Source organism: Nostoc sp. (assembly GCF_036918015.1).
In the GTDB taxonomy this organism is placed as follows: domain Bacteria; phylum Cyanobacteriota; class Cyanobacteriia; order Cyanobacteriales; family Nostocaceae; genus Nostoc.
In genome coordinates, this window is sequence record NZ_JBALEO010000094.1 from 1 (window position 1) to 57671 (window position 57671).

At 42.4% G+C, this 57671-nt stretch carries 34 protein-coding genes and 1 pseudogene (1 of these 35 running past the window's edge); 16 read left to right on the forward strand and 19 right to left on the reverse strand.

The annotated features are described in order from the left end of the window. Nucleotides 1-241 (reverse strand): annotated as a pseudogene (locus V7K61_RS29620) (hypothetical protein); the annotation flags it as partial. A 99-nt stretch (nucleotides 242-340) separates the two neighbouring features. Further along, nucleotides 341-3445, reverse strand: coding sequence for a HEAT repeat domain-containing protein (locus V7K61_RS29625; RefSeq protein WP_335059115.1), 3105 nt, complete (start codon nucleotides 3443-3445; stop codon nucleotides 341-343). Between the two features lie 304 nt (nucleotides 3446-3749). Between V7K61_RS29625 and V7K61_RS29630 the strand changes: the two genes are divergently transcribed. Beyond that, nucleotides 3750-4607: an Rpn family recombination-promoting nuclease/putative transposase gene (locus V7K61_RS29630; protein WP_335059117.1), complete on the forward strand. Its 858-nt coding sequence runs from the start codon at nucleotides 3750-3752 to the stop codon at nucleotides 4605-4607. 166 nt (nucleotides 4608-4773) lie between these two features. Here V7K61_RS29630 and V7K61_RS29635 read toward each other — a convergent pair whose 3' ends face one another. From V7K61_RS29635 to V7K61_RS29650, 4 genes are all read right to left on the reverse strand, one after another. Continuing rightward, nucleotides 4774-5112: a hypothetical protein gene (locus tag V7K61_RS29635; protein WP_335059119.1), complete on the reverse strand. Its 339-nt coding sequence runs from the start codon at nucleotides 5110-5112 to the stop codon at nucleotides 4774-4776. Between the two features lie 141 nt (nucleotides 5113-5253). Further along, nucleotides 5254-7803: a cyclic nucleotide-binding domain-containing protein gene (locus V7K61_RS29640; protein WP_335059121.1), complete on the reverse strand. Its 2550-nt coding sequence runs from the start codon at nucleotides 7801-7803 to the stop codon at nucleotides 5254-5256. A gap of 870 nt (nucleotides 7804-8673) precedes the next feature. Next, entirely contained in the window at nucleotides 8674-9321 is a 648-nt protein-coding gene (locus tag V7K61_RS29645; RefSeq protein ID WP_335059123.1) for a response regulator transcription factor, read from the reverse strand. 3 nt (nucleotides 9322-9324) lie between these two features. Next, nucleotides 9325-10545, reverse strand: a complete 1221-nt coding sequence (locus V7K61_RS29650; protein WP_335059125.1) for a sensor histidine kinase — start codon at nucleotides 10543-10545, stop codon at nucleotides 9325-9327. Between the two features lie 482 nt (nucleotides 10546-11027). Here V7K61_RS29650 and V7K61_RS29655 point away from each other — a divergent pair, with 482 nt between their 5' ends. The 8 genes from V7K61_RS29655 to V7K61_RS29690 all read left to right on the forward strand — a co-directional run bounded on the left by V7K61_RS29655 (nucleotide 11028) and on the right by V7K61_RS29690 (nucleotide 23671). After that, nucleotides 11028-11411, forward strand: coding sequence for a hypothetical protein (locus V7K61_RS29655; protein WP_335059127.1), 384 nt, complete (start codon nucleotides 11028-11030; stop codon nucleotides 11409-11411). Between the two features lie 154 nt (nucleotides 11412-11565). Then, complete coding sequence (locus V7K61_RS29660) at nucleotides 11566-12846, forward strand: S41 family peptidase (protein ID WP_335059129.1); 1281 nt, start codon at nucleotides 11566-11568, stop codon at nucleotides 12844-12846. 249 nt (nucleotides 12847-13095) lie between these two features. Further along, nucleotides 13096-14004 carry a hypothetical protein gene (locus V7K61_RS29665; protein ID WP_335059131.1) on the forward strand — a complete coding sequence of 303 codons (909 nt, stop codon included), beginning with the start codon at nucleotides 13096-13098 and terminating at the stop codon, nucleotides 14002-14004. Nucleotides 14005-14024: 20 nt separating this feature from the next. After that, entirely contained in the window at nucleotides 14025-15011 is a 987-nt protein-coding gene (locus tag V7K61_RS29670) for an RNA polymerase sigma factor, RpoD/SigA family (protein WP_335059133.1), read from the forward strand. 146 nt (nucleotides 15012-15157) lie between these two features. Further along, complete coding sequence (locus V7K61_RS29675; RefSeq protein WP_335059135.1) at nucleotides 15158-16711, forward strand: efflux RND transporter periplasmic adaptor subunit; 1554 nt, start codon at nucleotides 15158-15160, stop codon at nucleotides 16709-16711. Next, entirely contained in the window at nucleotides 16708-19830 is a 3123-nt protein-coding gene (locus V7K61_RS29680) for an efflux RND transporter permease subunit (RefSeq protein WP_335059136.1), read from the forward strand. Before V7K61_RS29675 ends, V7K61_RS29680 begins: the two co-directional genes overlap by 4 nt. A gap of 282 nt (nucleotides 19831-20112) precedes the next feature. After that, nucleotides 20113-23238 carry an efflux RND transporter permease subunit gene (locus V7K61_RS29685; protein WP_335059138.1) on the forward strand — a complete coding sequence of 1042 codons (3126 nt, stop codon included), beginning with the start codon at nucleotides 20113-20115 and terminating at the stop codon, nucleotides 23236-23238. A 109-nt stretch (nucleotides 23239-23347) separates the two neighbouring features. Beyond that, nucleotides 23348-23671: a hypothetical protein gene (locus tag V7K61_RS29690; protein WP_335059140.1), complete on the forward strand. Its 324-nt coding sequence runs from the start codon at nucleotides 23348-23350 to the stop codon at nucleotides 23669-23671. A gap of 351 nt (nucleotides 23672-24022) precedes the next feature. On the opposite strand, the gene V7K61_RS29695 is transcribed toward V7K61_RS29690, so the two are convergent. Then, complete coding sequence (locus V7K61_RS29695) at nucleotides 24023-24619, reverse strand: Uma2 family endonuclease (RefSeq protein WP_335059142.1); 597 nt, start codon at nucleotides 24617-24619, stop codon at nucleotides 24023-24025. 145 nt (nucleotides 24620-24764) lie between these two features. After that, nucleotides 24765-25577, reverse strand: coding sequence for a class I SAM-dependent methyltransferase (locus V7K61_RS29700; protein ID WP_335059144.1), 813 nt, complete (start codon nucleotides 25575-25577; stop codon nucleotides 24765-24767). A 211-nt stretch (nucleotides 25578-25788) separates the two neighbouring features. Between V7K61_RS29700 and V7K61_RS29705 the strand changes: the two genes are divergently transcribed. Beyond that, nucleotides 25789-25983 (forward strand): AAA-like domain-containing protein, encoded by a 195-nt coding sequence (locus V7K61_RS29705; protein ID WP_335059265.1) that lies wholly within the window; start codon nucleotides 25789-25791, stop codon nucleotides 25981-25983. 5 nt (nucleotides 25984-25988) lie between these two features. Continuing rightward, the gene (locus tag V7K61_RS29710) at nucleotides 25989-26144 is read left to right on the forward strand and encodes a hypothetical protein (protein ID WP_335059146.1); all 156 of its coding nucleotides are present in this window, start codon (nucleotides 25989-25991) and stop codon (nucleotides 26142-26144) included. Between the two features lie 120 nt (nucleotides 26145-26264). Here the strand turns inward: V7K61_RS29710 and V7K61_RS29715 are convergent, their stop codons facing one another. After that, nucleotides 26265-26792, reverse strand: a complete 528-nt coding sequence (locus tag V7K61_RS29715; RefSeq protein WP_335059148.1) for an adenylate kinase — start codon at nucleotides 26790-26792, stop codon at nucleotides 26265-26267. A 242-nt stretch (nucleotides 26793-27034) separates the two neighbouring features. Further along, the gene (locus tag V7K61_RS29720; RefSeq protein ID WP_335059150.1) at nucleotides 27035-29845 is read right to left on the reverse strand and encodes a beta strand repeat-containing protein; all 2811 of its coding nucleotides are present in this window, start codon (nucleotides 29843-29845) and stop codon (nucleotides 27035-27037) included. 1414 nt (nucleotides 29846-31259) lie between these two features. On the opposite strand from V7K61_RS29720, the gene V7K61_RS29725 reads away from it, so the two are divergent. Then, nucleotides 31260-31625: a hypothetical protein gene (locus V7K61_RS29725; protein ID WP_094352314.1), complete on the forward strand. Its 366-nt coding sequence runs from the start codon at nucleotides 31260-31262 to the stop codon at nucleotides 31623-31625. 307 nt (nucleotides 31626-31932) lie between these two features. On the opposite strand, the gene V7K61_RS29730 is transcribed toward V7K61_RS29725, so the two are convergent. Next, complete coding sequence (locus tag V7K61_RS29730; RefSeq protein ID WP_335059152.1) at nucleotides 31933-37365, reverse strand: trifunctional serine/threonine-protein kinase/ATP-binding protein/sensor histidine kinase; 5433 nt, start codon at nucleotides 37363-37365, stop codon at nucleotides 31933-31935. Between the two features lie 304 nt (nucleotides 37366-37669). Between V7K61_RS29730 and V7K61_RS29735 the strand changes: the two genes are divergently transcribed. Continuing rightward, nucleotides 37670-39085, forward strand: a complete 1416-nt coding sequence (locus V7K61_RS29735) for a folate/biopterin family MFS transporter (RefSeq protein ID WP_335059154.1) — start codon at nucleotides 37670-37672, stop codon at nucleotides 39083-39085. Between the two features lie 119 nt (nucleotides 39086-39204). Continuing rightward, the gene (locus V7K61_RS29740; protein ID WP_335059156.1) at nucleotides 39205-40701 is read left to right on the forward strand and encodes a carotenoid oxygenase family protein; all 1497 of its coding nucleotides are present in this window, start codon (nucleotides 39205-39207) and stop codon (nucleotides 40699-40701) included. A gap of 4 nt (nucleotides 40702-40705) precedes the next feature. On the opposite strand, the gene V7K61_RS29745 is transcribed toward V7K61_RS29740, so the two are convergent. The 4 genes from V7K61_RS29745 to kdpA all read right to left on the reverse strand — a co-directional run bounded on the left by V7K61_RS29745 (nucleotide 40706) and on the right by kdpA (nucleotide 47210). Then, on the reverse strand, nucleotides 40706-41854 hold the full coding sequence (locus V7K61_RS29745) for a universal stress protein (RefSeq protein WP_335059158.1): 1149 nt from the start codon (nucleotides 41852-41854) through the stop codon (nucleotides 40706-40708). 218 nt (nucleotides 41855-42072) lie between these two features. Beyond that, nucleotides 42073-42672 (reverse strand): K(+)-transporting ATPase subunit C, encoded by a 600-nt coding sequence (gene kdpC, locus V7K61_RS29750; RefSeq protein WP_335059160.1) that lies wholly within the window; start codon nucleotides 42670-42672, stop codon nucleotides 42073-42075. A gap of 353 nt (nucleotides 42673-43025) precedes the next feature. Then, nucleotides 43026-45131, reverse strand: coding sequence for a potassium-transporting ATPase subunit KdpB (gene kdpB, locus V7K61_RS29755; protein WP_335059162.1), 2106 nt, complete (start codon nucleotides 45129-45131; stop codon nucleotides 43026-43028). A gap of 393 nt (nucleotides 45132-45524) precedes the next feature. After that, nucleotides 45525-47210 (reverse strand): potassium-transporting ATPase subunit KdpA, encoded by a 1686-nt coding sequence (kdpA, locus tag V7K61_RS29760; RefSeq protein WP_335059164.1) that lies wholly within the window; start codon nucleotides 47208-47210, stop codon nucleotides 45525-45527. A gap of 651 nt (nucleotides 47211-47861) precedes the next feature. Between kdpA and V7K61_RS29765 the strand changes: the two genes are divergently transcribed. Then, nucleotides 47862-48959, forward strand: a complete 1098-nt coding sequence (locus V7K61_RS29765) for a sensor histidine kinase (RefSeq protein WP_335059267.1) — start codon at nucleotides 47862-47864, stop codon at nucleotides 48957-48959. A gap of 80 nt (nucleotides 48960-49039) precedes the next feature. Further along, on the forward strand, nucleotides 49040-49714 hold the full coding sequence (locus V7K61_RS29770; protein WP_335059166.1) for a response regulator transcription factor: 675 nt from the start codon (nucleotides 49040-49042) through the stop codon (nucleotides 49712-49714). A gap of 79 nt (nucleotides 49715-49793) precedes the next feature. Here the strand turns inward: V7K61_RS29770 and V7K61_RS29775 are convergent, their stop codons facing one another. The 4 genes from V7K61_RS29775 to V7K61_RS29790 all read right to left on the reverse strand — a co-directional run. After that, complete coding sequence (locus tag V7K61_RS29775; RefSeq protein ID WP_335059168.1) at nucleotides 49794-51350, reverse strand: hybrid sensor histidine kinase/response regulator; 1557 nt, start codon at nucleotides 51348-51350, stop codon at nucleotides 49794-49796. A gap of 267 nt (nucleotides 51351-51617) precedes the next feature. Beyond that, the gene (locus V7K61_RS29780; protein WP_335059170.1) at nucleotides 51618-53453 is read right to left on the reverse strand and encodes a GGDEF/EAL domain-containing response regulator; all 1836 of its coding nucleotides are present in this window, start codon (nucleotides 53451-53453) and stop codon (nucleotides 51618-51620) included. Next, entirely contained in the window at nucleotides 53450-57064 is a 3615-nt protein-coding gene (locus V7K61_RS29785; RefSeq protein WP_335059172.1) for an ATP-binding protein, read from the reverse strand. Before V7K61_RS29785 ends, V7K61_RS29780 begins: the two co-directional genes overlap by 4 nt. Nucleotides 57065-57589: 525 nt before the next feature. Beyond that, on the reverse strand, nucleotides 57590-57671 hold the end of the coding sequence (locus V7K61_RS29790; protein WP_335059174.1) for an MOSC domain-containing protein. Its footprint extends 713 nt past the window's final position; the window shows 82 of its 795 coding nt (coding positions 714-795); the start codon falls outside the window, past its right edge — the gene reads right to left on this strand; it ends in the stop codon at nucleotides 57590-57592.

A 57671-nucleotide genomic window follows, 5' to 3' on the forward strand; every position in this document is an offset into this window, starting at 1 on the left:
ACTCGTTAACGGAGATAAAAGGTGGATTCATCCAGTTCAAAGACTCGTTAACGGAGATAAAAGGTGGATTCATCCAGTTCAAAGACTCGTTAACGGAGATAAAAGGTGGATTCATCCAGTTCAAAGACTCGTTAACGGAGATAAAAGGTGGATTCATCCAGTTCAAAGACTCGTTAACGGAGTTCAGAGGTGGATTCATCCAGTTCAAATACTCGTTAACGGAGTTCAGAGGTGGATTCATCCAGTTCAAACACTCGTTGACGGAGATCAAAGACTCATTTTAATTGAATCAAGAATTTGCCCTCAGCCTATAAGTCTCTTTATTAATTACGAATTAATATCACGACCTTGGCCGCAACAATTGCACAAAGGTATCACTCACAGTATGGTCTTTGGTATCGGCGGCGTATTGAACTAATTTTTCCTTCAGTTCTTTCGCTGCATCTAAGGGGAGTAAGGTTGCTAGCAAAAAGTAGACACCACGAAAACGGGGGTCGTCCATGTGGTCAAGGAGACGGTTTTTAGCTTCCTCACTATCGCCAAGAAAGCTTTGCACCAAAAAGAAATCCATAATCTTATCGTGGCGGAAGTACCATTCTCTCTTGGCTTCGCCTTTTTCGTCTTGCCACTGACGGCTGACAACCATTTTATATTTATCGTCTTCCAATGACTGTAAAACTTGGTAAAATTCATCCGCAGGTAACGCTTGTTCATCCTTCAGCCGCATTTGATAGACTGCATCGGAGAATTTTTTTAGCGGAAATTCCTGGTTCCACTCTTGCAAGTATTCTCTTGCCATCAAGTGATATTGATGTTGTTGCAAGTGAAACAAATCGGGGTATTCGCCTTGGGATAGCATCAGGGCTACCACAGTTAAATCCATTGGATTAGAGAGAACCTTTTCAATCGCGCTTAATTCTTGTGGTGATTGCTGATTAGTGAGGGCTTTGGTTAAAAAACTAGCAGTGGCTTGCTCATAATCAGTACCTTGAACTTTGGCATTTTTGGGCAGTCGTGGTTGACGGGAAATCAGAAATTGCTGAATTTGTGGTTGTTCAAGGGGGAGCAATTTATATATTTTGGCTGTTGAGGGTGGTGTCCACTCTAGGGGTTGGGTGGTCATGATGATGTTACCCCGGAAATAGCTTTCGGCAAACTGACAGATTTTTGCCCTAGTATCGGCGGTAACTTCATTGAGTCCGTCAATGCAAATATCTAATGCGCCACTGTAAATTAAGTTCTTGAGAAAATCAGCATCTTGTGCTTGTCCGTGCAGCTTGGCTTGAATTGCTTCAATTACCCCTTTGTCACACTTGTGGGCAGGTAGATAAACCACAAGCCGCCCAGAAGTTTTTACTAAATAGCGCAGATACATTGACTTACCCAAGCCGGAATCACCTTCCAAGATGACTTGTCCTTTGATGTTAGGTAGCGCTTGGGTAATTGGTACGGGTTCATCTACACCGGGAACTTTCACTTTAGAATTTGGGAAGTAAGCTTCGGGGTTAAAATTATCTAACCCGGCATCGGCTAGTAGGGAAGGCTTGAAGGGTTCAAATAACTTTTCACGGAAAAAGGGAACCCAGGTGAGAATTAAGCCGACGTAGCCGACACCGAGAATGCGCCTCACCCAAGGATTCCAGAAGAAGATAGCTTGAACTTGGGGAAACTTAGGGTAAGCGAAGATGAGGGCAAGCCAAAAGGCAGCATGAATCAAAATAGTAGTTCTGGCGTTGAACAACCACTGCCAAGTTTTGAGGTTAACTATAACTGATTGCAGCGAATCAGCTTCGTTGTAGCCAGCGTCTTTGAGGTTTTTGTGGTGAGTTTCTAAAATAACAATATCTTGTGGTTCCCAAGAGACTTTTCTGGCAACTACGGCAATTTGCTTGGCTAAGTCTTCCCGTAATCGTGGAAAACCTTGGCTGGGTTCCCAGACTTGGGCAAAGATTTTGAGAGTTTTCTCACCGCGATCGTGGCTTAATGAAGTAGGGATTGTTTTAGTGTCAGGAAAACCCAGCCATGTAAGCAGTGTTTTGACTTCATCAGTGCCACCACCCAGGAAATAGGTTAAAAATCGCCACTGTGCAAATTCTGATTGACCTGCGTAATAAATGCTATCCAAAATTACAACAATATTATTCAGGTTGAGTTGTTCTATCTTTGCCAATGCCTCTGCTACAACATAACGAACAGACAAGCTAACGGTTTTATCCTTGAGGATGTCGATGATGTCTTTGAGGTAGGGTTTGGCAACCTCCCCCAGATTTCCCAATGCCTCTGCCGCAGCGTAACGAACATTTGACTCAACGGATTTATCCTTGAGGATGTCAGCGATGTCTTTGACGTAGGGTTTGGCAACCTCCCCCAGATTTCCCAATCCCATTGCTGCATAGTAACGAACACCTGAGTCAACGGTTTTATCCTTGAGGATGTCGATGATGTCTTTGAGGTAGGGTTTGGCAACCTCCCCCAGATTTCCCAATCCCACTGCTGCACCGGAACGAACAGTAGAGTCAACGGTTTTATCCTTGAGGATGTCGATGATGTCTTTGAGGTAGGGTTTGACAACCTCCCCCAGATTTCCCAATGCCTCTGCTGCAAGGTAACGAACATTTGAGTCAAGGGTTTTATCCTTGAGGATGTCGAGGATGTCTTTGATGTAAGGTTCGGCGACCTCCCCCAGATTTCCCAATGCCTTTGCTGCATGGTAACGAACATCTGAGTCAAGAGTTTTATCCTTGAGGAAGTCGAGGATGTCTTTGACGTAGGGTTTGGCAGCCTCCCCTAGATTTCCCAATGCCTCTACTGCATAGTAACGAACAGCTGAGTCAAGGGTTTTATCCTTGAGGATATCAGCGATGTCTTTGACGTAGGGTTTGGCAACCTCCCCCAGATTTCCCAATGCCCTTGCTGCACCGTAACGAACAATATTGTCAACGGATTTATCCTTGAGGATGTCAGCGATGTCTTTAACGTAGGGTTTGGCAACCTCCCCTAGATTTCCCAATCCCACTGCTGCACCGGAACGAACAATATTGTCAACGGATTTATCCTTGAGGATGTCAGCGATGTCTTTGACGTAGGGTTTGGCAGCCTCCCCCAGATTTCCTAATGCCGATGCTGCACTGGAACGAACAATATTGTCAACGGTTTTATCCTTGAGGATTTTGGCAGCTTTTTGAGCAAAATCTTCTGGTTTCTTCCCCAGAGATTTTAAATCTTTGAGATCGTATTCAGCTAATTTGTCGAATGCAGATCCCTTTACTCCGTCATATCCATCATCAAGGGCAGCAACGATACCGTTAATCTGCCACGCTTCTGGCTTGGGCTTAGGCCGTTCTTTCGCGCTTACCCAAGGCAGGGCGAGGAGGAGAGTCAACAGCAGGGTAAAGGTAAAAATGAAAAAGAGCGACGATCGCTTTTTAATTATATGCAGATACATTTGTATAATTCGTAATTCGTAATTCGTAATTCGTAATTTCTTTAGTAGGGAAAGAGAAGGGAGTTAGGTTTTTTACTAATAAATCAGGAACCGCTACAGTTATCTTTTTAGGGTCTGATAACTCAACCTAGCCAGAAATGGAATATTAATGTAATTATTACAGGAATTTCAAAAGATACGCTCAGAGTATAGTACTGAGCTTGCCTGAGTCATGGTGCGTAGGCGTAGCCCGTCGTAGACATGGCCTACTCAAACCACTGCACGAGATAATAACAATACCTCGTTCAATTGTTAGCGATCGCAAATGTCTTTTGATAACCTTTGCAAACTACTGTCCGAAAAACATCCTGCTACTTTTGCCAGTTGGGTATTAGGAACACCGCAAACTTCTGTCAAAGTCCTCAAAACTGAATTGAGCATTGAACCAATTCGCGCTGATTATGTCACATTCTTACAATTAGAAGGACGCATTCTCCATCTGGAATTTCAAACCAAACTAGAATCTACACCACCCCTACCCTTGCGGATGCTAGATTATTGGGTACGCTTGTATCGTTTGTATCGCCTACCAATAACGCAAGTTGTCGTATTACTGCTTCCCCCTGCACCAGGAACAGTAATTGAAACTGTCTTCTGTGTCGAAACTACCCGTCATGAATATCGCGTGATTCGCTTATGGGAAGAAAATCCTGAACTATTCCTCAATGATCCAGCTTTGTTACCATTAGCACCACTGACCGCAACCACGCAACCTCAAGCATTGTTGCAACAAGTTGTGGTCAAAGTTAATCAACTTGAGCCAAGACAACGACCAGAAATTTCCGCGTATACCCAAATCTTAGCGGGGTTAAAATACAATCAAGATTTGATTCGACAATTATTTCGGGAGGGTATGATGCGCGAGTCAGTGATTTATCAAGAAATTCTCGCTGAAGGCGAACAACGCGGACGGGAAGAAGGACGAAAAGCAGAAGGGCAATTGCTCATTCTCCGTCAACTTACTCGACGGGTGGGAGAATTACCCCAAGAGATGCTAGACCGGATTGAAACTCTCTCTTTAGAACAATTAGAAAATCTTGGTGAAGCATTATTGGATTTTCAGGCGATCGCGGATTTAGAAACCTGGTTTGGTACATTAGACGTAGGAGTGAAAATAACGTAGGTACAATTTATGAATTATGCCTACCAAGGATTTCGGGCAACGCATAATTAATTTCACTCCTATGTCTATTAGATGAATTTTTCCATTTGAGCCAATGTCTGATGGCGCTAAGGGAAAAAATAGTTTCAGAAGAACGAAAGTGAGTTGAGCTTGTCAGATTGCCACATTAGAGTTTAATTAACTTGAAGCCCCAAGGTTTGAGAGCTGCTAAAGCTACTTCTTCATTTACACCCTCATAAGCCTCCCATTCCAACGGATGCTCTTTGGGATGTCCGTCGCCGACATTACCTGCAACTTTAATTATCGGACAGTTGGCGATGCGATCGCGCTCTAATCCTCTGGGAACTGCTAGTTCGATTTTGTGCCCGATAAACTTCGCGGTACTATCATTAGCTACAGATTCACGGATTAAACAAATATCACCAGCAGTCCCCCAAGTTGTTTGGTAAATGTGGAGGAATGATATATAAGTTGCAGGTTTGATGGATCTTTTTAGAACGTGCATTATCTGTAATCCTTACACTATGAGTCAAAAATCATAAATCATATAAGTATTTTCTATCACGTTCGTAGGGAAGAATGTTCTTAAATCACATTTTGCACCTAGCCCAGGCGATTAGAAACCGCCTGGTGGAAGATGTAAAGCTCAAAAGACGATAATCGCCCACATACTAACTCCCAAAGCGATCGCTGCGAGGTGTTGCCAAAGCAGCGATAGTTTCGCTAAACCCTTTGGTGTACCCACTGATTGCTTGGCAATTTTTTGCGTTAATAACATAGTCATCAACACTGAGAAAATTATCGTTGTACCTTGCAAAAAGGCAATCACGGCCGGATGAGCAACTAATATTGGCAATTGTTCGCCACTCAAACCAAGAGTAGCAAAAGTAACGGGTAAAATCCGCCCGCCTTCGCCTAAGCCCAAACGTAGATAGTGAGCCAAGTTGCCTCCCAACACTAATGGTAGGTAGCCGTAGGCGAGTTCTACAAAGGATCGAGGCTTACGGTTAAAATTGAACACTTGGAGCAAGCCATAAGCGCCAAAGGTAAGAGCCGCTGGAATAATTAACACTAGCAGCGATAATCCCAAGTGCTGCCAAAAATCAGTTAAATCTAGTTGTAGCCCCAACCAAGATTGCAACTCTGGCAAGCGATGCAAATATATCCCACCCAACAGCAAAAACAATAATGCTACTTCATAAGTGCGGGGTACATGAGTTGTCCACAGTTCAATTCCAGGGGGACGCAAGTTGAACTCAACGGAACGATGGGGACAAGCTTTCAAGCAAGTCATGCACAGTACGCAATCTCGGTTATCTTCTAATTGGGCTGGGTGTGAATATAAGGGACATCCATTGGTTTCTAGCCCTTCGCCTTTTTGCGGCCCACCTTTATAACACTGATACGTGGTGCAACTGGCAGAACATATCCCTTGCTGTGCCCGGAGTTCCGTCATTGAGAGTTTGGCAAATAAACCATTCATTCCGCCGATGGGGCAGAGATAGCGACACCAAAACCGCCGCTCAAAAAGAGCCGAGAAAATCATCGCCCCAGCGGTGATTAACAGCAGCAAACAAGCGCTGAGGTAAGCTGTATTTTCTAAATGCCAAAGTTCTTCCCATAAGAAAATTAGGGTAAATAAACCAAACATGAACCATCCACCCCATTTCTCACCTTGTTCTCTCGGCCAGCGTTTGAGTTTTCGAGGCCACAGCCATAAAGAGAGCTTTTGGGTGATTTCCCCGTAAATCATGAAGGGACAAACAGAACACCAGATACGTCCCAAAAAGGGAAAGAGAAATAAGAAGAAAGGCCACCACCAAGCCCAAAATAGATTTAAGACGAAATTGCGATCGCGAGTTTGCGGCCCAATGAATAATATTGCCACAATAATCGCAAAAACTGTTGCAGTAAAACCATAATTAATGCGATCGGGCCACCAGTCACTACGTAAAAACCGCCTTAAAGAAGGATAGGCATTTAACAGATTTACCCGAAATCGTTTTTTCTTAGTTTCGGCTGGCCAGAAAATTTCTTCTGTTAATTCATCTGCACCCTCAGCTTGCACGATCGCTCTTTCTACCAGATTTTTCAATTCTTTGAGGTTGCCAGGAAAATCATAAGACTGGAGGCGACGCAGAGCTTCTGGGGTAATATGCGGTTTCGGAACGCCTCTAGAGCGAATGTAGAGACTAGTATAATATTCAACCTGTGTCTGAATATCAGCTTTCCGCACCCGTAGCGGTGGTACTTTAATAATGTGACCAACAGAACGTTCAATTGTCGGCTGAGTTTTTTCTGAAACGATCAGAATTCTGGCTTTACTGGGACGAGCTTCGGCTACTGGATCTCCAGAACGACTGATGGGGGTATATGTACCAGTTTTGAGCAACTCCGTCACGGCAGGTAATAATTCTTCGGGCAATTCTTGAATATTGTTGAGAACTAGAGTACCTTCCCCTAACCATTCCAACAGTCCGGGTTTGCCGCCAGCACGACCAAATAAATCTGCGCCGCTAGTTTGGAGAATACCACAATTGACTTTAATAATTGGTTCTCGCCGTTTGGGAGAACCAAAGTGGATCAGAGCTGCTATATTGTCTTTTTCTAACCCTGGTTCTCCGAAAATATCCACAGATTTGCGATCGGCAGCCGCTTCTCGAATTTGCTCCCGCAGCCGTACAGCATAGCGACTTGTACCGACAATTCCCCGTTGCGCCTTGGTAACTAAATATGGGCGCAAGGCAATAGAACGTTCTTGTTCATAGCCAAGTGCAGATGTTACCTGAGCTAATTCTTGAGCCAATTGACGCGAAAAAGCCTGAGCAATTTCGGGGTATTGAGTGACTAATTCCCGAAATTTAGCAGCAGGTACAACCCACAAGTGACATTCGGTTACTGTCGTAATTGTGAATGGAGTTGATTCATCCAACAGCAATTCTTTGAGTTCAATCACTGCACCGGGGAGAAATCCACAAGCTAAAGCTGGGTTGCTTTGATTGGTGGTATTGCTTTCGAGTTGACCTTCTACGAGAATATAAAGGGCTTCTGGAGAATTGCCTTCACTAACTAAGTCAGTTTCGGCGGGTACAACTTGTTCTTCAATTACTTGAGCGATCGCATTTAATACTTCAGGTGAGAGAATTCCTAAACTCGTGCGTTCTTGTAGCCATGTAACCGTTTCTGGAGATGTCATATTAAGTTCTCCCTGTAGGCTGCTGTATAACAAGAATTATCCCTGAAAGGGTATGTCAAAATATCTATATTCAGTGGTTGTGCATTAACACACAATGTGCAATAGACTTCTTGCATAAATCACAAATATAGCGCTTCTCGCTTGAGTGCAATACAGACCTAACCCCCAGCCCCTTCCCTACTAGCGTTGGGGAGTAAGAGTCAAAGCCTCTCTCCTTTTAGGAGAGAGGTTTGGAGAGAGGTCAAACTGTATTGCTTCCATTCGAGAACCGCTATATTTGAACCCCACCCCGTCAAAGCTATGCTTTGCCTCCCCTCCTCAAGCTGGTTACGGTGTATACACCAGTCCTTCTCACCCCTCTAACTCCCCCAATTGGGCTACGGTGTACACAAAAGTCTTCTAAAGCTGACCCACATCTTGACCTGTAATGCTAATGCATCGACCTGCTATGTTAATGCATCGACTTGTTATGCCAATACATCGACCTGCTATGCCAATGCATCGACCTGTTATGCCAATACATCGACCTGCTATGCCAATACATCGACCTGCTATGCCAATACATCGACCTGCTATGCCAATACATTGACCTGCTATGCCAATACATCGACCTGTAATGCCAATACATCGACCTGTAATGCCAATGCATCGACCTGCAAAAATTAACCCACCATAAGTTACACAGCAACTCTAAAAGACTTGTGTGTACGCCGTAGCCGATGCTTTGGGGACGGGATTAATACCATTTCACGAAATGCTTGATACAAATGCTTTGTGTCTAACACTTTCCCCCTGCTCCCCTGCTCCCCTGCTCCCCTGCTCCCCTGCTAGCTATCTTTCTAGCGAACGATAACCTTGCCCAAGTAGACTCTACTTAAGTCCACTAAACAACGAATGGGCAAACAAAGCGGCTTGAGTGCGATCGCGTAAACTCAACCGACTCAAAATATTAGTAACATAGTTCTTAACAGTGTTTTCTGAAAGAAACAGCGATTCGGCAATTTCCCGATTATTGGCTCCACAAGCAATTAACCGCAATACATCTAATTCTCTGGCTGTGAGTTGCGCTAATTCTGGAGGAGTTTGCACAGACTGGACAGGTGCGGTAATCGGCGTGAGTGCTTTCTCAAACAATCCCGGGCCGAGTAGGGTTTGTCCTTTGTAGACGGATCGAATTGCCAACATTAATTCATCTGGTTCGGTGTCCTTGAGCAAATAGCCCTTTGCACCCAGCCGCATCGCCTGGAAAACATACTCATCATCATCGAAGGTGGTGAGGACGAGAACCTTAATGTCAGGATATTGTTGAGCGATCGCTTTTGTAGTGGCGACTCCATCCATTACGGGCATCCGAATATCCATTAGCACAATATCGGGTTGCAGTGCGGCAATCTGTTCGAGTGCCCGTTGCCCATTTTCTGCCTCACCAATTACCTGCATCTCTGCATTCGACTCAAGCATACTCTTAAGTCCCTGGCGAATCAGATGCTGATCGTCAACTAATAAAATCCGAATCATAAGCTAAAACACCAACAGCTTTGAGAGTGGCAAAGAAACAGAAATACAGCAACCTGTTCCTAGTTGACTGTGGAGATTTAACTGGCCACCCAGTGCAACCGATCGTTCTCGCATCCCTTGTAATCCAAACCCGGTTGTATTTTGAGTGGGGTTAAAACCTTTTCCATTATCTTCGATTGACAGATGAATCATCCCAGCGTGAGCCAAAAGTTTAACGGTGACACTCGTCGCCTCGGCGTGTTTGCAAATATTTGTCAGCGATTCTTGCACTATGCGGAATAAAGCCGTGTTTACTTCTGTTGGTAAGGTGTGCGGGAGATCGATTTTACAGGATGGTTCAATACCTGTGGTTTGCTGAAAATCTGTCAGCAGCTTTTCAATGGATGATTTGAGAGATTGCCCTTGCAAAGGATTTGAACGCAAAACCGAAAGCGATCGCCGAATTTCTAGCAGCGCTTCAGCCCCTAGTTCTTTTGCTTGTTTGAGAAATGTCAATGCTTTATCATTATTTGATTGCCAAAACAACAGAGTATTATTAATCTGAATAGTTTGGGCGGCGAGAGTGTGTCCTAACCCATCATGAATTTCGCGGGCAATTCGGTTGCGTTCTTGCAAGGTTGCCTGATCTTCAATCCGCAGGGCATACTGGCACAGTTGTTGATTGATGATCTCTAATTGCTGATGGGCAATTTCTAACTGCTCTCGACTTTGGCGCTCTGAAAGCAGGGCATTAATTAACAATAAAGCGAATACTAAAGTTAAGCTAAACAATAATATATTACTTAATCGCCAATCCCAGGACATGAGGATTAGCTTATCTGGCAGAAAATTCTCAGGTACAATTGGTCTGGATAAAAGCAGTGTTCCATAAGAAAGCAGAGATAAAATCAAGACAGCCAACTGTCCCGATCGCTTAAATATGAGACAACTCCGCATCACCAGTACCAGACACAGCAGGAAAACGGAGCGAGTCGATAAAGTATGTTGAGTTGCTGGCAGTAAAATTAAACCAAATTCCAGGGCTGTATAAAGTAATTTGGTTTCCAGCTTCACCATTGGTAGCCTTAAACCCATCAAGCTGAAAGTTGCGATCGCCAGAACTCCTAGCGGCAAAGACCAGGACAACTGAAACGGCAGCAGAACTTCCATAAACACTGCCGTGGCCAATAACAACCACTCTAGGTAAAGCAACAGACGAAACGATGGGTAGGTCAAGCTAACCATAGAACTGTTCCAACTTAATGGACTTTGTGACAAAACCATAGGTATTTTCACAATTTTAGAGGGAAATATTGAACTGGGGACTGGGGACACTTCTCTACGAGAGGCTGCGCCAACGACAAGCTCAGTGCATCGCTAGGAACTGGGGATTGGGGAGATTGGAATGGGAATTCAGACCCCAATCAAATCTTACTCATAATTTCTTCTCCAGTACCCATTCCTCCCCTATATAACGAATTTGTCTCTAGTATTGATAGAGCCGTTCCGACTAATTAATTATTTCTAAATTAGGAAAAAAGTCACAATAGCTTGAGTACTTTTTTACTGGTCAGGTTAGGAATTCTAGCTCATGTGCAAACTCATTCCAACTTCTAAGATTAGCTGGTGTGAGTAAAGCAGCAACTTTTTTAACATCTTCTAAACAGTCATAAACCGAAATTGAGTCAGAACAGTTCTATTACACACAACAAAAACCAGAGAAGTAAATGATTAAAAAACAGATAATTTTACCAACCCTGCTATTTGCAACTATCCTAATTACAGGAATGACAGGTTGCACCAGTTCTAAATCTCCAGATGTGTCTCAAGGGAATGATTCTGGCACAAAGGTATCTGATACTTCTACGACAAACTCTCCGGCATCGAATACGTCAGAACGCGCTCAAAAGCGTGAAGAAATTCGCAAGCAAGTTGAGGCAGTTCTGACCCCAGATCAGGTAAAGGAATTATCAACGAAATTACAAAAAGGCGAAAAAATGCGTAAAGCAGTGTTGAGCCTAAATCTTACTGCTGAACAAAAGACTAAAATTCAGGATATTTTTAAGACTGCCTATCCCCACCGCAAAGGAAAATCTCAAGATAATTCCTAGTAGTTTTATCAAAATAGAATTCAGGAGTCAGGAGTCAGGAGTCAGGAGTCAGGAGTCAGAATTCAGAAGGAATTATCTGCGACTTATGGTATTCAGCCTTTCATTAATTGCATTCTGGATTCTGAATTCTGTATTCTTCTTCAAAAAATAAAGTATGTTTAAACAAAAAAATCTCGTCAAGATAGAACTGGCTGTTATAGCCGCAATCTTTGTAGGAACTAGTCTATACACTTCCAAAGCTCTAGGTAAACCACAACCTAGCTCTCAAAAACTGGTGGATGAGGTGTGGCAAATCCTAGATAAAAATTATGTTGATGTCAGCTTTAACCATCAAGATTGGCAAGCAATTCGACAGCAGTATCTTAGCCGTTCCTATAGTTCCAAGAAAGAGGCTTATGGAGCGATTGAAGAAATGGTGGCGAAATTAGGCGATCGCTACACTGAGTTTTTCGACCCACAAGAATTTAAAGCCCTCAATAACGACATTTCTGGCAACCTCAGTGGCGTAGGATTGGAACTGGCAGAGAATGAAAAAACTAAAGCCTTAACTGTTGTCGCCCCAATTCAAGGAACCCCTGCTTTTAAAGCGGGTATTTTGCCGGACGATGTAATTGTCCAAATTAACGGTCAAAAAACTCAGGGGATGAAAATTGACGATGCCGTGAAGCGGATTATCGGCCCAGTGGGAACCAAGGTAGTACTCACGATTCAACGGGGTAGCCAATCGGAAACTTTTAAACTTACCCGCGCCAATATTGCAATCCATCCTGTAACTTACAACACGCAAACAACGCCAGCAGGTAAAATTGGTTATATTCGTTTGCCAGAGTTTACGCAAACTGCGCCCGCAGAGATGCATCGAGCAATTCAAGCATTAGAAAAACAACAGGTACAGGGCTACGTTTTAGATTTGCGTTCCGATCCAGGTGGACTGCTGGATGCGAGTTTGCAAATTGCCAGTATGTGGTTGAAGCAAGGAGCGATCGTGTCTTTGGTAAATCGAGATCAAGTGAAAGAAAGCTACGATGCATCGGGACATCCTCTCACCGACAAACCCTTAGTGATACTGGTTGATAAGGGATCTGCTAGCGCCAGTGAAATTCTTTCGGGAGCGCTGCAAGATGACAATCGCGCCACCTTAGTCGGAACTCGCACCTTCGGTAAAGGTTTAGTTCAAGCCGTAGAGCCACTAGAAGATGGTTCGGGGCTGAAACTAACGATCGCTAAATACTACACACCGAAAGGTCGAGATATCAATCATGTCGGCATTGCCCCAGATATTAATGTGGCATTAACCGAGGCACAACAGAAAGCCTTAGTGCAAAACCAAACCTTGGGGACATTAGCCGATCCTCAGTATGCTAGCGCCGTTGCTGACCTGAGCAAATTAATTCAGTCTGGGGCTAATCATGTGAGTTTGCAGCGTGGGGAATGAAGGAGGCAGGAGGGAGGAGGCAGGAGGTTTTATATTTTACCTCAGTTGCGGATTCACACCTCTTCTGAATAAGCAGCCCCAAATTTTCAATTTAGTGGGGGTCTTAAACCCAAGACCCATCTGATCGTGACAGGAAACAAAGAGCAGTTTTCCTCCTGCCTTCTCCCAAGGGGAGACGCTAAAAGCGATCTGCCCTCTGCCTCCTGCCTTCTGCCTTCCTTAACAAGTCAGGAACTATATTTTTCTATCATGTCAACCCGCAAAGCCCAACGACTTGAAATTTGTGAACCAGTCCCAGGTTTGCAAATCTTGGTTCAACTCAGCAACACTCCTTTAGTGCGGACAATCATAGCTATTGTTACCCGCCATCAGCTAGCGCTCGTTGGGTTTGTATTTGTTGCCACCTTGGTTTTTGCTATGCGGGAAAATGCCCCTTGGCTGACAGTACCTAAACAGGTAGCGATTGAATTTTTTTCTGCTGTATCCCAGTCTCTAGCAGCTTTATTGGGTGTGTTAATTGTTTTTCTCACCTTTACTAGTCAGTTGATCGCTCAAAGAAGATATGAGGACTACTATACACTTCAGATTCAGATTGACCAACTGATTCGTCTAACTCAGTCTCTTCCCCCCGAACTCAGTAATTTTGATGAAACTCTGATCGCACTGATTAACTATTTAGTTCCCTTACATTTAAAGGATTTCCCAATCTGGTCAACTAGCTCTCAGGTTCTACCTTGGGACAAGCTTTTAGATAATTTCAAGAATGAACAGGAATTGACGCAAGTACAGCAACAATACTCCTTAGCTATACATCTGCATCAACAACAAATCTTCCTTGTCATCAATAACATGGAAGAAATCCTGGAAAGATTTTCTAGACTTTACAATCGCATCCTAGAGATGAGTCGTTTCATTCTCGCAATTGTCAAGTTGTCATTTCTTCTAGGAGTTTCGCTTGTATTTTTGCTGTTATTTGGCATTATCGATTTACAAAGGAAATTTCCCGATCTCAGCCTACCTGTAATTGTTTCTTTAGCAATTTGGGTATTGATTGCTCTTTTGGAACTAGTACTTGATACTTGGTTTTTTTATAAAAACCTCTATGGTTCATCGAGTCACTATCTGCACTTTTTCCCGAATAAAAAATATCCCAGTTAATAGGCAGAGGCTAACTCAACATGAGTAACTTAACATCATTCCCAGATACTAAAGCTATTAACACAAGCAAAGCATCTCAATTTACAACTGATACAGTACGTGCTTATCTTCAAGAAATTGGGCGGATACCTCTGTTAACCCAAGAGCAAGAAGTTTTTTATGCCCAACAAGTTCAGCAGATGATGAAAATACTTGCTGAATCTGAAAAACTGACTGTTGAATTAAATCGTACCCCCACACTGTCAGAATGGGCTGACCAGATGCAGTTAAGCGAACAGGAACTACTTCAAAAGCTAAATCAAGGGAAAAAAGCCAAGCAGAAAATGATGGCGTCTAATCTCCGGCTCGTGGTGTCAATTGCCAAGCAATATCAGAGACGGAACTTAGAACTGATGGATTTAATTCAAGAAGGTACTTTGGGTTTGGAAAGAGGGATTGAGAAATTCAATCCGGCTTTAGGATACAGATTTTCAACCTACGTTTACTGGTGGATTCGTCAAGGAATTACCAGAGCGATCGCTCAACAAGGACGCGCAATTAGATTACCGATTCACATCAATGATAAGTTAAATAAAATTAAGCGCGTTCAGCGAGAGTTATCTCAAAAACTGGGTCGCGTTCCTACCACTACGGAAATTGCTCATGCACTTTCTTTGGAGCCTAGTCAGATTCGGGAATATCTAACTTTAGCTCGTCAAACTATATCTCTAGATATTCGAGTTGGCTCAGAGAAAGATGTAAAGTTAGAAGATTTAATCGAAGATGATAGATATTCTGAAAATGGCTATACTACTGAGCAATCTCTTAATCAAGAACTTGAAGAATTATTGTCAAGTTTATCTAGACAACAACAAGAAATCTTAAATTTACACTTTGGTTTGGCAGATGGAAATGAACTTTCTCTAGAACAAATTGGTCAGCGCATGGGTATTAGTCGCGAACGAGTCAGACAGATAGAAAAACAAGCTCTCCACACTTTATATCGGCAGCTAAGAAGTAATAAGTAAACACAAGTAAAAAACCAAGTATTAATTAAGTCTAAAATCCCAAATGGTATTAGATGTGCCGCCTCAAATGAAATTGGTATTAGTGTGAGTTGAGGTGATAAAGGATTTCACGGTTTTTAATTAACTAAAATGCATTGGAGGTTCTGATGAACCATGAAATTTCTAACGAGAGTTTGACTCAGAACAGTATAGAACCAGAGCTACCGCGATCGCCAAAAAAGAAAAAGATTCGTTTGGTCATTTTGGGCGTGCTGTTGCTGGCTGGGCTGGGTATTTTTGGTATCCATACAGGTGCAGCTAAGTCAGACAAAACTGAAAAATCTGGGCGTAATAAGCAACAAGTGACACCTGTAACCGTGGCAATGGTGACACAAAAAACCGTTCCGGTGCAATTGCAAGCGATCGGTAATGTGCAATCGGGTTCTACGGTAGCGATTACGCCCCAAGCTAGCGGGCGGATTATTGGAGTTTATTTCAAGAAAGGTCAAGAGGTGAAAAAGGGACAACTTTTATTTACCCTAGATGACCGATCGCAAGCTGCTGCAATCCAGCAAGCTCAAGGTACTGTCGCCAAAGACCAAGCATCGGTACAACAAGCTAGAGATACATTAACTAGAGATTTGGGTCAGGTAGACCAAGCTAGAGCCACTTTAATTAAAGACCAAGCCTTGGTGCGACAAGCCGAGGCGAATTTAGCCAAGGATCGAGCGCAAGCAGAATTTGCTCAGGGACAGAGCGATCGCTATAGTGCATTGTATAAGAAGGGCGCAATTAGTTTAGATCAAGCACAGCAATACGTTTCTAATAGTAAATCAGCTACAGCAACCCTCCAAGCAGATCGAGAAGCGATCGCTAATGCTGAGGCTGTTTTGAAAAGCGATCGCGTGGCGCTGACTAATGCTGGTGCAGTTGTCAAAGGGGATCAAGCTGCGATCGCTAATGCTCAAGCCGTTGTCACTTCCGACCAAGGAGCATTAGAAAATACCAAAGTGCAATTATCTTACGCCAAAATTTATGCGCCGATTGATGGTCTTGCTGGCAATATTTTGGTGACTCAGGGGAATGTGGTGCAAGCCAACAGCACGACTCCATTGGTAAATATCACCCAAATTCGCCCGATTCAAGTTGCTTTTTCCATTCCTGAAACAAATCTACCGCAGGTACAAAAGTATATGCAGAATGGCAAGCTGAAGGTAGATGTGAAGTTCCCGGATAATCCATCTCGTTCTATACCAGGTACTTTGACGTTTGTCAATAATACGGTAGATAACACCACGGGGACAATTCAACTGATTGGCGACTTTGATAATACTCAGGGACACTTGTTTCCTGGTCAATTTGTCAACGCCACCCTAACGCTGACTGAAGAACCTAATGCAACAGTTGTTCCCTCCCAAGCTGTGCAGAATGGCCCCGATGGGCAGTTTGTATTTGTAGTTAAGCCAGATATGACGGTGGAAAATGTGCCAGTTACAGTTAGCAGCACCATTGATGGATTAGATGTGATTCAGAAAGGGCCGCAACCCGGCGATAAAATTGTCACCGATGGTCAAGCGAATCTGGTTTCGGGTAGCAAAATCCGCGTCAAAACAGCTGGCAATGACTCAAGCGCAGGTGGAAATTCTTCGAGAAGAGGAAGGGGGGCAGGAGGCAGGCAGCAGGGGGGAGAATCCTCGAAGTCAGGCGGAGGTGATTCATGAACCTTTCAGAACCATTTATTCGCCGCCCGATCATGACGACTTTGGTGATGACGGCGATTTTGATCTTCGGTTTTATGAGTTATCGGTTGCTGCCCATCAGCGATTTACCAAGTGTGGATTATCCCACAATTCAGGTAAGTGCTTCCCGACCGGGAGCCAGCCCGGAAACGATGGCAGCATCAGTTGCCCGTCCTCTAGAGAAACAATTTTCTAGTATTGCTGGACTCGATTCGCTCAACTCAACTAGTACTCTGGGACAGACTCAAATTACCCTGCAATTTAACCTGAGTCGGAACATTGATGACGCGGCGCAGGATGTACAAGCCGCGATATCGGGAGCATCGGGGCAAATTGCGACGGATTTACCTAATCCTCCTACTTACAGCAAAGTTAACCCCGCCGATCAACCGATTCTTTACCTTTACCTAGACTCTCCCACACTGCCCCTTTCCCAAGTAGATAATTATGCCGAGACTTATTTGGCGCAAAAGCTATCTACAATCAATGGGGTGGCACAGGTAGCTGTCTACGGTTCCCAAAAGTATGCGGCTCGAATTCAACTCGATCCGCAGCAATTGGCTACACGGCAAATTGGGCTAGATCAGGTGGCGACGGCGATTCAACAAGGTAACGTCAATTTGCCTACTGGCAGTCTTTCAGGAAATCACAAGAATTTTACAGTTCAAACTAACGGTCAACTTGAGGATGCGGCTGCTTATCGTCAATTGATTGTGTCTTATAAAGATGGAATGCCCATCTATCTCAATCAACTGGGTCGGATTGTTGACAGTGTAGAAAATGACAAAGTAGCAAGCTGGTACAACAATACCCGCGCCATTATTCTCACCATTCAAAGACAGCCTGGAACCAATACGGTACAAGTCGTAGACACGATTAAGAAATTACTCCCGAATTTGCGAGAACAGATTCCGGCATCCGTAGAAATTGGGATTCTCTATGATGCGTCTCAGTCAATTCGAGATTCGGTGGATGATGTCAGATTTACCTTGATTTTGACGATCGCTCTAGTGATCTTAGTCATTTTCATATTTTTACGGAACCTCTCGGCGACGGTGATTCCCAGTTTGGCATTACCCGTTTCGCTGATTGGTACTTTTGCAGTGATGTATTTGCTGCACTACTCACTAGATAACCTGTCACTAATGGCGTTGACCCTTTCGGTGGGTTTCGTCGTGGATGATGCGATCGTTATGCTAGAAAATATCGTCCGTCATATCGAAATGGGGGAACGTCCCCTAGAAGCGGCGTTGAATGGGTCGAGAGAAATTGGTTTTACCATCTTATCGATGACCCTTTCCTTAGTTGCAGTTTTCATCCCCATGTTGTTCATGAGTGAAGTACTGGGACGATTATTTCATGAATTTGCTGTAACGATCGCAGTGGCAATTCTCGTCTCTGGTTTTGTGTCTTTGACTCTGACTCCGATGTTGTGCAGCCGTTTTCTGCGTCCTGTAAATCATGCTAATCAAAGTCGGTTATACCAAGCTTCCGAATATGTCTTCGATCGCTTCCTCGGTTTGTACGATTGGAGTCTGAAAAAAGTCTTAAAATATCATCGCACCACGATGATTTTATCTGTCTTTCTCTTGGCGGTGACTGTTGGGCTGTTGATGATAGTTCCCAAAGGCTTTATTCCAAGCGAAGATACCGGGCAAATTACAGGCGTTACCCAAGCAGCAGAAGATGCATCCTTCGATAATCTTGTTCAGCATCAGCAGACAGTTGCTAACCTAATTCGCCAAGATCCAAATGTAGATGCAGTCAACTCCAATATTGGGGCGGGAGCGAGTGCTAGTGGCGGAGGGGCAGCAGTTGCAGCCAATTCCGGCAGTTTGTTTATTCGGTTAAAACCGCGATCGCAACGTCAACTAGGGGCTGACGAAATCGTGCAAAATTTGCGAACCAAACTAGCCACTGTTCCAGGCATCCAAGTATTCTTACAAAATCCCCCAGCGATACCGATTGGCGCTCAACAAAGTACAGGACTTTATCAGGTAGCACTTCAGAGTTCTGATGTCAAACCCTTACAGGAGTATGTTCCTCAACTTGTTACCAAGATGAAGGAGATGCCAGAACTCCAGGATGTGAACAGCGATTTACAGTTTGCTTCTCAGATTCAAATTGACATTGACCGCGATAAAGCGTCAACTTATGGTATTACTGCCGAGCAAATCGAAAATACCCTGAGAAGTGCCTACGGTTCTTATCAAGTATCAACCATCTATGCAGCGACCAATGAGTATCAGGTGATTTTGGAATTAGCACCGCAGTATCAGGAGGATATCAATGCTTTGTTGACATTGTACATTAACTCTAGTACAGGAGTGGCAGTACCTCTCAAGACATTTGCCAAACTATCTCAGGGAGTCAGCCCGTTAATGGTCAATCATAACGGTCGGATGAATGCTGCGACTATTTCCTTTAACCTCGCTCCTGGCGTGGCCTTGGGAAATGCCAACGAAGAGATTGAAAAAGTGATTAATCAGGTGATTCCTAAGAGCATTAGCACCAGCTTTCAGGGCGCAAGCCAGGTATTTCAAAGTTCACTGCCGAGTTTAGGCTTATTGTTAGCGATCGCTATCCTAGTAATTTATCTAATCCTGGGTGTTCTCTATGAAGATTTCATTCACCCAATTACAATTCTTTCTGGTTTGCCGTCAGCAGGTTTTGGCGCATTGTTAACGCTGATAATATTCCATGTCGAACTCAATGTTTACTCCTTCATCGGCATCATTCTCTTGGTGGGCATCGTCAAGAAAAACGGGATTATGATGGTGGATTTTGCAATTGAAGCCCAGCGAGAAGAAGGGAAAAAACCGTCTGAGGCGATTTATCAAGCCTGTTTGGTACGTTTCCGTCCAATTATGATGACAACGATGGCAGCATTAATGGGAACTTTGCCGATTGCGATCGGATTTGGGGCTGGCTCGGAATCCCGCCGTCCTCTAGGGATTGCAGTTGTGGGTGGGCTAGTGTTTTCTCAGATATTGACCCTGTATTTAACACCCGTGTTCTATATATATATGGAATCTTGGCGGAAGAAACTCAATCAAGTTAAGTTCCGACGGGTGTTCTCATTTACAGGCGGGCGATCGTGATGTTTAACTTTTTTAAACGAACCGCAAAGGACACAAAGGGCGCAAAGGAAGAGATAGGTAAGTTCAAGAAGCAGTTCAGGAGGTATTAAAGATGTTTATAAATAACAGATAGAGCCGTTGCACCCATCACACATTTATTAAACTCACTTTGAAATTATATTTCAACACATTTCACTTAAGCATTTCTTCCTTCTCTTCCTTTGCGCTCTTTGCGTCCTTTGCGGTTCGTTTAAAAAATTGACTTTCAAGAAAGAGTTAAGCCTTAACTCAATAACAAAACCCATGAACCTTTCAGAACTCTTCATCCGTCGTCCAGTCATGACCACTTTGGTAATGATGGGTATCCTCATCTTCGGTCTGATGAGTTATCTACTGTTACCCATCAGCGCCCTACCTAACGTTGAATATCCTTTTATATCTGTCTCCGCTAGTCTCCCTGGTGCTACCCCAGAAACAATGGCATCTTCGGTCGCCGCACCCCTAGAAAGACAGTTTACCGAAATTGCCGGACTCAATTCATTTAATTCCACCAGTTCCACAGGTAGCACCAACATCTCTCTACAATTTGACTTTAGCCGCCGAGTGGAAGATGCCGCCAAAGATGTCCAGGCAGCTATTTCAGCCGCAGCCGGACAATTACCCGCCGGAATGCCTCACCCGCCTACCTACCGGAAAGTTAACCCGTCTGTCTCACCAATTCTCTTCCTCTATATGTATTCTGAGACACAGCCAATCTCCACAGTAGATGAATACGCAGAGGTAACAGTTGGTCAGCCCATCTCAATGATTGATGGTGTTGCTCAAGTACAGGTTTTTGGTCAACAGCAATATGCAGTCCGCGTCCAGCTCGATCCGCGAGAGTTAGCATCGCGAGGAATTGGTCTAAGTCAGGTAAAAACTGCCATTCAACAGGGAAATGTCAACTTGCCAACCGGCAGTCTTTCTAACACTTACAAAACCTATACGATTCAGGCAAATGGTCAACTTACCGATGCTGTCGGCTATCGCCAGCTAATTGTAACTTATAAGAATGGTGCTACCGTGCGGCTCCAGGATTTGGGGGACGTGATTGACAGCGAACAAAACGTCAAAGTCTCAAATTTGTATAGCGATCGCAAGGTAACAAACCGCCATTCCGTTGTTCTCGCTGTACAGCCACAGCCTGGTGCAAACACGGTAAATATCGTTGATTCCATCCAAGAACTTTTACCTACACTCCGCGAACAAGTTCCCAAATCCATTGAGATGGGGATTATGTACGATCGCTCTCAAACCATCCGAGCCTCTGTTAATGATGTGAAATTTACCTTGGTTCTCTCAGTTTGTCTAGTTGTCTTGGTGATTTTCTTATTCTTACGTGACATCACTGCAACGCTGATTCCCAGTTTGGCGCTACCTGTGGCGATTATTGGGACTTTTGCGGTGATGTATCTGTCGGGTTTCTCCCTAGACAACCTGTCACTCATGGCGTTGACCCTTTCCGTGGGCTTTGTCGTGGATGATGCGATCGTGGTGTTGGAAAATATCGTCCGTTATCGAGAAATGGGCGAATCTCCCCTAGATGCGGCATTGAAGGGATCGAGGGAAATCAGCTTCACCATTTTGTCAATGACCCTCTCCTTGGTGGCGGTTTTCATTCCCATCATGTTTATGAGTGGAATCATCGGTAAATTATTTCATGAATTTGCCGTAACGATCGCAGTGGCAATTTTGGTTTCGGGTTTTGTTTCCCTCAGTCTCACCCCCATGTTGTGCAGTCGTTTCTTAAGTTCACCCCATCAGCAAAGACCAAATCGGCTCTATCAAGTCTTAGAAGGGGGATTTGATTTACTACTGCAAGGATATGATTGGACGCTCAAGCCCGTTTTAAAATACCGCCTAATGACACTCATTGGTTCTGGCATTCTGCTGGTAATGACCGTCTATTTGTTCGTCATCGTCCCCAAAGGATTTATTCCTACGGAAGACACTGGACAACTGATGGCCAACACCAAAGGGGCGCAAGATATTTCTTTTGATGATATGCGCCGTCACCAGCAAAAGGTTGTTGATATTATTCGTAAAGACCCTAATATTGAAGCCGTTGACTCGATTGTAGGTGCAAGTGGCCCGAACGCCTCAGTCAACTCCGGGCGAATTACGATTCGGCTCAAGCCACGTTCTGAACGTAAACTGAGTGCCGATCAAATCATTCAAGAGTTAACCCCCAAGTTGAGACGTGTAGTTGGGGTTAAGACATTCCTCCGTTCTCCGCCAGCTATTCCCATCGGTGGACAACAAACTAATTCTACTTATCAGTTCACATTGCAGAGTTTAAATCTGCAAGACTTGCGCCAATACGTTCCTAAACTTGTAGATAAAGTCAAAACCCTACCAGGACTCCAGAACGTTGACACCGATTTACAACTCAGCACTCCCCAAATTCAAGTCAAATTTGACCACAACAAAGCCGCAACCCTTGGCATTACCGCCCAACAAGTTGAACAAACCCTCAGTGCAGCCTATGGTTCCAGCCAGGTGTCAACTATCTATACCCCAAATGACCAATTTTATGTAATCTTAGAAGTGAAACCGGAGTTTCAACGAGATCCTAGCGCCCTATCGATGCTATATGTGCAATCGAGTACTGGGAAACTTGTTCCCCTGAGTGCGATCGCTAATATCACTCAAAATGTCGGCCCCCTCACTGTTACTCACGTTGCTCAACTCCCCTCTGCAACTATCTCTTTTGATACGCTCCCAGGAACGTCTCTAAGTCAGGCTACAGATGCTATCAAGCAAGCAGCCAGTGAGGTGTTACCCTCAACAATTACCACCAGCTTTCAGGGTTCAGCCCAAACTTTTCAACAGTCCTTCAACGATTTAGGTGCGCTGTTGTTGGTGTCTATTTTAGTCATCTATCTGATTCTCGGTATCCTCTATGAGGATTTCATTCACCCAATCACCATTCTTTCCGGTCTGCCTTCTGCGGGTTTTGGTGCATTACTGACGCTGCTGATTTTCCAGGTTGATTTAAATCTTTATTCTTTCATCGGCATCATCCTGTTAGTGGGCATCGTCAAGAAAAACGGGATTATGCTGGTGGATTTTGCGATTGAAGCGCAACGAAAGGAAGGTAAAAATTCCTTTGATGCCATCTATACCGCTTGCTTGATTCGCTTCCGCCCGATTATGATGACGACGATGGCAGCTTTAATTGGCACACTCCCTATTGCGCTGGGGACAGGAGTCGGTTCAGAAGCGCGTCGTCCTTTGGGGATTGCGATCGTTGGTGGATTGGTGTTCTCTCAGATATTAACTCTCTATCTGACTCCAGTGTTTTACATTTATATGGAGACATGGCGGAAAAAGCTTAGTATGCAAAGTCGGAAAGCTGAAAAAAAGCATCTGCCAGCAGTTAAAAGTTAATGATAGTTTTTGGTAAAATCGAGCATGAGTAAAGCGATCGCTTAGAGGATGTTTGAAAAGTCCTTTTCTTAGTAGCAAAACGTTTTAGATCCCCCTAAATCCATGCCACGTGCTTCAAGCTCAGAACTCGGAAGTTGCACCTTTTTGCTTGAACGTTGAGCCTTTGAACTCAGAAGTTGAGCCTTTTTGCTTGAACGTTGAGCCTTTGAACTCGGAAGTTGCACCTTTTTGCTTGAACGTTGAGCCTTTGAACTCGGAAGTTGCACCTTTTTGCTTGAACCTTGAGCCTTTGAACTCGGAAGTTGCACCTTTTTGCTTGAACCTTGAGCCTTTGAACTCGGAAGTTGCATCTTTTTGCTTGAACCTTGAGCCTTTGAACTCGGAAGTTGCACCTTTTTGCTTGAACCTTGAGCCTTTGAACTCGGAAATTTAACCTTATACCATTTCTTTATGAGGCTGCGCCAAACCCTTTTGACTTCTTTCTTTCTTCCTTTGTGTCCTTTGCGTCCTTTGCGGTTCGTTTTTCTTTCTTCTTTCTTGTACTTAAATATGGTTTAGCGCATCTTCATACAGAATTGGTATTAGTACTTCTAACTCTTGTACAGACGCGATTAATCGCGTCTCTCAACACTCCCCAGTCCCCATTCCCCAATGAATATTCAATAGAAATTCGATTTTCTTGGTGCAAAAGACTGAAAGCTTAAAGTCTCTATGCTGAACAAAATCTTTTTTAACAGTAGCTTTCAAGCGTGAAACCCAGCATCTCATAAGTATGTGCGATCGCCTATTTCTGGAGCGCCTGTTGAAAAGTCTTGATCGCCTCTACGTGATTCACCATATTCATGCAACGTAACAACAAATCCAGATCGATTCCTTTCACTTCTTCACTACTAGAAACCTTTTCATAGTGAAGTGTATTGCCTTCTCCCCGCAGATGATAGACTTCTAACACACCATCTTCCCAAAACCAGACTTCCTTGATCTTCAACCGCTTGTATGCATCCAGTTTGTTGATGCCGCCACTGGAAAACACCACCTCGATCGCCAGATCGGGTAGCATCCGACCAGGAGCAAGTTTATAAGATTCATCCGCCTCTCGCTTGACAGCGACTGTTTCACTTTCCAGAGTCATTGAGCCAGTTGGAGTAAAGTCGAACCCTGCCATGAGCAGGTAAAGCTCCAATAATGCAGCAATCCTCTTTTTAACGGTTTCGTGTGGTTCTCCAGGCATTCGTCGTATTTCCAGAATTCCATCCAGAAAAGAGAGCCGATATCCTGGACGATCTAATAATTGCTCAACTGCTTTGAACTCTCTCCAGGTCATTCCCTCAAATAGAAGAGGTGATTCTTTTTTTGGTGTTGCTATCGTTGCTGGGGTCATTGTAGTCTCCAGTTTGTTTCCAGATTAGAAATAATCAGGTTTGGAGGGCGATGGGGCGATCGTTTCATTATTCTACTTGCACAGGAACCAAGCCGCTATTTCTCAGGGCTGCTAAAAGCCCCCGGATTTATCCGTGGGGAATGCGTTACATTTCTACCTTCCGGCCAACCATATACCACAAACCCACGGCATAGCGGATGTAATTGAGTTCTGTAAAACCTGCTTTCGCAAACTCGTACTCGAAGTTGAAATGGATAAAGTCATCCAACCACGGTTCTTGAAAAGAAGCACTCAGGGCATATTCACCACGATAGGTGTCAGCGTATAGTACCCAACCACCGGGTTTGGTGATGCGGTACATCTCCTTCAGAATCTTAGGCGTCCACTCTTTAGGTGTCTCGTGCAAGAGTAGTGATGATGTGACAAGATCGAAGGAGTTGTCAGGGTAGCCAGTGTTGCGGGCGTCCACCTGCTCGAAGGATGCCCGCTCACTCAATCCAGCCTTGTTAAACTTGTGCTGACTAATCACCAGCATATAAGGCGAAACATCAGTAATGCGAAAAGTAGCCTGTGGAAACCGCTGTGCCAATGCCAGCGCTCCACTCGCCGTACCTGCACCAAGCTCTAGCACCGTCTCAATTTGAGCGTCTTGAGGAATTAGTTCAGCCATTGTCTCGCGCAACTGCTGACAACTAACATTGTGGCTCATGGGAATAATCGCATCCATAGCAGCATCCCAGGCTAAACACGACTGAGGGTTGGTATAGGAATCAGTTGACCCATGAATGGGAGCGTGGATATAGTCAGGGTAATATTCATGCTCGGTATGGTAGCCTTTAAGTTCTTCCGCCCAATTAATTGAGGCATATTCCTGCATTACTGAGGGCATCGCTGCGGTAACGCGTTGAATTACCTCAGTTCGATACGCTTGTTTTTTTTCTGCATTCCATCTTGGCATAAATCATCTCCTACTTATCATTACTGGTGTTCCTAGATTCCAATCTGGGAACGAGAAATAAACTGCAAATACAATAGAGCAATACTTCGGACAGTTTTTAATTGAGCCAATTTACAAGAAAGCTATCGTTCCTTTAGGGTGATGATTAGAACAAACAAGCACCGGAACGATAGCTAAACCACGTCTATCTTGAAAACCATAGTTTTTTGGAATTAGAGTAAAGCTCCAAGAACATCCAGAACTCGCGATCGCACTTAAACCGGTAGTTACCTTTCTAACAAGTGTACAACTAGAAGCGATCGCTACCTATAAATTAGAAAGTATGGGTCTGGTAAAACTTGAAAGAAATCAGGCAATGCCTAGCTGTGAATTGTATCAGCTGTATTTCCGAGAGCAATTAACTTAATCGCTATGAATAAATACAAATATCAAATTGGCGGTAGTCTCAAAGTTGATGCTCCTAGCTATGTAGAACGACAGATAGTTGTTTTAGGATTGGGTATGGTGACTTTCGAGTATAAAAAGCAGTGTTCAGTGACTTCACAGCAATTACTACATTACCCGTAATACCAATTCCCAATTTGTAAGAAACCCTACTTCGCTACCAGTCTCTAGAATTTTATGAGGAACCGCAAGGGCGAACTGGCTCTCCTACAATAATTTTATTTTTACTTTATAAATAGCCTCTTAAGAGTTAATTTTATTTTGAATTAATTCAAAAAAGTCTAAAATCTCTTTAGTTGAGCGAATATGATAAACACTTTTGCTGCTTTGAGCTTGTTTGATATATTCACGATACTTTGGAGTCAAAAATTTGTGGCATAACCAAAGCGCACGGTAGCTTTTAAGCGAACTTTTCAATATAGGACTATTTTGTGGCCAGCCTTCAGGCGGTTGAAAGTAACCTGTGATGAATCGCTTAGTTACCCACCAAGCATGGACATATAGTGGTAAATCGACAAAAACCAGAGTATCCGCCTCGTCAAGTCTTGGCCAGAGTGTTTCCATGCAACCAAAACCGTCAATAATCCATCTTTGAGTTTGTAAAATTTCCTGATGGATATGCTTGTAGTCTTGATGAGGAACTTCAACACCTCCAGCGAAATACTTTATCTTGTCCAAAACGTGAAGTGGTAAACCAGTAATTTCTGATAATTTCTTACTCAGAGTTGATTTACCACCTCCAGCATTGCCAAATACCGCTACTTTTTTCATTTGTTGATCTCTCAATAATTTACAAGCGATCGCTCTTAAAAAAAATGGGCAATTGCTTACTCCTTGCGCGGAACGGAGCGCGTTAGCAAAGCAGGGCGGTAGCACATCGCCTCACCATTCTGCACTGATTGAAACAATTATTCTACCGCGTGGTTTAATAATTCCATTGATAAATTGAATGCGAGGTGCTTAATATAACACCTCGCATTCTGAAGATTTCTATTAGACTGTAGGGTTGAGGATTAAACAACTAGCAAGTTATTTTGACTTAGTGACACTCCACCAGATAGTTGTGCAAATTGTACCTGAGCAAATCCACCCGCACTGCCATCTTGGTCAAAATATAGTGCGCCTGTAGTATTGTTATAGATAAATCGCTGATTGCTCGTTGTTGCAGATGCTCCAAGAGTAAAAGAGCTAGCTGAGAGTAAACCTGATGATAACGCGCCACCAAAACCAGCAGCCGATACCTGAATCAGTTCATTAGTCACGTTGAAGTTATAAATACTATCAACGCCTTCACTGAAACTATTGAAAACAAAGGTATCAGTACCCGCTCCTCCATAAAGGTTATCATTACCTTTGCCACCTTTGAAGGTGTTTTTACCAGAAGCGCCAGAGGCTGTGAGAGTATCATTACCATCGCCTCCATCCAGTAGATTATTGCCTGATGAATAGTCAACAATCAAGCGATCGTCATTAGCACCACCATCGAGCGTATTATTCCCAGAGACAGTATAAGCTCCATAAACGGAATATAAGGAGGCGGAACCAGCGGCTGTCAGAGTATCATTGCCATCGCCCCCATTCAGTAAGTTATTGCCTGATGAATAGTTAGTAACTAAGTTATCATCACCAGCGCCACCATTGAGGGTGTTCTTACCAGAGATAGCATCGAGATCAAAATTGCCTCGGTAGTCGTCGTAGGAGCCAGAGACATCAAGAGAATCATTATCATCACCACCAGAGAGCAAATTATTACCATTTGAATAGTCAGCACTCAAGTAATCCTTACCTGCACCGCCGAGAATCGTGTTATTTCCACGTCCCCCAGCGAGGGTATCGTTGCCATTGCTCCCCACAATCAAATCATCGTATTCTGTACCTGAGATATTTAATTGTTCGATATTCTTGTAGTTCACCTGATTCGGGCCTGCTGTAATCGAACCAGCATTAGTAGCAGCATTGAATGTCGTTGTGATTCCCTGGCCGATGGAATAGTTATCAAAAGACAACAAATCGTTACCTTTCCCTCCATCTATGGTATCTTTGCCGCGATCGCCTCCAGTGAGTGTATCATTGCCATTGCCCCCTACAATCAAGTCATTGTAGGCTGTACCTGAGATATTTAATCGTTCAATATTCTTGTAGCTAACCTGATTTGTACCTAATGTAATGGAGCCAGTGTTAGTAACAGCATTGAATGTCGTTGTGATTCCCTTACCGTCGCTAGAATTACTGTAATAATAGCCTTCTAATAAATCATCACCTTTTCCGCCATCGATAGTATCATTGCCACTACTACTCCCGTAGAGCGAGATAGTATCATTGCCATTACTCCCCACAATCAAGTCATTGTAGGCTGTACCAGAGATATGTAATCCTTCGATATTCTTGTAGTTGATCAGATCCGTACCCACCCTAATGGAGCCAGTGTTAGTAGCAGCATTGAATGTTGTTGTGATTCCCCCACTAGGATAGATATACGAAACGCTCAACAAATCGTCACCTGTCCCCCCATCTACTGTTTGAGTCGCTAAGGAAGGTGGAGAAGTATATAAAACGAAAGAGAAGGAATCATTACCATTCTCTCCATTGAAAATGTTATTACCAAACCTACCCTCGGCTTTTTTGTCGTCGTAGTAGCCAGAGGCGCTAAAAGAATCATTGCCATCCCCCCCATTAAGGATGTTATCGCCTGTTGAATAGTTAACACTCAATTGATCGTCACCAGCACCACCATTGAGAGTGTTATCACCGGAGGTAAAAGAGGCGGAATAGTCGTATTCGCGAGAGGCGCTAAGAGAATCATTGCCATCTCCTCCATTGAGGATGTTATCGCCTGTTGAATAGTTAGCATCTAATTGATCGTCACCAGCACCACCGTTGAGGGTGTTATTGCCATCTGTCTTAGACGCAGAGAGATTATCATTACCATCGCCACCAGAGATCAGGTTATTGCCTGTTGAAGAGGTAGCACTGAATTGATCGTTACCAGCACCACCGTTAAGGATGTTATCGCTGGTTGAATAATCAACATTCAAGTAATCGTTACCTTCACCGCCAAAAATTGTATCATTGCCATAATTTGAATCGTTGCCACTACTGCCTCCGAAGAGTAAATCGTTGCCATTGCTTCCGACAATAAAATCAGCGTAGGTTGTACCTCTAATTTCTAATTGTTCGATATTGGTGTAGTTAATCCGACTTGTGCCAGCCCGAATTGAGCCAGTGTTAGTAGCAGCATCGAAACTCGAAGTGATTCCTTTAGTAGCACGGGTGTAATATACAGACAAGTAATCCTGACCTGTTTCTCCATTTACGCTTTGAGTCGTTAAGGAAGAGGGGGAAGTTTTTGAGGCGGACAAATAGAACGTGTCATTACCAGCGCCTCCATTTAGAGTGTTTCTACCCCGGACTTCATCAGCGTAAAAGGAATCATCGCCGTCTTTGCCTGAAACCGTATTGTTGCCAGCAGAATAGCTAATATCAAGGTAGTCATCCCCTGCATCTCCACTGAGGATGTTATTTCCAGAAGAATAGGAAGCATCAAGGGTATCATTTCCCTCATCACCCCGCAGCAGGTTATTACCAGTACCACCACGTAGGGAGTCACTACCCGTACCACCACGGAGAGAGTCGTTATCCGTACCACCAAGGAGAGTATCATTGCCTGCACCACCAATGAGGGTATCATTTCCGGCATCACCGCTTAAAAGGTCGTTGCCATTTTTGCCATCGATGATATCATCACCTACTTTAGCGTTGATTGTATCTGCATCCTGAGTACCCAGTAGAGTATCCTTACCGTTGGTTCCAATGATATTCACCATAACTCTTACCTTCCTGAATCGATTTTTTGAGTAATTTCAGCTATTAACTTGTTGTTAATGTTGTTTAAGGACACACAGAAATCGTCGAGAGTTAACGCTTTCGACATACTTTTATGTCACCCTTGAGGGCTAGCAATTTTCTCGAAGATTTACCCTATTGATAAGCTTGTAAGCAGGACTTGTCTAACTGACTTGAAAAAGGCAGGAGGCAGGAGGTTCAAAGTTAAAGTCTTTACCCTGGATTTCTCAACAAGTGAGAAATCCAAGGGGTGTGGGAGGTGTGGGAGGATGGGGAAGAAGTCTTACTCCCCACACTCCCTCTGCCTACACTATGCGTGAGAAATCCGGCTTTACCTATTCCCTATTTCCTTTTTCATTCGTTATTTGTGTACCAGTAATAATGCTATTTACGACTATCTAAGTCTTAAGCATTGTATATATTTATGAGCGTGTATTTAGGAAAACAGATGGTTTCACGCTTTTTTTATCATTCTTGATCCGCAGATCAACCCAGCAATCACTGAACAAAGTGCCGAAAAATTAAGCTTGAATGCCTAAAACCAACACTTCATATTTCTTATAAAAGCGTAGCCCTACTGTCGTAAATATAGAGAATAATTCACTTTCGATAGGGAAAGAATTTTTATGCAATTGTTGTGGGCTACTGCCCGTGGGTGTGTAGCTTAAAAATAAGGAACATCTAAATAACACTTTGATAACCATATCTGAATATTTACTGAGATGTCCACACTTAAAGACATATCTTTGCATACTCTTCACATTATTTGCCGATCGGTATATATAATGTCAGTACTTATCTTTATGTGTTCTTCATGTCTTGATAACCACTAACGAGCAAAATGCAGCAGCTAAACAGTTGTTTGATTTACTCGTGTAGCGTGTCGTCCCCGCTAGTAGACAAGCAAGCTGTAAGAGTTTTTTAACTTTGGGGTTATGCTGCGAGGTTCTGACGACGAGTTACAAGAGTTGAAAGCGATCGCACAGAAATTACTGAGGACGGTGGATCTGAAACTGTACTGTATTAGTAGATTTTGAACAAAAATAAATTTTTATTAAAAATAACAGTCACTAGGGAATGAAAGCGTATTAAATAATGGATTTCTTTGACCATGCCAATTTAAACAAGAATGCAATATCAATATATAGATAAGACCTTAACGTAGTATAAGACTGTGGGGACATGATATCAATGGTTCCCCTACGGGCGTACCTCACGTAAACGGCAACTACTATAAAGAAATGTAAAGAATAAGTTGGCATTGCATAAACTTTGCTTTCTACCTTGATGAATTAACTAAGAAGCTAAAAAGTTGAAGGTACAAGATTGAAAATATCTTGTTATCTCCTTAATTAGTTGATTCAACAACAACATAGTTCTTCTACAGGAGAAAAAATGAGTACATTAGAGCAAAGTCTTAGTCAATTTCGAGCTTTACCAAAACCAGAGTCATCTCGATTAATTGACTTTGAAGAAGCAGAAATTCGTCCTGGTATAGTAAGTGGCACTTATATTTTAGTTGTCAGAGGGACGAAACCATACTTGAATTTGGAAGTGAATCTTGTACCACTTGTATACGTCCAGCAACCTGAATATTGGGGAGTTGAGGTCGTTGGCACTTTGCCCGGAATCGGACTACCAGCTACCGCACCTTATACAGTTTCTCTGCCAGTAGACGGTATTCGTGGCAAACAAGGTATTGAAGTTATTGGTGCTAATGGTTCCAAGCAACTGCCTTTTCTAGATGTTAAGCATTCCTAATTCCCGATATGAATATGTGTAGAACCACCATCTTAAAAGCTGTTACAAAAGCTTAAAAATCGCCCGAAAATTTATTTTCAGGCTAAAAGCTCAAGTTGGTTTAAACGGACTAAGAATATTTGATTAGTCCGTTTAAACCAATTCTTGTTATTAGAGGTTGTTTGAAAAGTTTAATTTATTACTTGCTGGGCGATTGGAATTCGCCGCTACACAGGCAAACCCTTGTTTTGCATTAGTGGACTTTGTTGGTGTAGTAGCGAATTCTATTCGCCCAATATTTTTAAAACATCCTCTTAGCTAGGTAGAGTTAAAATACTGGAATCTCAATGATAAATTCTGTTCCTTCACCAAGTACAGAATTGCAACTCAAGCTTCCATCATGGGTTTCCTCAACAATTTGACGAGCGATCGCTAATCCTAATCCTGTTCCTTTGCCAACCTCTTTGGTTGTAAATAGGTGGTCGAAGATCCGCAATCTAATTTCCTCTGACATCCCTTGACCATTATCTTTCATCCGAATTATTACCGTTTGTTCGTTACTGGATACTTCAGTTTGAATCAGTATTTGCTGACGATCGCCTTGCACTTGGGCAAAAGAACGCCCCTCAATGGATGCATCGAAGACATCAATTGCATTTGCAAGGATGTTCATAAATACTTGATTTAGCTGTCCTAAAAAGCACTCGACAGGAGGTAAATTTCCATATTCAGTGATGACTTCGATCGCTGGACGTTTTTCGTTAGCTTTGAGGCGATATTTCAAAATTAACAGAGTACTCTCAATCCCTTCATGGAGGTTACAAGCAACTTTTTCGGCTGTATCGGCTCTGGAGAAGGTGCGGAGACTAGTACTAATGTCTTTAATGCGTTCCGAAGCCACCTTCATCGAACTTACTAATTTTGGTAAATCTTCAATCAAGAATTCGAGGTCAATTTTTTCGCCATGCTCAATGACTGCGATCGCAAGAGTGGGATGATATTGTTTAAACAATTGGATATGAGCGAGTAAGTCTTGAGTATACTCTTCAGCATTGTGGAGGCTACCTTCCAGAAATCCAATGGGATTATTAATTTCATGTGCCACACCTGCAACCAAATTGCCCAAGGTTGCCATTTTTTCGTTTTGCACCATTTGTAATTGGGCTTGCTCAAGTTCTTGCAGCGATCGCTCTAGTTGATGAGCATAATTCTGGTATTCTTGATAAAGGCGGGCATTTTCTAGAGAGATGGCAGCTTGAGCGCATAGCAGTTGGATAACTTCGATGCGATCGCGAGTAAATGCACCAATTGTTAACGGATTTTCTAAATATAGCAGCCCAATGATTTTTCCCTGATTTAATATCGGCGTACACAACACACTCTTAGGTTGTTGCTGCATTAAATATGGATCGGCGATAAAATCAGTTTGTGCTGTTGCATCATCCAGAACAACAGTTTTTAAGCTGTGTTTGACAAAATTTACAAGTGTAATGGGAATATCTTCGCTGGTTGACAGTGGTACAGATAATAGGGTGACTCCTTCATCAATAGTGGCTATAGCTTCAACCACTAAATTTTCCTGTTTGAGTACAAGTAATGCAGCTTTTTGTGCCCCAGCATTTTCTATCACTACTTGCAAAAGTGTAGTGAGTAATTGCTCTAATTGAATTTCACTGGAGAGGGCTTGTGAGGCTTTCAAAATGGTGGACAAATCGAGGGCTTCCGAAATACTGCTGCTAGAAAGGTTTGTGTGGATTGTTTTATTTGGTAATAATGATGCATCGACAGTTGAACTCAGTTGAAAGTGATTAATTTGCCCTTGTAAGATAGGAATAAGCAGTTGAGGATAACGTTTTTCTAAGTCTTCAGTTTTAGCTTTAGCGCCCCAACGTGCATAGCAGTAATAAGCTTCTTGCATATAAACTTGGGCGATTTTTTCTTTGTCCCAGTCGAGGTAAAACTTGGCCGCTAGTTCATTACTCAAGGCTTCTTCTTGGATATATGCATTTTCTTTCGCTAGAGTTATAGCGCGATTGTACAATTCCATTGCTTTATTTTTGTGCAGCAAAATCCGCTGCCGTTCTGCTTCGACTAAATAAAATTTGTGTTGATGATTCATTGGGGCATGATGCGCCCATTTTTTCAGCTTTTTCTGATGGGATGTGACTTTTTTAAGAATCTGTTTTTTTTCGTTAGTCGTTGCTGTTGGATAGAGAATTAGTTGGGTTAACGCTTCATAAAAATAAACTATTGGTACAACTGCTGCCGATGTTACCCCATCTAAATAAGTTATCGCCTGAATTGCTGCCTCAGATGCTCTAGTATAATTTTCAAACAGGTAGCAAAGTATCAGTTCATTGGCATAGCTAAAGCTCAATCCAGTGCGATCGCCTGCTTGCTCTTGTAATGGACGGATAGTTTGGGCATCATAAACAGCACCTGATAAATAACTGGGATCGGTAGATTGTCCTAACAAATTCAAGATGGCTTGACGAAATGAATTAATATAAGTCTGGGGTTTTTCTTGTCTAAAATGGCTGTAGACTTCAGCATAGTCACCCATCTGTTTTTCTAACTCAGCCAATTCTTGCCCTATAAAGTATCCATGAAAACTACAGCTATAGCTAGCCCAAGCCGCATATTCAATATCTCCGGTTTCTAAACCCACTTGATAGGCTTCAATTAACGGTGCAATTGTGTCTTTAAGTGGTTGATGCCAGTGATTAATAAATGTTTGAACAATGAAGAAAGTTCTAGCTTTAAATTCTTTGCTATGGAATTTTTCGAGAACTTGTAATGCTAATCGACCAAATCTATAACCTGTTTCAATATTTCCCAGAATGCCACACTCAATCAATCCATACCAGGCATAGCCAAATGCAGATGCGGCAGCATTACCGTACTGCATCGATAAATTGACTTCGCTCAAGATTATTGGTGGCAGTAAATCTGGACGAGCAATATAAGCTGTGGAATTCGTACTAGCTAAAATTCGGATTGCTGCTAGTTGTTTGTCCCCAGTCATATTAGGTAAATCAATCAAACTTAAAGGAGATTTACCTACAAATCGTAATTTTGTTTGAGCTAGATTGAGTAATGTTTGTATTTTATTCGCTTGATGGGATAGTTTCACACCTAAGAGATTTAGCAGTGCGATCGCAGTCCGAATTGAATCATCAAAACGACTCTGAGCTAAATAAGATTGGATTTGAATCTCAATCGATTTCACCCGATCTATTAAGACTTTAGCGTGTTGTTGCACTTGCTCAACAAACTCTTCTACTTCATCAAACTGGCCCATAAGATAGGCTGCCGAAGCAGCTTCTTCATACAAGGCTAATGTCAGTGGATACTGTTGTTGCCAGCTATCTTTTCTCAATAGTTGAATACCGCAACTGATATATTCTATTGCATTCGTATAAGCAGTGGATAGTTTGGCTTTTTGCCCAGCCAGCAAATTTAACTCTGCTAATCGATCTCGCTCAGACTGTTGAGTGATTAGCTTTACACCAATATTTAACTGATTAACAATCTCAAAAATTCTCTCTTCCTGTTTTTGAATCGGTATTTTGCTTAATAGCAGTTGGCCAATTTGCAAATGGATAGATTGCTTTTTTGACTCTGGGATCAACGCATAAGCTGCTTGTTGAACGCGATCGTGTAAAAATTTATAGTTTACAGTTAGCGAACTTTGTACTAAATCCTGTGTTTCTCGCCCGACATAAAATTTGTAAACTTCACTTTGGGGAAGAATTAATCCCTCTTGTAATGCTTTCCAGAGAAATGTTGCTGTTTCGGTTTCAGAATTTTCAGAAACAATTGCCAATGTTGCCAAATCAAATTGATTACCAATACAAGCTGCTAATTTCAAAACATTCTGCGTTGATTCTGATAATTTTCGCAACTGCAATACCATAAAATCAACCACATCATCTGTCAGAGCTAACGCCTTCATCTGGGCAATATCACACTGCCAACTGCCGCTATTTAAATCAAATTTAATTAGCCGATCTTGATGCAGTGCTTTGAAAAACTGCGTACTAAAAAATGGATTACCCTTGGTTTTCTGATATACTAACTGTGTTAAGATTTCTGTAGTTTCTAGAGAACAGTTTAGAGTATCGGCAACCAATTGATTTAAACTGGCTTCACTCAGCGGCGCTAATGTAATTTTGTTAACAGTAGCATTAGCTTTGGCAATTTCATCTAATGTCAACATCAATGGATGGGCAGCAGAAACTTCATTATCTCGATAAGCTCCAATTAATAATAAATATCCTGAGTTTGACTCATTCATTAGTAACTGGATCAACTTCATCGATGCTGAATCAGCCCACTGCATATCATCTAAAAATATGACTAGGGGATGTTCTTTGGTAGTGAATACCTGAATAAACCTTTGTAATAATAAATTAAACCGATTCTGGGCTGCATTTGGTGAAAGTTCCGTTGCCGGTGGTTGTTGGCCAATAATTTGTTCTAGTTCGGGAATTACCTCAAGAATGACTTGCCCCTGATCGCCCAGCACTTGTAAAATTTTATTTTTCCAAGTTGACAAATGGACATCACTTTCACTCAGCAATTGTCCCATTAAGTCTCGAAATGCCTGCACAAAAGCAAAGAAGGGAATATTCCGATTAAATTGGTCAAATTTGCCTTTAATGAAGTAGCCCCGCTGCCGGACAATGGGTTTGTGAACCTCGTTAACAATCGCTGTTTTACCAATACCAGAAAAACCAGCCACCAGCATTAATTCGACCCCCCTTACTCCCCCGGATTCAGGGGGGTTGCTAACGCGTTCAAATGCTTTGAGCAGAGTTTCAACTTCATGCTCGCGACCATAAAGTTTTTCTGGGATAATAAAGCGATCGCACACATCCCGTTGAGCAATTGGGAAACTTGCAATTTTTCCCGTCTCCTGGAGTTGAGCCAAACATTTTTCTAAATCATATTTTAGCCCGAATGCACTCTGATAGCGGTCTTCAGCATTTTTCGCCATCAGTTTCATCACAATGTCACACAAAACTTGAGGAATCTGTCCCCTCTCCCCTAAAAGTGGCGGAAGTTTGGCAATATGACAATGCACCAATTCCATCGGATCTTGCGATTGAAATGGTAATTCCCCTGAGAGCAACTCATAAAAAGTTACACCTAAAGAATAAAAATCAGTACGGTAATCAATTCCCCGATTCATTCGTCCGGTTTGCTCTGGAGACAAATAGCCGAGTGTTCCTTCTAATACATTAGGACTCATCAAAATTTGAGTTTCTCGTGGCAGCAAAGATGCAATACTAAAGTCAATTAACTTAACTTCTTTAGTTTCTGGATTAATTAAAACATTGGCGGGTTTAATATCTTTGTGAATAATCCGATGATGAATTAGGATATCTAATGCATCACACAGAGCGATCGCTAAAAGTAAAAATTCTTGTAAAGACCTGATATCTGGCGTCTGGTAACAAGTAAAATAATCTTTCAGAGAAATCCCACCAAAATCTTCCATTACCAACGCATAACCATTTTGATACGCCTCCAGACTGTAGGTTTGGACAATCGCAGATGAGTTAAGATTTTTGGCAATTGTGTACTGATTGCGAAACTGCAACAGATCGCTGAAACTGGGATATGAATTTTTTAGCAGTTTAATTACTACAGGTAATGAGTCAGTTTCTCGATACCCCCGATAAACTAGAGTTCTGGAACCATTGTAGATTTCTTCAGTTATGTCGTATCCGGGAATACTGACCATGCTGCTGACCATACTGCTAAACCGTGGTAATTTCTGAATTTATTGTTCCCAAATCAGTAACGCCAGTTTATGTGTGTCTTTTGAGACAACTCACAGGGGCAAATCATCGCAGTAGATAGAACTGTATTTGATGTCCCAAATTCAAAGCAGAATAGCCGTTCAGAAACGAGAACATCTTCCTAGAAGAAAGAAAAGTTGTTAGAAAAGCCTTAAATAATACTCCAAGAACAAACCAAAGGAAAAAGGTGAGAAAAAACCCACCTCCTCGGAATCGATATGATAGACAAGTAAATAAAATTTAAAAAATATTTATCGAATGGTAGATCAATCATCTGGCTTGTCCAAGGTCAAAGACTCATTAACACAAAAAATCTTCTTGGGTAATGAACCAAATGCGGAGTTAATTGCAATTCTCACCGTTTACTTTGTTCAAGGAATTTTAGGGCTATCGCGTCTAGCCGTTAGCTTTTTTCTCAAAGATGAATTGCTGCTGAGTCCAGTCCAGGTGTCGGCGCTATTGGGAATTGTCTTCCTACCTTGGATGATCAAGCCGGTGTTTGGTTTTATCTCTGATGGCTTGCCTATATTTGGCTATCGTCGCCGTCCTTACTTGATTTTATCTGGGATACTGGGAACTGCTTCTTGGATGAGTCTGGCCACAATAGTTCATACTAGCTGGGCAGCTACCTTAGCGATCGCTCTTGGTTCTCTTAGTGTCGCCATGAGTGATGTCATAGTTGACTCGCTGGTTGTAGAACGAGCCAGAGGCGAATCGCAAGCAAAAGCCGGCTCATTACAATCTCTGTGCTGGGGTGCTTCTGCGATCGGAGGTTTAATAACAGCCTACTGTAGCGGTCTACTACTCCAATACTTTACTACCCGTACCGTCTTTGCAATTACCGCTTTATTTCCGCTGATCGTTTCAGGAGTAGCTTGGTTAATTGCTGAGTCCCCCGTTAGTCAAGATACTCAAGATAGTAATCACACCAACTCTTTGCCAATCAAACATCAGCTGGAGCAGCTACGCCAAGCCATTAGTCAAAAAACAATTTGGCTACCAATGGCATTTATCTTCATCTGGCAAGCTACCCCAAATGCTGAATCAGCCTTTTTCTACTTCTCTACCAACGAACTTCACTTTGAACCAGAATTCTTGGGGCGAGTAAACTTGGTGGGAAGTTTTGCTTCTTTGGCAGGTGTTTGGATTTTTCAACGTTTCCTCAAAAGCATCCCTTTTCGGGTGATTTTTGCTTGGAGTACTGTCCTTTCGTCACTTTTGGGGATGACGATGTTGTTGTTGGTGACTCACACAAACAGGCTATTGGGTATAGATGACCACTGGTTTAGTTTGGGTGATAGCCTGATTCTGACTGTGATGGGGAAAATTGTCTTTATGCAAGTGATGGTTCTAGCAGCAAGGCTTTGTCCCTCTGGTGTGGAAGCGACATTATTTGCCTTGTTAATGTCAATCTATAATTCAGCCGGAACAGTTTCCCAAGCATTCGGGGCATTAATCACGTATTGGCTGGGGATTACCGCAACGAACTTTGAATCACTTTGGCTCTTGGTGCTAATTACTAACCTCAGCACCCTATTACCCCTACCATTTATCAACTGGCTACCTGCTGCTGAAGAACAAACTGAGGCAGCCAAAGATGGGGAAGAAGCGTTTTTGCCAGATTTGATGTCTGAATTGGTACTGAGAGAACCAGAGTCGAAAATAGTCGAATAGTGTAATAAATCTCACCCTGAGTCGAGGTAGTGTCCTGCCTTCGCGTTGTAGTAAAGCTGCAAAAAAATTCTTTTTAGCTGTTAAATTTTCGTCCAAAATAACCAGAAAAAACAAAGTGTATGCGTTTGAAAAGTCAAGAAACCCCAGTTACAGAAAAATCCTACACTCGTGCAGACTGGCAAGGAGGATATCAATCTCTTACCCAAGAGTTTGATTATTGGATTGATGATATAGAAGGACAAATCCCCACAGAGTTACAAGGTACGTTGTTTAGAAATGGCCCCGGTTTGCTGGATATAAATGGGCAGTTTCTTCATCATCCGTTTGATGGGGATGGGATGATTAGCAAAATTACCTTTACCAATGGTCGTGCCCATTTTCGCAACCGCTTTGTCCGCACAACTGGCTATTTAGCAGAGCAAAAGGCGGGAAAAATTCTCTATCGCGGTACTTTTGGTACTCAAAAACCCGGCGGTTGGCTAGCGAATATCTTTGACTTCAAACTCAAAAATATCGCCAATACAAATGTTATCTATTGGGGTGGAAAACTGCTAGCAATGTGGGAAGCGGCTGAACCATATCGCCTCGATCCCTATACTCTTGAAACCTTGGGGAATGAATATTTTAATGGTGCTTTGTCAGCAGGTGAAGCTTTCGCTGCACATCCCCGTTTGGAAAAAAATTGTGAGCAAGATGGGGGCGCACCTTGCCTGGTAAATTTCTCGACTAAACCAGGATTATCTACCACAGTTAATATTTTTGAGCTAAACTCAGCAGGTGAAATTGTTAGACAGCAGGCTCATAAGGTTCCAGGTTTCTGTTTCATTCACGATTTTGTCATTACTCCCAATTACTGCATCTTCTTTCAAAATCCTGTCACCTTTAATCCCATACCTTTCGTCTTGGGAATACGTGCGGCGGGAGAATGTATCAAATTTCAGCCAAATCAGCCAACTCAAATTCTAATTATTCCCCGCTTCCCCAAAGAAGGGCAAGAAAAGATAAAATTTCTGGAAACTCAGTCGGGTTTCGTCTTCCACCACGTTAATGCTTTTGAGGTAGGAGAGGAAGTTAGGATTGACTCCATTTGCTACCAAGATTTATTAAAAGTTGAACCTAAAAGTGATTTTCGACAAGTTGATTTTGAAGCGTCTTCACCTGGGCAACTTTGGCGATTTTATCTGAATCTAAAGGATGGGACAGTCCGGCAGGAATTGATTGATGGCCGTTGTTGTGAATTTCCCAGCATACATCCGGCGAATGTGGGACGTTCTTATCGATATCTATATATAGGTGCGGCTCATGCTGAGACTGGTAATGCTCCCTTACAAGCATTGCTGAAAATTGATTTAGAGTCTCTTGAAAGACAACTTTGGAGTGCTGCACCCCGTGGTTTTGTCGGTGAACCGATTTTTGTCCCGCGCCCAGGTTCTGAAAAGGAAGATGATGGTTGGGTGTTAGCTTTGGTTTATGATGCTGCCCATCACCGCTCAGATTTGGTAATTTTAGATGCTAGTGATTTCTCTAAAGGAGAAATTGCACGGCTACATCTGAAGCATCATATCCCCTATGGTCTACATGGGAGCTTTACTTCTGAGGTTTTTGGGGGAATTTGATCGCTTATTTGGGTGAAACCATTTTTTCGCTGGCAATGATATGCAAATCTATATTTTTGAGCAAGCGCACTAATTTTTGCGTCAAAGATCCTTTGAGGAGCATTTGCCAGCGCGATCGCTGACTTTCTCCAATTACAATTTGGGTGATACGATGTCTCTCAGCGACTTCCGCGATCGCATTAGCTATATTACTGTTGGTAACACGAAGAAAAGTACCTTCAAATTCTTTACACAGTTTCTCACAAGTGTGGATGTGTAAGCTTTCTTCTTTGGTAAGGAAGCGTTCTGGATCGGCAACGAACAAGGTATAAAGCGGCGCGTTCATATAGTTAGCCAACCTTGCACCCCGGCGTAACAATTGCACTGAGTTGGGATAAGTAGATACACACACCAAAACCCGCTCGTGAATATTACAGGATTGCCCATTGGGGATAGTAGCGATCGCATTTCCTTCTACGTTGTCTGCTACTTCCCGCAAAGCCAACTCCCGTAAAGCAATCAGGTTACGGCGTTGGAAAAAATTATCGAGGGATTGTTGGATTTTGGGCTGTGCGTAAATCTTGCCTTCTAATAACCGTTCTTGCAGTGTTTCTGGTGTGACATCTACTACCACTATTTCATCTGCTTCATCCATAATCCTGTCAGGAACCCGCTCCCGGACTACCACACCTGTAATTCTAGCTACTAAATCATTGAGACTTTCCAAATGTTGCACATTCATTGTGGAGTAGACATCAATCCCGGCTGCCAAAACTACTTCTACATCTTCGTAGCGCTTTTCGCGTGGAGAACCAGGGACATTAGTATGGGCAAGTTCATCGATTAAAACTAATTGGGGCGATCGCTTTAAAATAGCATCTGTATCCATATCCATCAGTGTCAACTCACCGCGAGGATATTTCTTACGGGGTATAAGTTCCAGTCCCTCTGCCTTTTCAGCTGTCTCCTTGCGTCCGTGGGTTTCCAAAAGCCCAACGACAACATCAATTCCTTCATGTTTGAATGCGTGTCCCTCTTCCAGCATCCGGTAGGTTTTGCCTACTCCAGGAGCCATACCAATAAAGATTTTATGCTTACCCCGCCGTCGTGCCGGATAAAGCGAGTAACTTGCAGAATTTAAAGGCGCATTCCCAGCCGAACCAGTATTGGTCATTTGTCCTTTGTCACTTGTACTGAGCGTTCGCGTAGCGTCTCGTTGGCGCAGCCTCTCGTAGAGAAGAGAAGCCAAAGTATTGGTTATTTGTCATTGGTAAGGATTTTAAGCCTATTTTCGTTTCATAGCATAATTTGGTTTATTCCCGCCCACTTACTTAGTACTCCTACTTCATCGGAAACGAAAACAGCGCTTTACCCATGCCCAATGCCCATTTATTAATTTTGCTGACGATTAATATCTTGCAAATCAAGAGCATAATTCAATCGGAGAACATTGACTCCCGGTTCGCCAAAAATCCATAAAAATCTGTCATCAGTATACTTATTAATTAAACGTAAAATCTCATCTTCTTTTACTCCCCGCGCACCAGCAACTCGCGTCAATTGCTGTCGTGCTGCTTTAAAGGAAATATGCGGGTCTAAACCAGAACCAGAGGTATAAATTATATCAGCTATCGGTTGAAGATTTTCGTCTCGCAATTTATCTGCCTCTTCTAAAATCCGCTTTAGTAGTTCTGGATTGCTGACAGCGAGATTGCTAGCTCCAGATATGCCAGTTGGCTTGGCTTTTTTTCCTTGGCTGTATCTAACAGTACTAGGACGAGAATGGAAATATCGCTCAGATGTGAACACCTGACCAATCAAAGCCGAACCAATTGGTTCATTATTTAAATTCCGCATGATGCTGCCATTAGCTTGATAGGGCAAAAAAACTTGACCCACTACAAGAATTCCCAGCGGATAGATAATTGCAGTCAACAACCAAAGCATTAGAGTTATAAAAATTGCTCTGATGGTTTCTCGAATAATAGCCATAAAAAATTTTCCAATTGCGCCTAAAATTAAATTTTTAATTTTTAATTTTTAATTTTTTTGCCCACCTAACAGGAGGTTATAAGATACTGTTAGCAACAGCATAAACAACAACTGGGGCAGTTACCACATTCAAGCACAGCACATTCAAGCACAGAAAGATCAAAATAGCGAGTGGTAGATGTTGTTTATGCCATTGCGACTAAACAAAGGATATCGTCAAAGTAGTGCTGAATGAAAACGATATTTATTTATATTCTTCTTGTCCCTCCCGTCAACAGGTAAAAGTAAAAATGTTTATTATTTTACTTTGGTGAAGATGCGATCGTTTCTCAGTGTCTCTACTTTTGCTATCCTTAAGCCAAGCCCACAAGTGTAATCAGTACATCGATCAACTTAATTGCAATAAACGGCGCAATCACCCCACCTAAGCCGTAAATTAAGATATTGCGTTGGAGTAACTGATTAGCTGTCAGCGGTCTAAACCTCACACCCTTTAATGCCAAGGGAATCAAAGCGGGAATAATCAAAGCATTATAAATCAATGCTGAGATTACAGCAGATTTAGGGCTAGTCAAATTCATAATATTCATGCTTTGCAAGTTAGCAGCGACAAATATCACTGGGATAATTGCAAAGTATTTAGCAATATCATTAGCGATGGAAAATGTCGTCAATGCTCCGCGAGTAATCAACAATTGTTTACCAATACCAATGATATCGAGTAGCTTTGTAGGATCGGAGTCCAAATCGATCATGTTAGCGGCTTCTTTTGCAGCTTGCGTTCCCGTATTCATCGCCACACCGACGTTAGCTTGGGCTAATGCGGGAGCATCGTTAGTTCCATCTCCCGTCATGGCTACCAGTTTACCTGCTGCTTGTTCCTGTTTAATGATACTGATTTTGTCTTCTGGTGTGGCTTCGGCAATGAAGTCATCAACCCCAGCTTCTTTGGCAATGACAGAAGCGGTAATTCGGTTGTCTCCAGTTAACATGATGGTACGTACTCCCATCCGTCGCAGTTGCTCAAAGCGATCGCGGATACCAGGTTTAACTATATCTTTGAGATAAATAATCCCATAGATTTCGTTATCTAAGCTAACTGCTAAGGGTGTACCTCCCAAGCGAGAAACTCGTTCGTAAACAGCATCCAATTCTGGTGTATTGCGTCCGTTGCGGGAACGGACAAATCCTTTAATCGCTTCTACTGCTCCCTTTCTGGCCTCATAGCCACCAGGTAAATTCGTCCCACTCATCCGGGTTTTGGCGGAAAAACTGACTCCTTCTGCCTGAGTGGAGTCAAAATCAAACCGTGCGCCTAACTTTTCTGCTAGTCGGACAATGGATTTTCCTTCTGGTGTATTGTCAAAGACACTAGCTGCCCAGGCAACATTAGCAATTTCTGACATTGAATGACCGTTGAGGGGAATAAACTCTTCTGCCAGACGGTTGCCGAGAGTAATTGTACCTGTTTTGTCAAGAAGTAAAGTATTGATATCACCACAGGCTTCGACTGCTCGTCCTGATGTGGCAATGACGTTAAATTGGGCAACTCGATCCATACCAGCAATACCGATGGTACTTAGTAAGCCGCCAATGGTGGTAGGAATTAATGCTACTAATAAGGCAATTAAAATTGGGACGCTGACTGGACTGTTGACATAGTAAGCAAGGGCGGGCAAGGTGACTACAACTAACAAAAACACTAAGCTGAGAACTGCCAACAATACCGTGAGGGCAATTTCATTAGGTGTTTTGCTGCGTTCTGCCCCTTCTACTAAAGTAATCATTCGGTCAATAAAGCCTTTGCCTGGGTCAGATGTGATGCGGATAATCAGTTCATCGGAGATAATCCGCGTTCCACCAGTGACGGAACTAGCAACATCAGAGCCTGATTCTTTTAATACTGGTGCGGATTCCCCAGTAATTGCCGATTCATCCACTGAGGCCACACCCATGATTACTTCACCATCGGCGGGGATGATATCGCCAGCAACGACGTAGATGGTATCGCCCTGTTTGAGGCTGGTGGATGAAACTTCACTAAGTGTGCCATCGGCAGCAAGTTTTTTAGCGATCGCCTCTAACTTTGTTAACCGCAAGGCATCGGCTTGAGCTTTACCCCGCCCTTCTGCGACTGCTTCGGCAAAATTGGCAAACCAAACTGTAAAGAATAAAATCCCCGACAACAAGGCGTTGAAAACTTGCGGGTTCTTTTGAAGGGCTGGGCCAAATAGGTTGGGATCGATCGTTAGCAATAGGATGATGATTGTCCCTACCCAAACCACAAAGATTACGGGATTTTTGATTGCATACTTAGGGTTGAGCTTGACAAAAGCATCTCTAATTGCTCTTAAGTACAGCCACTTATTATTTGCCCTGGTCTTTTTACGTTTTTGGCGGCGATCGCCAGAACGAGAACTTGGGCGTCTAGCTTTGAAGTTAGTTGCCACTGGATTCATAAATAAAGTTAGCAGTGAGAAGTTAGGAGTTAGGAGTTATAGGAACTTCTAATAAAAAAATACCCAACCTGTAGGATGCGTTAGTAACGCATCCTACGAAACCGGATAATTTATAAGATAACGGCAGGAGCCAGGAGGAAATAAGTATGAATGAAAACTTTAGTTCTGAGTAATTACCCAGTTAAAATAAGATACTGGTACGAGACGCGTAGCGCAAGATATAGCTGAGTGATGTTAGCAGGGCGTTGAGAAATCAACACTGTCCTAACATATCTAACTACAGCTATATAACCTTTCTTGCTTGAATCTTACACTTTTAAGTCTGGGTTACTCCTGCCTCCTAAATTACTTTTTGATACTTTCTTAATTTAAAACTTATAACTCATAACTTTTCTAACTGCCAGATGCTAGTTTTAAACCCTCAGCTATGGGGCCTAAAGCCAGAACGGGAAAGAAAGTTAATACTCCCAAAACCAGCGTGACTCCAGCCGCGATCCCAGTAAATACTAGAGAATCAGTTCTTAGGGTTGCAGGGGTTTCTTGTACTGGTTGTTTGCGAGACATCCCGTCAGCTAGCAGCAGGATGGCAATCATCGGAATGTAGCGTCCTCCGATTAGGCTAACTAAAGTACTCAAGTTCCACCACAGGGTGTTATCCCCCAAGCCCTCTAAGCCCGAACCATTATTTGCTGCTGCTGAGGCATATTCATAAACTACCTGAGAAATACCGTGATAGCCAGCGTTGCTAATTCCAGATAGGGAGATGGGATAAGCCAAAGCGATCGCACTGGGAATCAAAATTAGAATTGGGTGAATCAACAGCACTACGCTAGCGAGGACGATTTCCCGCTTTTCAATTTTGCGTCCTAAAAACTCTGGGGTACGTCCTGCCATGAGTCCAGTTAGGAAGACTGTGAGAATTAAGTAAATAAATAAGTAAGCTGTTCCAGTTCCTTGACCACCCCAGATAACCTGGATAAATAAGTTGAAGAGAGTCGAAAATATTCCTTGCGGCATCAAAGAATCGTGCATTCCGTTCACAGCACCAGACATAGTAGCAGTAGTCATCACTGCCCAAAATGCTGTCTGTACCCAACCAAATCGAACTTCTTTACCCTCTAAATTAGGCTGTTCTAATCCAAAGGCGGTATTAACCAGGGGATTACCTTGCAATTCTCCCACGGCTGTAACTCCCACCAGAATGACAAAAATCACAAACACCATCCAAAAAAGTAGCCAAGCTTGTTTGATGTTGTTGGCAAATATACCGTAGGTGTAAATCAAGGCTGCTGGGATAGAAATCATGGCAAGCATTTCTATCAAATTAGAAGCGCCATTGGGATTTTCAAAGGGATGTGCAGAGTTGACGCCAAAAAAGCCGCCGCCGTTCTCGCCCAAAAGTTTGATCGCTTCAAAGGATGCCACCGGGCCTCTGGCCAGATATTGCGTCCCGCCTTCTAAGGTTTGCACATCCATAGTCCCAGCTAAGGTTTGTGGTACACCTGCTACCAACAAAGCGATCGCGCCAATAATTGAAATCGGCAGCAATATTCGGGTAATTCCACGGACGAGATCGACGTAAAAGTTTCCCAGTCTTCTACCCGTCAACCCGCGAATAAAGGCAATTCCCACGGCTAAACCGGTGGCTGCGGAGGTGAACATCAAAAAGCCTAAAGCCGCTACTTGGCTAAAATAGCTTAAGGTTGTCTCACCTACATAGTGTTGTTGGTCGGTATTCGTTACAAATGAAATCGTTGTATGCAGCAATACATCCCAATTGGGCGCACCGAAGCTGTTTGGATTCCAGGGTAAAAGTCTCTGAAAATATATCAGAAAATACACTGAAATAGCCATGACCGTGTTGCAACAGAGTATGGCCCGGATATACTCCCAACCCGTCATGTCATCTTTTCTCCGAACACCCGCAAATACGAACATACTTCGCTCTATGGGGTTCATTAAAAAATCAAGCAGTGTTCTTTCTCCCAAAAAGACACGCGCTATGTATTTTCCGAATAATGGAGTGATTGCTATGACAATACACAGCGTTAAGCCAATTTGCAAAAAACCTTGTCCCATATATTTTACGCTAAATTAAATTTAAGTTGTAGCAAGCCAATTCTGAGAAATAATAGATTAACTGTGGGAGTATTTGATTTCAAGGGATTTCCCTAAAAATGCTGAGTACGAAAAGCAATAATCGCACTTAGCATCAAATCAGTTTCCAGTAGTAAGTGCCTCAACTGAGAGTAGGAAGATTCATAAGTACTAATTCTGACTCATTACTTTTTACTCAGTACTGGCTCAACCTTAGCTATCCGCTAACATAACTCCTGAATATTTTCAGTTCTGACTATTTTCCAGATACTTATTAAAGTTTTCGTTAAGAATATTTAATTTTGACTCTTAATTCATCTATCTCACTACTTAGGATTATTTGTTTATACAATACATTTTCCCAGTTTGCTACTTTCAAAGAATATAAATATCATAAAGTATTTTCTTAATGGGATTAGGAATTGGGAAGATAGTAGTAAAGACCCCGCTTGTTGTGGGCAACTACCCAGTTTCCACTCTCCAGTCTCCTTTCCTGCATTTGGATAATCGTATTTTTTGGGTTAATTTTTAAGTTGGCATTTGCAGATATAGATTGCAGATAGCTCGTAATTGGTGAATTAAATAGTTATACAGATTGTATAATTACGATTTTTTAGTAAATCATAAATGACGATGTTAAGTCGATTATTGACTATGAAAGAAGCTATAAATGAGCGTGGAAAGACCTATGGGCTAATAGCGATCGCCTTTGCGATCGTGATAGTGTTGGAATTTTCAACACCACCTGAGTATGTATTTGGCTACCTCTACACAGGGACGATTTTGTTAGCAGATTCCCGCTTGAATCGGGGTGCTGTGTTGGGGATCACTCTTGCAGCTACAGGATTAACATTATTAGACCTGCTTGTTCCCGGAAGAGAAATACTTTATCTGTCAACGTTGGCAAATAGGTTAATTGCAGTGTTGGCGTTGATGGTAACAGGTTGGTTAAGCGATCGCAACCATCGCAACGAAGAAGCGATCGCTTATACTCAAGCACAATTACGCTCCCAAGAACAACTAGCTATCATGCGTGAAGATTTTGTTTCTACCCTAACGCATGATTTGAAAACACCCCTATTAGGAGCAATTGAAACGCTGAAATATTTTCAAAATGAGCAATTCGGTGAAATCACACCGATGCAAGCAAAAGTCTTACAAACAATGGCTCGTAGTCATCGGAGTACACTGCAATTAGTTCAAACACTTTTAGATGTGTACCGCAATGATGCCGAAGGGCTGAAATTACAGATATCACCAGTTAACTTGGTGACAGTGGCGGAGGAGATAATCGCGACACTAACTGAACTAGCGAGAACACGTCAGGTTTATATTTCTCTGCACTATGGCGAATCAGATTTTCGCAGCTTTCTCTGGGTAAATGGCGATTCTTTGCAACTTGGGCGAGTTTTCAGCAATCTCCTGAGTAATGGCATTAACCATACTCCTCGTGGCGGTAAAGTAGAAGTAGTATTTGAAGGTTATTCTAGCGATCAAGTGGTAAAAATACTCGATACTGGTTCCGGCATTACCGAAAAAGAGTTACCTCACTTATTTGAGAGATTTTATCAAGGAAATAGCGATCGCCACGTCTCCGGTTCTGGGCTAGGACTTTATTTGACCAGGCAAATTATTACTGCTCATGGGGGTACAATTTGGGCAGAGAATCGCTCACCACGCGGCGCACTGTTTGGTTTCCGACTCCCAGCTTGTCCACCACCGGGAAGATGAGGGGCAGGTGGGCAGGGGAGTAGGGCAGCAGGGGAGCAGAGACAAATGACAAATGACAAATGACAAATGACCAATAACAAATGACAAAAATCTTACTAGTTGAAGATGATGAATTATTTCGGCTTGGTTTGCGGATGCGGTTGCAACAAGAAACCAGTTTAGAGATTGTCGCAGAAGCGGAAGATGGGGAACAAGCTGTAGAATTAGCCAATCGCTATCCTCTGGATTTGGTGTTGCTGGATATAGGTTTACCGGGAATTGGCGGGATTGAGGCTTGTCGCCAAATCAAGGAGAAGCACCCAAATTTACCAATTCTCGTTTTAACGTCTCGTTCTGAAAAACCCCTGATTTCGCGGTTAATTGCCGCTGGGGCGCAAGGTTACTGTCTTAAAGGTATTCCGGCTGAGTCTTTAATATTGGCAGTGCGATCGGTTGCTGCGGGCGCTTCTTGGTGGGATCAAACGGCAACAACTGAAATTAGAGCCGCTTTTGAGGGGAATTCGATGGCGGTGCAGTCTGCAAAAACTGAGGAATCTTTAGAAAATCCTTTAACGAAGCGGGAGCAAGAAATTTTGGCACTGGTAGCAGCTGGCAAAAGCAATCAAGAAATTGCTGAAATTCTCTACATTGCCCCTGGTACAGTGCGGGTTCATGTCCATGCTATTTTACAGAAACTAGAAGTACGCGATCGCACTCAAGCCGCAGTCTTAGCTATCCAAAAAGGATTGGTAGCACCAGAATTGTTGATTAATTAGATTTATTTGTCATTTGTCATTGGTCATTGGTCATTCGTCATTTGTCATTTGTCATTGGTCATTTGTCATTTGTCATTGGTCATTTGTCAGGAATTATTATTCTCTCCTGCTTCCCTGCTTCCCCTGCTTCCCCTGCTTCCCCTGCTTCCCCTGCTTCCCCTGCTTCCCCTGCTTCCCCTGCTTCCCCTGCTCCTCTGCTTCTCTGCTCCCCCTGCTCCTCTGCTTCTTTGCTCTCCATCTCCCTAATCCCCAGTCCCAATCCCTTTTCCGATTTTGAAAATTGCGATGAGATATCAGGCTGCTCTATGGGAATTTCGATCGCAAACTCTGCTCCTTTGCCCACAGATGAGTTACAGCTTATATTTCCTCGGTGTTTTTGGACGATAATCTGATAACTAATAGATAATCCTAGCCCACTGCCTTTGCCCACAGGTTTTGTCGTAAAAAATGGGTCAAATAAACGCGATCGCAACGACTCTTCAATACCAAGACCATTATCAGCGATCGCAATTTTGACTAGATTCAAGTCTGTCACCTCTGTATGAATCCGAATTTGGGGAGTAGGTTTTAGAGAGTAAGGAGTAGAAGATTGATTCGTCACTCCCCATTGCTCCTGATCCCCAGAGAGTTCCCCATTCCCCACTCCCTCTTCTATTGCATCAATAGCATTATTCAATAAATGCATAAATACTTGATTTAATTCACTCGCATAACAAGTGACTAGGGGTAAGTTACCATAATCTTTCACTACAACAATTGCCGGGCGATCGGCTGCTTCCCTGAGCCGATGTTGTAACATCACTAAAGTATTTTCGATGTCTTCATGGATATTTACCCGTTTCATCTCTGCTTCATCATGCCGAGAGAAATGTTGTAGCGCCAGTACAATTTCCCGAATGCGATCGGAGCCTCTGTACATTGCACCTATCAAATTTTGTAGATCCTTAATGATAAAATTCAGGTCTAAATCTTTGGCTATTTGCTGAATTTTTGGCGTAGGTTTGGGATATTCTTGCTGATAGACCTCAATTATATTTACTAGGTCTTCCACATATTGACCAGCATATTGGAGATTTCCATAAATAAAACTGATCGGGTTATTAATCTCATGAGCCAGCCCAGCTACTAACTGTCCCAATGCCACCATCTTTTCGTTCTGAATTTGTTGAACTTGAGAGGCTTTCAAGTTGTCAAGAGCCTGTTGGAGCAAAAAGTTTTTTTCTTGCAGTTTAACTTGGAGCAAGCGTAAATTAATCTGATTTTCAATTCGCAACACCACTTCTGCACCATGAAAAGGTTTTGCAATATAATCTACACCACCAACATCAAATGCCTTTACCTTATCGACAACATCATCTAGGGCGCTAATAAAAATTACTGGGACTTCACTAGTTTTATCGTCAGCTTTTAGTTGTTGACAAACTTGGTAGCCATCCATACCTGGCATATTGATATCTAGCAAAATCACATCAGGCAAAACCATTTGACATGCAGTCAGTGCCATTTTACCGTTTAAGGCTTTGCGAACTTCAAAACCTTGTGCAGTCAACATCGCCGATAAAAGCCGCAAATTATCTGGGGTATCATCGACCACCAAAATATTTCTTTTCTGATGGTTAGTTTGATTAAAATGCATTATTGATCAAAAGTTATGCGTATAATTATTGAGGATAGTAAATCCTTCTTTGAAATCACCTTAAAATTTGTTGACCGATTTCACCGAAATACTTATATTTATAGTTTAACTCTCACGTGGCTAGAGAGTTTTGCAAATTATCGAAGCTATTGGCTAGTTATCACCTTTGGCAACCCGATCAACTGCTGTAAGGATTATAGTAGCTAGCACTCACAGATAATAAGCCAAGGATCGACAATGAAATTTTTTCCAGGTGCTACTTGATAGCTACCATTGAGGTGCTGAGGTGAGCAACTCAACAGCCAGTCGTTGTTCTATGGGTTTAGAAAATAAATATCCTTGAGCAAAATTACAGTTTAAACTTCTCAATTGGGCTAACTGTTCTTGTGTTTCGACACCTTCAGCGATCGCACTCATCCCCATTGAGTTGGCAATGCCAATCATTGCTGGTACTAACCCCATATTCTCTTTATTCTCCTGCATCCGTTTGACGAAGGATTTATCAATTTTAAGTGCATTCAAAGGAAAGCTATGTAGGTAACTTAAAGAGGAATATCCTGTACCAAAGTCATCCATAATCAACTTTATTTTTCGCTGCTTTAGTCGTTCAAGAATTATTTTTATCGCATCGGTATTTTCCATGATTACACTTTCGGTAATTTCTAATTCTAAATATGCCGGATTTATTTTATTTTCATAAATTATGCGGTCGATTTGTTCTACCAAATTCGGCTGTAAAAATAATCTTGCACTCAAATTGACACTCATAGTTAGAGGTTCTGGTGTCACTGGATAATGTTGCCAGATGCTTAATTGATGACAAGCTGATTGTAATACCCAAGTATTGATGGCATTAATTAAACCTGTTTCTTCGGCTACAGGAATAAATTCTATGGGAGAAATCAAACCACGAATTGGATGTTGCCAGCGCACCAAGGCTTCAAATCCAGAAATTCTGCCTGTAACCAGGGAAATAATCGGCTGATAGTAAACGAGGAATTCTCGCCTTTCCACAGCCCTCCGCAGGTCATTTTCTAACTCTAAAAGCTGAATAGCTTCCTGATGCATCGCTGGATTAAAAACGTGATAGTTAGCCCTTCCTTGAGCCTTAGCCCGATACATTGCCGTATCAGCATCTCGCAGCAAATACTCTGGGCGATCGTAATCTTTATTTCCCCAACTAATGCCAATACTGGCATTCATAAATACTTCATATCTTGACAGTTGAAAAGCAAGTGATAACTGTTGCAAAATCCTTTCTGCAACTTGGATTGCTATATTGATATCTGTGATATTTTCTAAGAGAATTCCAAATTCGTCCCCGCCCAATCGTGCTAAAGTATCAGCAGGTATGATACACGCTTGTAAGCGTTGAGCAATGGCTATCAGCAATTCATCTCCCACCGGATGACCAAGGGAATCATTGACAACTTTGAAGCGATCGCAGTCCAAAAAAAGTACTGCAAACTGATAACTAGATTCTTGTTTCGCCCGATTTAGAGCATTTTCTAGTCGCCTAATAAATAAAACTCGGTTTGATAATCCAGTCAAGGAATCATGTAGTGCTATATCTAGCAGTTGACTTTGCAATTTCTGGCGGGAATGGATTTCTTGCTGGAGTTCTTGGAGAGTTTTTTCTAGCTCTCTAGTCCGCTGTTTTACCCGATGTTCCAGTTCAACATTTAGTTTCAATATTTCTAATCGTGCCGATCTCAATGCCAGTTGATTTTGCACGCGCACTAAAACTTCTTGAAACTCAAAAGGTTTGGTGATATAGTCTACACCACCGACTTTAAAAGCTTTAACTTTGTCAAAAACATCATCTAAAGCACTAATAAAAATTACTGGGATATCGGCTGTTAGCTCCCAAGCTTTAAAGGTCTGGCAAATTTCATAGCCATCTACTTCTGGCATCATGATATCGAGTAGAATCAGATCGGGTAATAATGTTTGAGTTGCTGTCAGTGCCATTTGCCAGTTTAACGCTTTACGAACGTTATACCCTTCCCTTGTCAATATGGAGGATAAAACCCGGAGGTTATCCGCCATATCATCAACGATCAAAATATCTTTTTTATTAGGGTCTAAATGCTCGTAATTCATTCTAAGTTTGTTGTAGTCAATTCCATGATTTTCTCAAACTGGTAGTTATTTGCTAAATCCCTGAGAACTTGGAAAACTTGAGCATTATCTGATGGAATTTGTTTGAGTAACTCTAAAATCAGTTCATCGCTACAGCTGGCTGCGGCATAGTGAATCTGTTGGAGCCACTCAGGTGACATTTGTGATAAATGACCCAGGAGTTCGGCAACACTTACAAAAATCTGTGTAGCTTGATCGACAACTACTGTGTTTGTGGTTTCTACTTGATTGGTATATTTTAAACCCAGATGTTTGCTCAGTTTTTCCAATAATACTTCCTGTTTGAATGGCTTGCGAATAAAATCATCACAGCCAATAGACAAAATTTTCTGGCGTTCTTCCTCAAAGGCGCTAGCAGTTAGGGCAATAATGATTGTATTTGTATTGCAGCGATCTGGCGTTGTTCTAGAGAAGTCGTAAGGGGGAGCCAAGGCTTTTGGCAGTCGCGATCGCCAAGTGGACTGAGAACCATCATTTTCCATAACACCAGTTGTTTCTGGTGCTGAAGACTCTTTGCGTACAACTTTCAGAACCTCACCCTCAACTGAATCGGTTAATTCTCCTGCAAGGTACTGGCTCCCCAATGACACCAGTTGTTTCAATTTTGGGAACCTCCGCGACGTATTGGTTGTTCCATGCCCGATTTCTCTAGCTTTAATAATTCTTGTGGCTTCGTAACCGTCCATGACTGGCATTCGCATATCCATAAAAATCAAGTGTGGTTGCCAAGATTCCCAATTAGCGATCGCTTCACTACCATCTGTAGCTTCATTAACTTCAAAGCCGAGAGATGTGAGAATTTTAACTAGCAATATACGGCTTTCTTTGGAATCGTCAACTACTAGGATGCGGTATACTTTTTCACTAGGTGCTAAAGCTCTAATTTGTGATTTAATTTGGTGTATCGGGATTTCTCTAGGGCAAGTTAGAGCAATCTGAACATCAAAGGCAAATGTACTACCGATACCAGGCGTAGTGCTGACAGTAATATCTCCTCCCATCAGTTGCACGTATTTACGGCTAATCGCTAAACCCAGTCCCGTCCCTTGTTGGAATTTTCTGCCGATTTCGGTTTGTTCAAAAGCCTCAAACAGCAATTCAAGTTCTTGTGGGGCAATACCACAGCCAGTATCTTGTACCTCAAAGAAGAGAAGAGGGGGATATGAAAAATTTTGCTCCCCCTGCTCCCCCTGCTCCCCTGCTCCCCTGCTCCCCTGCCCCCCTGCCCCCACTCTCACCCGTAGTGTCACCCTCCCTTGATCGGTAAATTTGATGGCATTTCCCAACAGGTTGAGCAATACTTGACACAGTTTATTTTCGTCTGTTTCTATGTATTTAGGAATATCTTGTCCATATTCAAACAATAATTCTAAATTTTTAGATGCAGCACGCAAGTGCAACATCTCTTCTAAGTTCTTCAACAGGTGAATTAAGTCAAAGCTGCTGCGATTTAATGTGATTTTGCCAGCTTCGATTTTAGACATTTCGAGAATGTCGTTAATTAATTTGAGTAGATGTTCGCCGGCACGATTAATTATTGCCAAGTTTTCTTGATGTTCGCTAGATAGCGAATAATCTCGACTCATGACTTGGGTAAAACCAAGAATGGCATTGAGTGGGGTACGCAGTTCGTGGCTCATGTTAGCCAGGAATTCGCTTTTGGCGAGATTGGCGGCAGCACTTCGCGCTGCTTCCCGAACGGCTGCTTGTTGTTCCTGTGCAGCGATTTTTTGCGATTGAATCAGTTCTTCTTGGGTGGTTTGCAGTTGCTCGATAACTTGCTGGAACTCTTTAGTGCGTTTTTTTACTTGAGCCTCTAAGGTGCGATTGTATTCTGCTAATAACTTTTCTGTTTGTTTGCGTTGAGTGATATCAAAAAATGTGGCGATCGCAAAAGCCACATTCCCCGATTCATTATAAATTGGCTTTCCTAAAACCTCAATGCGAGTAATCTTGCCACAACGGCGAATTTCCATATCATCAACCCTGATGCTTTCCCCAAGCAATGCTCTCAAAATCGGCAAGCGATCGCTGGGGTAAAGTTGATTTGTGCCGGCAAGGTAAGCTTGATATATCTCTGACAATTCTTCGACTTTAACTTCTGCGATCGCTCCTTGACCAAGAATTTGCTGCCCAATCTGATTTGTATAATAAGGTTCACCTTCAGCATCGATGATAAATACACCGACCGGTATGGCTTCTAAAAATTGAGTTAGCTGACTCTGATTATGAGATAGCGCCTCATTTAAAACTTGCATCTGGGCATTCTTTGCTTCTAAAGCACTAAAGGATGCTTGGAGTTGCTTTGCCATAGTTTCAAATGATTTGGCTAGTTCCCCCAGTTCATCGGAACGCTGAATATCTGGTGTTTCCTCCCATTCACCTTGAGCAATTTTCTTCGCCGATCTGTTTAATTGTAAAATCGGCTTAATTACCCAACGAGCAGTCAAAATCCCAATTCTGGTAGCCACTAAAAAAGCAACTATGCACAGCAAAATCGTGATGCGGGTGTTGGCATTAATTTGCTCCATAAATTCGCCTTCGGGAATCACCGCCACAATTAGCCAATCTAAACCCAGTTCGTCCTTCCAGCTTTTTACCTGTACAAAATAACGCATTCCATCGGCGGTAAAACTTAGCTGTTGCTTCCCCACAACAAACTTAAGACTGCCAAAGCGTTCGATCAAAGACTGTGTTGTGAGTTTAATTAAAGAATTTTGACTATTTAATGCTGATAGACGTTTTCCTTTACCATTAACGATCCTATATGGTGGCTCGCTAGTAGAAGAAGCCACTATATACCCAGAACGCTCTAAAATAAAAGTTTTACCCGACCCTTTGATTTTTAACTTAGCTAAAAACTTGCTGATTTGTGACAAGAGCAAATCAACACTAATCACCCCAACGAATTTTCGATTTTTATCGTAAACAGGATAGCTGGAAGATATGGATAAAATTTCTGGTTTATCTTCCCAAGGATAAATTTGACTCCAAACTCGTTTGCCGCTCTTGACTGGATCTGTATACCAAGCTTCTAGGCGAGGATCGTAATTTTTGACTTGCTGCAAATGGCGGCGATTTCCTTGGTTGTCTGTAGGATAAATATAAAGTTTGCCTATACCACCCTTTTGGCTAACTTCATTAATTAGGAACTTGCCATTATCTAGACGTTCAACACCGATAAATTCACCTTTGGAATTGGCAAAGCTGTTGTAGCCAATATTGAAAACCTGCATTTGTTTCCAAAAGTAATTGCCGGTGGTTTGAAAGTCCGAAAGGTTTAGCAAACCTAGCTCAACCGCATCTAAGTTGATTTGATTGATTTGATTCGGAGTTGTTAAATAGCTATCAAGATGCTGTTCAATGCGATCGCAGATTTCATTTTCTAATTGAGTAGCAAGCTCCTTTACCGCTTTTTGGCCGTTTTGATACGAAAGATAGCCCACAAGTCCCACCGCCCCACAAATTTGCAAGATAAAGGGCACAATCAGAACATATCTCAGGGGCATCTTGGCATAAACTTTGCCAACTAAGCGATTAAATGATTTGACGGGCTGAAGTTTAGATAACATTGTAGTTTTATTCTTCCCCAGCATCTACTAGATGCATTTTGCCATGCTAGCTACATTCTATATAAGTATAATTACGGCAGACATCGCTCTTTATAAAAATTTTATACTAAAAGTATAAAATAATACGAAATACTTATAATTGTTTGACTGGCTGACTTCCTCCAACGCCTAATTTTCAAACTTTGTACAGGAGTAGTCCACTATATAAATCGTCAACGTGGGTACGCCATCGCACCTGAATTTGCTCAGTTTTATCTGGCGATATTTCCACAAATTTTCTCAGATGAACTGAAATTTAACCAATAAGTTCCAGTATGCCATTCTAAAATTCAGGTTGCCATTAGCACCCAATCCTAAATTTAATTTTTAATTGCTGATGTGTATGATTTTCTGGTCTGGAAACCCCTGGACTTGTACAAGAACTTATATTTAACTACAGCAATTTTAGAATTGTTATGCAAATACACAGCATAAACAAAAAAAATCCAAGAAAATTTACTTTGTATTTTTTATTTTTACAAAATGCTAACTTTGTTGTAAATTTATGTCAACTTCATCACCGATTTGTAAAATTTTTCCGGCTGATGATGGCGGTAGTTGAGTATTT

Coding starts and splice junctions, on each gene's coding strand:
- V7K61_RS29650 (WP_335059125.1), bottom strand. CDS start 10,545: ATGGTTAGCTTGACCTACCCATCGTTTCGTCTGTTGCTTTACCTAGAG.
- V7K61_RS29780 (WP_335059170.1), bottom strand. CDS start 53,453: ATGAATTACGAGCATTTAGACCCTAATAAAAAAGATATTTTGATCGTT.
- V7K61_RS29645 (WP_335059123.1), bottom strand. CDS start 9,321: ATGATTCGGATTTTATTAGTTGACGATCAGCATCTGATTCGCCAGGGA.
- V7K61_RS29725 (WP_094352314.1), top strand. CDS start 31,260: ATGAGTACATTAGAGCAAAGTCTTAGTCAATTTCGAGCTTTACCAAAA.
- V7K61_RS29775 (WP_335059168.1), bottom strand. CDS start 51,350: ATGCATTTTAATCAAACTAACCATCAGAAAAGAAATATTTTGGTGGTC.
- V7K61_RS29710 (WP_335059146.1), top strand. CDS start 25,989: ATGAATAAATACAAATATCAAATTGGCGGTAGTCTCAAAGTTGATGCT.
- V7K61_RS29770 (WP_335059166.1), top strand. CDS start 49,040: ATGACAAAAATCTTACTAGTTGAAGATGATGAATTATTTCGGCTTGGT.
- V7K61_RS29655 (WP_335059127.1), top strand. CDS start 11,028: ATGATTAAAAAACAGATAATTTTACCAACCCTGCTATTTGCAACTATC.
- V7K61_RS29730 (WP_335059152.1), bottom strand. CDS start 37,365: ATGGTCAGCAGCATGGTCAGTATTCCCGGATACGACATAACTGAAGAA.
- V7K61_RS29745 (WP_335059158.1), bottom strand. CDS start 41,854: ATGACCAATACTGGTTCGGCTGGGAATGCGCCTTTAAATTCTGCAAGT.
- kdpB (WP_335059162.1), bottom strand. CDS start 45,131: ATGAATCCAGTGGCAACTAACTTCAAAGCTAGACGCCCAAGTTCTCGT.
- V7K61_RS29660 (WP_335059129.1), top strand. CDS start 11,566: ATGTTTAAACAAAAAAATCTCGTCAAGATAGAACTGGCTGTTATAGCC.
- V7K61_RS29680 (WP_335059136.1), top strand. CDS start 16,708: ATGAACCTTTCAGAACCATTTATTCGCCGCCCGATCATGACGACTTTG.
- V7K61_RS29785 (WP_335059172.1), bottom strand. CDS start 57,064: ATGTTATCTAAACTTCAGCCCGTCAAATCATTTAATCGCTTAGTTGGC.
- kdpA (WP_335059164.1), bottom strand. CDS start 47,210: ATGGGACAAGGTTTTTTGCAAATTGGCTTAACGCTGTGTATTGTCATA.
- V7K61_RS29635 (WP_335059119.1), bottom strand. CDS start 5,112: ATGCACGTTCTAAAAAGATCCATCAAACCTGCAACTTATATATCATTC.
- V7K61_RS29665 (WP_335059131.1), top strand. CDS start 13,096: ATGTCAACCCGCAAAGCCCAACGACTTGAAATTTGTGAACCAGTCCCA.
- V7K61_RS29630 (WP_335059117.1), top strand. CDS start 3,750: ATGTCTTTTGATAACCTTTGCAAACTACTGTCCGAAAAACATCCTGCT.
- V7K61_RS29740 (WP_335059156.1), top strand. CDS start 39,205: ATGCGTTTGAAAAGTCAAGAAACCCCAGTTACAGAAAAATCCTACACT.
- V7K61_RS29700 (WP_335059144.1), bottom strand. CDS start 25,577: ATGCCAAGATGGAATGCAGAAAAAAAACAAGCGTATCGAACTGAGGTA.
- V7K61_RS29765 (WP_335059267.1), top strand. CDS start 47,862: ATGTTAAGTCGATTATTGACTATGAAAGAAGCTATAAATGAGCGTGGA.
- V7K61_RS29685 (WP_335059138.1), top strand. CDS start 20,113: ATGAACCTTTCAGAACTCTTCATCCGTCGTCCAGTCATGACCACTTTG.
- V7K61_RS29640 (WP_335059121.1), bottom strand. CDS start 7,803: ATGACATCTCCAGAAACGGTTACATGGCTACAAGAACGCACGAGTTTA.
- V7K61_RS29695 (WP_335059142.1), bottom strand. CDS start 24,619: ATGACCCCAGCAACGATAGCAACACCAAAAAAAGAATCACCTCTTCTA.
- V7K61_RS29670 (WP_335059133.1), top strand. CDS start 14,025: ATGAGTAACTTAACATCATTCCCAGATACTAAAGCTATTAACACAAGC.
- V7K61_RS29675 (WP_335059135.1), top strand. CDS start 15,158: ATGAACCATGAAATTTCTAACGAGAGTTTGACTCAGAACAGTATAGAA.
- V7K61_RS29720 (WP_335059150.1), bottom strand. CDS start 29,845: ATGGTGAATATCATTGGAACCAACGGTAAGGATACTCTACTGGGTACT.
- V7K61_RS29715 (WP_335059148.1), bottom strand. CDS start 26,792: ATGAAAAAAGTAGCGGTATTTGGCAATGCTGGAGGTGGTAAATCAACT.
- V7K61_RS29735 (WP_335059154.1), top strand. CDS start 37,670: ATGGTAGATCAATCATCTGGCTTGTCCAAGGTCAAAGACTCATTAACA.
- kdpC (WP_335059160.1), bottom strand. CDS start 42,672: ATGGCTATTATTCGAGAAACCATCAGAGCAATTTTTATAACTCTAATG.
- V7K61_RS29625 (WP_335059115.1), bottom strand. CDS start 3,445: ATGTATCTGCATATAATTAAAAAGCGATCGTCGCTCTTTTTCATTTTT.